The following is a 53,937-nucleotide window of genomic DNA, read 5'->3' as shown; positions in this document are numbered from 1 at the left end:
CCCGGCCCCGTCCGGCCCGCGCACCCCTCAGCACCCTTCCAAGGAGTCCTTTGCACCCCGACAAGACCCGGTGGACGCCACCGCCCAAAGATCCGGACAACCCCGCCGACGTACGCCGCATCGTGCGGCTCTTCCGTCCCTACCGCGGCAGGCTCGCCGTCGTGGGCGTGCTCGTCGCGCTCTCCTCCCTCGTCTCGGTCGCCTCGCCGTTCCTGCTGAAGGCGATCCTCGACACCGCGATCCCGCAGGGCCGCACCGGGCTGCTCAGCCTGCTCGCCCTCGGCATGATCGCCACCGCCGTCGTCACCAGCGTCTTCGGCGTGCTCCAGACCCTGATATCGACCACCGTCGGCCAGCGCGTCATGCACGACCTGCGCACGTCGGTCTACGAGCAGCTCCAGCGCATGTCGCTCGCCTTCTTCACCAGGACCCGCACCGGCGAGGTGCAGTCCCGCATCGCCAACGACATCGGCGGCATGCAGGCGACGGTGACCTCCACCGCGACCTCGCTGGTCTCCAACCTCACCGCCGTCATCGCCTCCGTGGTCGCGATGCTCGCCCTGGACTGGCGGCTGACGATCGTCTCGCTGCTGCTGCTCCCGGTCTTCGTGTGGATCAGCCGCCGCGTCGGCCGTGAGCGCAAGAAGATCACCACCCAGCGGCAGAAGCAGATGGCGTCCATGTCGGCGATCGTCACCGAATCGCTCTCCGTCAGCGGCATCCTGCTCGGCCGCACCATGGGCCGCTCCGACTCGCTGGCGCGCTCCTTCTCCGAGGAGTCCGAGCGGCTGGTCGACCTCGAGGTGCGCTCCAACATGGCCGGGCGGTGGCGGATGTCCACCATCGGCATCGTCATGGCGGCCATGCCCGCGCTGCTGTACTGGGCCGCCGGCCTGACCATGAGCAACGGCGGGCCCGCCCTGTCCATCGGCACCCTCGTCGCCTTCGTCTCGCTCCAGCAGGGCCTGTTCCGTCCGACCGTCAGCCTGCTGTCGACCGGCGTCCAGGTGCAGACCTCGCTCGCGCTCTTCCAGCGCATCTTCGAGTACCTCGACCTGCCCGTCGACATCACCGAGCGCGCCGACCCGGTCCGCATGGACCGCGCCCGCGGCGACGTCCGCTTCGAGCACGTCGACTTCTCGTACGACCCCTCCGGCGCGCCCCGCACGCTGCACGGCATCGACCTCGCCGTGCCGGCCGGCGGCAGCCTGGCCATCGTCGGGTCGACGGGCTCCGGCAAGAGCACGCTCAGCTATCTGGTGCCCCGGCTGTACGACGTGACGGGCGGCCGGGTGACGATCGACGGCACCGACGTCCGCGACCTCGCCTTCGACACGCTCGCCGCGACGGTCGGCGTCGTCGCCCAGGAGACCTACCTCTTCCACGCCTCGGTCGCCGAGAACCTGCGCTTCGCCAAGCCCGACGCCACCGACGAGGACATCGTCGCCGCGGCGAAGGCCGCGCAGATCCACGAGCACATCGCCGGCCTCCCCGACGGCTACGACACCCTCGTCGGCGAACGCGGCTACCGCTTCTCCGGCGGCGAGAAGCAACGGCTGGCCATCGCGCGCACCATCCTGCGCGACCCGCCGGTCCTCGTCCTCGACGAGGCCACCAGTGCGCTCGACACCCGCACGGAACAGGCCGTCCAGGAAGCCATCGACGCTTTGTCCGCCGGCCGCACCACCATCACCATCGCCCACCGGCTCTCCACCGTCCGCGACGCCGACGAGATCGTGGTCCTCGACGCGGGCCGGATCGTCGAACGCGGCAACCACGACGAACTGCTGGCGCACGACGGCCGCTACGCCGCCCTGGTCCGCCGCGACGAGCGGCTGTCCACCGCCGAACTCGCCAAGACGGCGTGACCGCGAGCGGCTCCCACCGGAACTGACTCACGGGTAAGGTAGCGACGCCCCGCCCCCGGCGGGGACCCGTCGCCCCACCTCCGGAGGTACCCGCGTTGGTTTCCCACGAGCGCTCCGCCCGACTCCTCGTCGGGCTCCTCGCCGGCGGCGCCGCGGCCCACGTCCTGCTGCCGAAGGTGTTCGACGCGACGATCCCGCGCGCCCTGCCGGGCACCCCGCGCACCTGGACCTACGGCAGCGCGGTGGTCGAACTCGCGGTGGCCGGTGCCGTCGCCGTGCCCGCCACCCGCCGCGTCGGCGGACTGCTCGCGGCGGGGCTGCTCACCGCCGTCTTCCCGGCCAACGTGAAGATGGCCTACGACTGGCGCCACCGCCCCGCGCCGCAGCGGACCGCGGCCCTGCTGCGGCTGCCGGTCCAGGTCCCACTGGTGCTGTGGGCGCTGCGGGTCAGCCGGCAGGAGGCGGCGCGCCGCCAGGGCTGACCCCCGCGAAGCCGCCCCGCTCTCCCGTCTCCGCCCACACGTCGACAGGGCCGGACCCGTCACGCGTCGACCAGCACCGGACCCGTTCACGCCTCAGCGGGGACCAGTCGCGTCACGCGTCGACCAGGATCACTTCCAGCGTCCGCGGGCCGTGCACGCCCTCGACCCGGTCGAGCTCGATGTCGCTGGTGGCGGAGGGGCCGGAGATCCAGGTCAGCGGGCGGGCGGGGTCGAGGCGTTCCATCGCCTCCGGGATCGAGTCGACGATCTGGCCGGGGGCCAGCACCACGCAGACGTGGTGGTCCGGCACGAGGGTGATGCGGCGCCGGCCCTGCCCCCCGGAGCCGTCCAGCACGATGGTGCCGGTCTCGGCGACGGCCACCGCGCAGCCGGTCACCACGCTGTCCACCGCGTCGAGTTCACGCGCCGTCAGGTCGGCGGTGTCCGCGACGAACTCCACCCCGGTCACCGCGGAGAGCCAGCCGTCGGGCAGCCCGTCGGGGACGACCGCGGAACGGGCGCCGCGCGCGGCGAGCAGGGCGGCGATCAGCGCCGGGAGCCCGTCGGCCGCACACCGGTGCACCAGCGCGCGGTAGTCCGCGAGATGCTCGGCCAGCAGCCCGGCGGTCTGCTCCGGGGTGCGCGATCCGTGCACCCGCAGGTAGCCGCGCTCCAGCGGGACGCTGCCGGGCAGCTCGTCGCGCGGCACGTCGGCCAGCGCGCGGCGGATCCGCCCGAGGACCCGCTCCCGGCTGCCCGCGTGGACCGGGTGGATCGAAGGGCCCTGTTCGGGACTCGGGTCGCTCATGTGCTCTTTCCCTCTCCCCGGGTGCGCTGCCACCAGTCGCGGAACGATTCGGCGGGCACGTCCGGCAGTTCGCGCGTCGCGGACCAGGCGCGTCCCGGCCCCGGCAGCCGCGCCGGGTGCAGCCGCCGGGTGCGGGCGGCCAGCCGCTGGCCGGCGCGGAGCGCGGCCGGGTGGTCGAGTGTCCAGCGGGCGGCCCGCATCGCGGCCCGCTCGGCGGCGTGCCCCTTGGCCGGCCTGATGACGGCCCGGGTGCCGCGCAGCGTCACCGCTCCGCCCTCGACCACCCGTTCGCGCAGGTGGACCAGGACCTCGGGGATGTCGATCGCGACCGGGCAGACCTCGTAGCAGGCGCCGCACAGCGTCGACGCGTACGGCAGCGACGCGTCCAGCGCGGAGGCGGTGCCGCGCAGTTGCGGGGTGAGGATCGCGCCGATGGGGCCGGGGTACGCGGAGCCGTACGCGTGGCCGCCGGCCCGCTCGTAGACCGGGCAGACGTTCAGGCAGGCGGAGCAGCGGATGCAGCGCAGCGCCTGGCGGCCGACGGTGTCGGCGAGGGTGTCGGTGCGGCCGTTGTCGAGCAGCACCAGGTGGAACGTCTGCGGCCCGTCGCCCGGCGTGATGCCGGTCCAGGTCGAGGTGTACGGGTTCATCCGCTCGGCGGTCGAGGAGCGCGGCAGCGTCTGGAGGTAGATCTCCAGGTCCTGCCAGGTCGGGATGGTCTTCTCGATGCCGACGACCGAGATCAGGGTCTCGGGCAGGGTCAGGCACATCCGGCCGTTCCCTTCCGACTCCAGGACGACGAGGGTGCCGGTCTCGGCGACCATGAAGTTCGCGCCGGAGACGGCGACCTTGGCGCGCAGGAACTTCTCCCGCAGGTGCAGCCGGGCCGCGTCCGCGAGGTCGGCGGGCTCGTCGGACAGCCCCTCGGGCGCCGCCCGGCCCCAGTCGCCCATCCGCTCGGTGAAGATGTCGCGGATCTCGGAGCGGTTCTTGTGGATCGCCGGGACCAGGATGTGCGACGGGAGGTCGTCGCCGAGCTGGACGATCAGCTCGGCGAGGTCCGTCTCGTAGGCGTGGATGCCGGCCGCGCCGAGGGCCTCGTTGAGGCCGATCTCCTGGGTGGCCATCGACTTGACCTTGACGACCTCGGTCTCGCCGGTGGCGCGGACGAGCTCCGTCACGATCCGGTTGGCCTCCTCGGCGTCGGCCGCCCAGTGCACCACGCCGCCCGCGGCCGTGACCGCCGCCTCCAACTGCTCCAGGTAGTGGTCGAGATGGCGCAGCGTCCGGTCCTTGACGGCGGCGCCGGCGGCCCGCAGCTCCGCCCAGTCGTCCAGTTCGGCGACCGCCGCGGCGCGTTTGGCGCGGATGGTGTGCGTGGCATGGCGGAGGTTGCCGCGCAGCTGGGTGTCCCGGGTGGACTTCTCGGCCGCCTGCGGGAAGGCCGGCATCCCCAGATACGTGCCGCTCATCGGACCTCTTCCATCGGATAGGGGTGATCCTGGGTCGCGGCGAGGATCTCGGCGATGTGCACCGGGCGGACCGGCGAGCCCTCGCGGGCCAGCGTGCCGCCGATGTGCATGAGACAGGAGTTGTCGACGGTGCAGACGGTGGCGGCACCGGTCGCGCCGACGTGCCGGGTCTTGTCCGCGCCCATCGCACCGGAGACCGCGGGGTTCTTGACGGCGAAGGTGCCGCCGAAGCCGCAGCACTCCTCCGCGCCCTCCAGCTCGCGCAGCTGCAGGCCCGCGACGTTCTCCAGCAGGGCGCGCGGACGCTGCCCGAGCCCCAGCACCCGCAGCCCGTGGCAGGTGGGGTGGTAGGCGACCGTGTGCGGGAAGTACGCCCCGACGTCGGTCACCTTCAACACGTCCACCAGGAACTCCGTGAGTTCGTACGTCCTGGGCACCACCGAGGCGGCCGCTTCCGCGAGGGCGTTGCCGCGCCCCTCGGCGGCGGCCTTCGCCCCGATCCGCGGATAGTTCTCGCGGACCATCGCCGCGCACGACCCGGACGGGGTCACGATGTGGTCGTACCCCTCGAACGCGGCCGCGTACCGGTGCACCAGCGGCTCGGTCTCGTGCCGGTAGCCGGTGTTGAACTGGGGCTGCCCGCAGCAGGTCTGCGCCGCCGGGAAGTCGACGTCGACGCCCAGCCGCTCGAGCAGCGCCACGGTGGCCCGCCCGGTGTCCGGGTAGAGCATGTCGTTCACGCAGGTGACGAAGAGGGCTACGCGCATGGGCTCATACTGCCGTAGCGCGCGATCAGGCGGAAGCAGACATCGGATGTTTTCTGCTGCGCAGCCGCAGATGCCGTCTTCCGGCGGCCGCGTGGCGCCCCGGGGGCGGGCGCGGTGAGGGCGCGGGGCTGGGCGGGGAGCTCCCGCCGTGAGCGCGAGTTGACCATGGGCGGAAGGTTACGCTCCCCGCGCCCGGGCGGTCAGTGCGTCAGCGCGGCGGACTGTACGGGCGTCAGTGCGCGAGCGCGGCAGCCCGTACGGGCGTGGTCCCCGCCGTTCCGCCCGTCTCCGTGCCGCCCGCCTCCGCCCCGCTCGTCCCCGTGCCGCCCGCCTTCGCTCTGCCCGTCTCCGCTCCGCCCGCGAGGAGTTCGCGGATCTCGCGCACCGCCGAGCGCCCGGCCCGGTTGGCGCCGATGGTGCTGGCCGAGGGCCCGTAGCCGATGAGGTGGACGCGGGGGTCCTTCGCGACCCGGGTGGTGCCCTCCAGCCGGATGCCGCCGCCGGGCTCGCGCAGCCGCAGCGGCGCGAGGTGGTCGAGGGCGGCGCGGAAGCCGGTGGCCCACAGGATGACGTCGGCCCGCAGCTCGCGGCCGTCGTCCCAGGCGACGCCGTCCTCGGTGACGCGGTCGAACGCGGGCAGCGGGTCCAGGATGCCGCGCGCCCGCGCGGCGCGCACCGCCTCGGTGGCCGCGAGTCCGGTGACGCTGACGACGCTCTGCGGCGGCAGCCCGGCCCTGACCCGCTCCTCGACGAGCGCGATCGCGGCCCGCCCCCAGTCCTCGTCGAACGGCTGGTCGCGGAAGACCGGCGGACGGCGGGTGACCCAGGTGGTGTCGGCGACCTCCGCGAGTTCCATCAGCAGCTGCACGGCCGAGGTCCCGCCGCCGACGACGATCACCCGGCGGCCCGCGAACTCCGCCGCGCCCCGGTAGCCCGCGGTGTGCAGCTGGCGGCCGCGGAAGGTCTCCTGGCCCGGGTAGTGCGGGACGAAGGGGCGGTCCCAGGTGCCGGAGGCGTTGATCAGCGCGCGGGCGGACCACGCTCCGGCGTCCGTCTCGACGAGCAGCCGTCCGCCGCCCGTTTCGCGGACCGCCGACACGTTCACCGGGCGGTGCACCCGCAGGTCGAAGGCGCGCTCGTAGCGCGCGAAGTACTCGGAGACGACCTCGGCCGAGGGCCGGGCCGGGTCGGCGCCCTCCAGCGGGAGGCCGGGCAGGTCGTGGACGCCGTGGGCCTTGGCGTAGGTGAGCGAGGGCCAGCGGAACTGCCACGCGCCGCCGGGGCCGGGGGAGTGGTCCAGCACGGCGAAGCCCTCGTCGGGCCGCAGTCCGGCCCGGGTGAGGAAGTACGCGCCCGACAGGCCCGCCTGCCCGGCACCGATGACGGCGACGTCGACCTCGTGCGCTCCGCTCAAGTCGTTCACGGTTCTACCAACCTTGGGACGTGCGGAAAGCTTCCCGCGGGGCGCGGATGTCAGGGTCCGGGCGCGGGTCGGGAGCCGTGGCGGTGGTGTCCGGCCGAGGCGTCAGCGGCCGGTGGCCGTGGCGCGTGCCGGGGCGGCGGCGCGCGCGGAGCCGGCGGCCGGGACCGGCGCCGCATCGGCTGCGGGGCCCCGCTCCGCGGGCACGGGCGTGAGGGCTGAGACGGGCGCGGGCGCCGGCATCCGGGGCTCCGAGGCCCAGCGCCGCAGCCGGGCCACCCGCTCCGCGGCCTCCTCCAGCCGGGCGGGGGAGAGGTCCCCGTCGGCCACCGCGCGGGCGGCGGCGGTGTGGATCGCTTCGTGCACCCCCGCGCCGCACGCCGGGCCGAGCTGGACGAGGTCGACGCCGGCGATCCAGGCCAGCACCGCCGCGCCCGGCACGCCCCAGCCGTCGACGATCGACGGCGCGTCGAGCGTGTCGCTGACCACCACCCCGCCGTAGCCGAGTTCCCCGCGCAGCACGCCCGTCACGGCCCGGGCGCTGAGGGTGGCCGGGACGCCGTCGCCGCCCGGCGCCGGCGTCCGTCCGGCGGTGATCGCCCGTACTCCGGCCGCTGCCCCCTCGGCGAACGGCCGCAGCGGGCCCTCGCCCGTGAAGGGGCCGAGGGCCGCGGCGACGCCGTGCGCCTGGAGGTCGGTGACGAAGACCCGGGTCTCGTCGGCCCGCAGCGCGGGCCGGACGCCGAGGTGCAGGTTCGTACCCAGGGAGACCAGTTCGGCCGCCGCGGAACTGCCGCTGCCGCCGTTTCCGGAATCGTTTCCGTACCGTCCACGCCGGCCCGGAGCCCCGCCGGGACGGCCGGTGAGGCCGTCCGGAAGCCGCTCGTGCAGCGCGGCCGTGATCCGGCGCGAGGCGTCGGGGGTGCGCGCGCAGACGACCACGCCCGGCATGCCCCGGTCGAGCCCGAGCCGTATCCACTCCGGCAGCCGCTCGGTGCGGCAGGAGGGGAGCAGGCAGGCGTCGACCAGTGCGGCGATTCGGTGCTGGGTGTTCACGTCGCTGTCCCCCTTTGGCGCGCGGCGGCAGTGGGAGGGTATCCCGAGAGCGTCCAAATGGTCCAGACCAATCAGAAGACGGCTGCCCGTCCGGCTGGAAACAGCCTCCGGACGGACGGGCAGCCGCCGATTCCGCCGCCGCTCAACGCCCCCCGGCGAGCAGCAGCGGCGCGCCGCCCGGCGCGGACGCCGGACGGCCGTTGGCGGCCGGAACCCCTGCCAACGGCGAGCCGGGGACGGTCTCGAGGAGGCCGCGTGCCGCCAACTCGGGCGTCACGCCCTCGCCGAACCAGTACGCCTCCTCCAGGTGCGGGTAGCCGGAGAGCACGAAGTGCTCGACGCCCAGGGCGTGGTACTCCTCGATCCGGTCCGCGACCTCGGCGTGGTTGCCGACCAGCGCCGTGCCCGCGCCGCCGCGCACCAGACCCACCCCCGCCCACAGGTTGGGGGAGATCTCCAGCTTGTCGCGGGAGCCGCCGTGCAGCGCCAGCATCCGCTGCTGGCCCACCGACTCGCTCTTGCCCAGCGCCTGCTGCGCGGCGGCGACGGTGTCCTCGTCGAGGTCGTCCAGCAGCCGGTTCGCCGTCGCCCAGGCCTCCTTCGAGGAGTCGCGCGAGATGACGTGCATCCGGATGCCGAACCGGACCGTGCGGCCCTCCTTCTCGGCGAGCCCGCGGATCCAGCCGATCTTCTGCTTGACCTGCTCCGGCGGCTCACCCCACGTCAGGTAGACGTCCGCGTTGCGGGCCGCGACCGGCCCCGCGGCGGCCGACGAGCCGCCGAAGAAGATCGGCGGGCGCGGCTCGGGCGGCAGCGCCACCAGCCCGCCCTCCACCTGGTAGTGCTCGCCCTGGAAGTCGTAGGGCCGGCCCTCCCAGGCACCGCGCACCACCGTCAGGAACTCGTCGGTCCTGGCGTAGCGGCTGTCGTGGTCCAGGTGGTCGCCGAAGCGCTTCTGCTCGGTGGAGTCACCGCCGGTCACGACGTTCAGCATCAGCCGGCCGCGGGTGATGCGCTGGTAGGTGGCCGCCATCTGGGCCGCCAGCACCGGCGAGATGACGCCGGGCCGGAACGCCACCAGGAACTTCAGCCGGTCGGTGTGCTGCGACAGCGCCACCGTCGTCAGCCAGGCGTCCTCGCACCAGGTGCCGGTCGGCGTCAGCACCCCCTCGAAGCCCAACTGGTCGGCCGCGCGGGCGATCTGCGCCAGGTAGTCGATGTCGGGCGCGCGGACGCCGCTGATCGGGGTGATCCGCGAGCGCTTGATGCCGCCGTCGGTGTAGGCGTGGCGGTCGACGAGCGTCCGGCCGTCCCCGCCCGTGGGCAGGAACCAGTGCAGGTGCACGGACATCAGGATGAGGCCTTTCCGTAGGAGTGCGCCGGAGCGTCGGAAGCCGGCAGGTCGCCGTTGAAGCGCTGGTCGACGAAGTCCTTGAACGTGAAGCGGTTGGGGATGAGCTTCAGGTCGGCGAAGGTGTCGGCGATCTTCTGCTCGGACGCGATCGCGGCGTCGTCCACGGCCACCGTCACCCGGGTGCCGCTGCTGCGCTTCACCGCGTCGAGCGCGACCTCGTACGGCAGGCCGGTCTCCTTCGACCACACCTTCGCCCACTCCTCGGGGTGGCCGTGCGCCCAGTCCTGGGCCCGGCGCAGCCGCGTGAGGTAGTCGCCGACCGCCTGGGCCTTGTTCTTGTCGGCCAGCGCCCCGGGCGCGGCGACCTGGAAGGCCAGCCCGTTGACGACGCCCTCACCGGTGGCCAGGATCCGGGCGTCCGCCTTGCGCAGGACCTGGGAGGTGTACGGGTCCCAGATGGCCCAGGCGTCGACCTTGCCCCGGCTGAACGCCGCCAGCGCGTCGGCCGGCTGCAGGTAGCTGACCTTGACGTCGTCGAGCTCCAGGCCCGCCTTCGCGAGCGAGGCGACCAGTTGGAAGTGGGCGGAGCTGCCCTGCGCCACCGCCACCGACCTGCCCTTGAGGTCAGCCACCGACTTCAGGTCCGAGTCCTTGGGCACCGCGATCACCTCACCGGCGGAGGAGCCGTGCGAGGCGCCCACCACCGTGATCTTCGAGTGCGCGCCGGCCGCGAAGACCGGCGGGGTGTTGCCGACCCCGCCGATGTCCACCGCCCGCGCGTTGACCGCTTCGAGCAGCGGTGGACCGGAGGTGAAGGTCGACCATTTGATCTTGTACGGGACGTTGTCGAGCTGCCCGGCGGCCCGCAGGATCGCCTCGGAGCCGCCTTTCTGGTCACCGACGTTGAGCGTGACGCCGCTCAGGCCGCCCTTCTGCGAGGAGCCCGCGGCGTCGGCGGCGGCGGACGACCCGCCGCAGGCGGTCAGCAGGAGGGCGAGCGGGAGCAGCAGGGCGGGGGCGAAGCGTCGTTTCATGAGGGGTCTCTTCCGTTCCGAAGGGGTCGTCAGGCCGCTTGCGCGGACAGGTGGTTGTCGACGCCGAGCTGGTCGAGCAGGCGGGAGCGCAGTTCGACGAAGCGGGGGTCGCCCGGATCGCGGGGGCGCGGCAGCGCGACGGGGTTGTCGTGGGCGATCACGCCGTCCTCCATCACCAGCGCGCGGTCGGCCAGCAGCAGCGCCTCGTCCACGTCATGGGTGACGAGCAGCACCGCGCACCCGCGCCGCTGCCACAACTCGCCGACCAGCCGCTGGGCGGTGATCCGGGTCAGCGCGTCCAGCGCGCCGAACGGCTCGTCGAGCAGCAGCAGATCCGGCTCGCGCACCAGCGCCCGGGCCAGCGACGCGCGCTGGGCCTCGCCGCCGGAGAGCGTCTTGGGCCAGGCGCCGGAGCGGTGGCCGAGCCCGACCTCCTCCAGGGCCCGCTCCGCGACCGACCGGTCGGGGTGGCCGGGCAGCCCGAGCAGGACGTTGCGCCACACCCGCTTCCACGGCATCAGCCGCGGCGACTGGAAGGCCACCGCACGCCGCCGGGGCACCAGCACCGAACCCTCGACCTCGCGGTCGAGACCGGCCAGCACCCGCAGCAGCGTGCTCTTGCCGCAGCCGCTGCGCCCGAGCAGGGCGGTGAACTCGCCCGGCCGGATGTCGAGGTCGAGCCGGTCGATCACGGCGCGCCCGTCGAAGGAGCGGGTCAGCCCCTCGACGTGGACGGCGGTGGCGGGACGCTCGGCCCTGAGATCCTTGACCTCGTTGTTCCGGGTCACTTTCCGGTGAAGGTCGGTCGCCATTGCAGCAGCAGCCTTTCGAGAGAGCGGACGACGATGTCGGCGGTCAGGCCGAGGAAGGCGTAGACGACGAGGCAGACCACGATCACGTCGGTCCTGAAGAACTCGCGGGCCTGGTTCATCACGAAGCCGATGCCGTCGTCGGCGTTGATCTGCTCGCTGAACACCAGCGCGAGCCAGGCTGTCGCCAGCGAGTAGCGCAGCCCCGTCATCGCCCCCGGCAGCGCGCCGGGCAGGACGACGTGCCGCACCAGGCCCCAGCGGGACAGCCCGAGCGAGGTCCCGGCTTCGATGAGCTGCTCGTCCACGCCGCGGATGCCCGCGTAGACGTTCAGGTAGAGGTGGAAGGCGACGCCCAGCGAGATCAGCGCGATCTTGGGCGCCTCGCCGATGCCGAGCCAGATGATGAACAGCGGGATCAGGCCGACCCACGGCACGGTGCGCAGCATCTGCACGCTCGCGTCGACGAGGTCCTCGCCGAGTCGGGAGAGCCCGGAGACCAGCGCGAGCGCGGTACCCGCCAGCACGCCGAACAGCAGCCCCAGCGCGACGCGTTGGAGCGACACCAGCATCGCGGACGGCAGCGTCCCGTCCGCGATCAGCTCCTTCCCGGCCCGCGCGATGGTGCCGGGGGAGGCGAGGATGTCGGGCTCCAGCACCCCGGTGGCGCTCAGCACCTGCCACAGGGCCAGCAGGAGCAGCGGCCCGGCGGTGCGGCGCAGCCAGCGCGGCACGGGGCGGCGGCGGGAGGAGGCCGAGACGAGGGGTTCCAGCTCAATGGCGGAATCCTGCTCGGAAATAACGGATATGTCCGGCGGAGAATCGACGGTGGGCATGGCGGCTCCATGGCGGAGGGCAGACGGCGGCACGCCTCGGTGCGCAGGCCCCAGGACAGGCGGGATCCCTACGGGATCAGCCCGGGAGCGCGCTCAAGGACGAGGCGGGAGAAGAAGGACGAGCCGGTGAGAAGGCGTCAGCAGCCGTGAGGACACGCGGCGGAGGCCACCCGCAGCAGGTCGATGTGACCGCGCGTGGTGAGCAGAACGGGACGCAACATGCGGGAGAACCTAGCGAGCCGCACCGAGCCCGGTCAACGTTGTCTCGCCACCCGGACGGCCATCTCAAACGCGCAACCGCCGCCGTTGCGCGACCATGGAGGCATGGCCGACGCGTTCACCACCCGCACCCTCGACATCCCGACCGGCTCCAGCGAGACGGTCCACGACCTCACCGCCGCCTGCGCCGCCTTCCTCGCCGAGACCGCACACGGCCGCGACGGGCTGCTCAACGTCTTCGTCCCGCACGCCACCGCGGGCATCGCCGTCATGGAGACCGGAGCGGGCAGCGACGACGACCTCCTGGCGGCCCTGCACGACCTCCTTCCGGCCGACAACCGCTGGCGCCACCGCCACGGCACCCCGGGCCACGGCCGAGACCACGTCCTCCCCGCCCTGATCCCGCCACACGCCACCCTCCCGGTCATCGCCGGCCACCTGGAACTGGGTACCTGGCAGTCGGTCGTCCTGGTGGACACGAACGTGGACAACCCGCGGCGGCAGGTGCGGCTGTCGTTCCTGGGCTAGAACACGGGCCAGGCCCGCCAGTCATGGGCACGGGTTCGGCCACGCCGGCCGGTTCCAGCAGGGCCGGGAGACTGCCCTCGCCCTCACCGCCCCAGATCGGCGTAGCGCACGGTCTGGGCGGCAAGGCCGGCCACCATGGCGGTCTCCGCGACCGAAACGGCGATCAGCGGCCAGCGGGCCGGGCCCAGCAGCCAGTAGCCGGATATCGCGGCCAGCGGGACCACGCAGAAGGTGAGCAGGTCGACGGCGAGCTGGATGCGCTTGCGGGAACCGCGGTGTTCGTCGCCTTAGTTTAGGCTTCCCGTCGAGTCCGCGTGTTACCGCTCGAAGGGAAACTGATCATGCTTCGCCCTGTGCGGGTAGCGATAGTCGGAGCCGGGCCTGCCGGGATCTACGCAGCCGACGCGCTGCTGAAGTCCCCGGCGGCCGTCACGCCCGGTGTGTCCATCGACCTGTTCGAGCGGATGCCGGCGCCGTTCGGGCTGATCCGTTACGGTGTCGCGCCCGACCACCCGCGGATCAAGGGCATCGTGACCGCCCTGCACCAGGTGCTCGACAAGCCGCAGGTGCGGCTCTTCGGGAACGTGGACTACCCGAACGACATCAGCCTCGACGACCTGCGCACGTTCTACGACGCGGTGATCTTCTCCACGGGCGCGACGGCCGACCGGGCGCTCGACCTTCCCGGCAGTGACCTGGCCGGATCGTACGGTGCGGCCGACTTCGTCTCCTGGTACGACGGGCACCCGGACGTGCCGCGGACCTGGCCGCTCGAAGCGGAGAAGGTCGCGGTCCTCGGGGTCGGCAATGTCGCGCTCGACGTGGCGCGCATCCTCGCCAAGACCGCGGAGGAGCTGCTGCCGACCGAGATCCCGCCGAACGTGCACGAGGGGCTGAAGGCCAACAAGGCGCTGGAGGTCCACGTCTTCGGGCGCCGCGGTCCCGCGCAGGCGAAGTTCAGCCCGATGGAGCTGCGGGAGCTGGACCACTCGCCGAACATCGAGGTCATCGTCGACCCCGAGGACATCGACTACGACGACGGCTCGATCGCGACCCGGCGCGGCAACAAGCAGTCCGACATGGTGGCCAAGACGCTGGAGAACTGGGCGATCCGCGACGTCGGCGACCGGCCGCACAAGCTGTTCCTGCACTTCTTCGAGTCGCCCGTCGAGATCCTCGGCGAGAACGGCGAGGTCGTGGGGCTGCGCACCGAGCGCACCGCGCTCGACGGCACGGGCAACGTCACGGGCACCGGCACCTTCAAGGACTGGGACGTCAGCGCGGTCTACCGGGCGGTGGGCTACCTCTCCGACGAGCTGCCCAAGCTGCCCTGGGACGTCGAGTCCGGCACGGTTCCCGACCAGGGCGGCCGGGTGATCGAGGAGACCGGCGAGCACCTGCGGTCGACGTACGTCACCGGGTGGATCCGGCGCGGCCCCGTCGGGCTGATCGGCCACACCAAGGGCGACGCCAACGAGACGGTCGCCAGCCTGCTGGACGACCACGCGAACGGCCGGCTGCTGACGCCCGCCTCGCCCGCCCCGGAGGACGTGGAGGCGTTCCTCGGCGAGCGCGGCGTCCGCTTCACCACCTGGGAGGGCTGGTACCGGCTGGACGCCGCGGAGAAGGCGCTGGGCGAGCCCCAGGGCCGCGAGCGGGTGAAGCTCGTCGAGCGCGAGGACATGCTGGACGCCAGCGGCGCGTAGCCACCGCGCACCCACGACGAACGGCCCGGGCAGGAGCCCGGGCCGTTCGTCCGTCCCCGCGATGGCGGGAATCGTCACAACCCTGTCCTTGCCGCCATCCGCCCGCGCCGATGACGATGAGGGGGTGACCGACCACCGCATCGTCTTCGTCGTCGTCCCGGACTTCCAGATCCTCGATCTGACCGGGCCGCACGAGGTGTTCTCGCAGGCCGGACGGCACGGCACGGTCGGACCCCGCTACCGGATCGACACGGTGGCGGCCGCTGCGGGCCCGGTCGCCTCCTGCGGCGGGCTCGCCGTCACCCCCACGCTGACGCTCGACGCGTGCGAGGGCCCGATCGCCACGCTGGTCGCCGTCGGCGGCCCCGGCATCCGGCGGGCCGTCCAGGACGCGGCGTTCGTCGGGTGGTTCGCCGCCGCCGCCCGGCGGGCGGAGCGCGTCGCCTCCGTCTGCAGCGGCGCCTTCCTGCTCGCCGCGGCCGGGCTGCTCGACGGACGGCGGGCCGTCACCCACTGGAACAGCTGCGCCGAGCTGGCCGAGCGGTATCCCCGGGTGACGGTCGACGCCGACCCGATCTTCCTGCGGGACGGCGACGTCTGGACCTCGGCCGGGGTCACCGCGGGCATCGACCTGGCGCTGGCGATGGTCGAGCAGGACCACGGCGCCGGCCTCGCCCGGGACATCGCCCGGCAGCTCGTGATGTTCGTGCAGCGGCCCGGCGGCCAGGCGCAGTTCAGCACCCAGCTCGCGGCGCAGCGCCCGGCGCGGGCACCGCTGCGCGAGGTGCAGGAGTGGATCGCCGACCACCTGGGCGCCGACCTGGCGGTGCCGGTGCTGGCCGCGCGCGCCGGGATGAGCGAGCGCAACTTCACCCGGGTCTTCCGGGCCGGTACCGGCCGCACGCCCGCCGCCTACGTCGAGGCCGTCCGCGTCGAGGCGGCCCGGCGGCTGCTGGAGACCACCGACACGACCGTGGGCGCCGTCGCCCAGCGCTGCGGCTTCGGCACCGCGGAGACCATGCACCGCACCTTCCAGCGCACCGTCCGGGTCACCCCGGGCGAGTACCGCCGCCACTTCGGCAGCAGCTGAGCGTCATCCGGGCATCAAACCAGCACCATCCGATCGTCAACGTGCACCAACTGACCAGGAGTCGCCATGCGCATCGTCATTCCGCTCTTCGACGGGTTCACCGCACTGGACGCCGTGGGCCCCTACGAGGTGCTCAAGATGCTGCCGGGAGCCGAGACGGTGTTCGCCGCCGAGTCGGTGGGGCCGGTCAGGGACAGCGACAGGACCCTCGCCCTGACGGCCGACGCGTCGTTCGACGACATCACCGCCTGCGACGTGCTGGTGGTGCCGGGCGGCCGGGGCGTCCGGGACTTCCTGGCCGACGAGGGCCTGATCGCCTGGGTCCGGCGGACGCACGCCACGACCACCTGGACCACGTCGGTCTGCACCGGCTCCCTGGCGCTCGCCGCCGCGGGCCTGCTGGACGGTCTCACCGCCGCCTGCCACTGGACCGCGGAGCAGGAGCTGAACGGGCTCGGCGCGATCTACACCAAGGAGCGGGTGGTCTTCCACGAGGAGCGGCGGATCGTCACCTCCGCCGGGGTCTCCTCCGGGATCGACATGGCGCTCGCGCTCGCCGGGCGGATCGCCGGCCGCAGCACCGCCGAGGCGATCCAGCTGATGATTGAGTACGACCCGCAGCCGCCCTTCGACGCCGGCTCGCTCGACAAGGCGCCGCAGGCCGCCAAGGACCTCCTGAAGGCGGGTCTCAGGCGGTAGGACCGGCCGCGCGGCCACCGCCACGACCCGCCGCTTCGGCGCTCCTGCCCACCGCCTCGACCAGCGGCAGCACCCGGTGCGGGACGCGCTCGCGCAGCGCCACCTCGGTGCGGGTGCGGACCACGCCGGGGGTGCTGATCAGCCGCTGGACGACGTCCTCCAGGTGCGCGTTGTCGCGCGCGACGACGCGCGTCAGCAGATCGCCGCCGCCGGTGACCGAGACCGCCTCGATGATCTCGGGCACGGCCGCCAGCGCGTCACCGACGTCGTCCAGGTGCCCCTGGGTCACCTCGATGTGCACGAAGGCCAGCACCGGGTGGCCCAGCGCGGCGGGCGACAGCCGCGGACCGAAGCCGGTGATCACGCCGTCGCGCTCCAGCCGGTCGATCCTGGCCTGGAGCGTGCCGCGGGCCACGCCCAGGACGCGGGCGTACTCGCGCACGCTGGTGCGGGGCTGTTCGAGCATCAGCCGCAGAATGCGGGCGTCCAGCGCGTCGACGGCCATGGGCCAGTGGTCTCCTCTTGGTACACGGATCGGGCTGCTTACTGTACCAATGGCTCACCTGTCACCAGCCCGTTTGAGCCATTGCCCCTGATGATGTTTTGCTTGGCGTGACGATGGCGTTGCGGTCCTCCGCAACGCCTTTGCCATGTCCGTAGACCGAACGACGTCGAGCACGTCGAGCAAGGGGCGGGGACCACCGACGTGAAGAGGATGTTCATCGCTCCGGACCCGGGGCACGTACGGCTGCGCTTCGCGGCCCGTGCGGTCCTGGGCATCGGGACGGGCGTCGCCTCCGCCCAGCTGGCGGGGCTGCCGATGCCGGCCGTGGCGGCCGGCGGGCTCGCCGCGCTGCTGGCGCTCTTCGTCGTCACGGACGCCCGGGTCGGTCAGCAGGCGCTCACCACCGCGCTGATGCCCGTCGTGGGCCTCCCGGTGCTCGCCGCCGCCGCGTGGCTGCACAGCGTCCCGTACGCCCGCGACACGGTCTTCGTGGCGGTCGTCTTCGCGGGCGTCTACGCCCGCCGCTGGGGGCCGCGCGGCCACGCGCTCGGCGTCTTCGCGTTCATGATGTTCTTCATCTCCCAGTTCCTGCACGCCGCCCCCGCCGCGCTCCCCGAGCTCTGCGCCGCCGTCGGCCTGGGACTCGGCTCCGCCGCACTCGTCCGCTTCGGCGTCTGGTGCTACGAGCGCCGGGCCGTCGCACCGGCCGTCGTCGCGCTGCCGCAGGCGCGCGGGCTGCGCCGGATCACCACCCGCCAGGCCTTCCAGGCCGCCGCCGCGTCCGGCTGCGCCCTCGCGCTCGGCCAGGCCCTCTCCGAGGACCGCTGGTACTGGGCGGTCGGCACCGCGTGGTGGATCTTCGTCAACACCGCCCACCGGGGAGAGACGCTGGTCCGCGGGTTCCGCCGGGTGCTGGGCACGGTCACCGGCATCGCGGCCGGGCTGGCGCTGGCCCTGCCGCTGCACGGCGCGGGGGCACCGACCGCGCTGCTGCTCGCGGTCTGCGTCTTCGGCATCTTCTACACCGCGCCGGTCTCGTACAGCTGGATGATGTTCTTCGTGACCGTCATGGCCGGCTCGCTCTACGGCCTGCTGGGCATCCTCCACCCCGGTCTGCTCTGGCTGCGGCTGGAGGAGACCGCCGTCGGCGCGCTCGGCGCGGCACTGGCCGTGGCCGTCGTCCTGCCGATCAGCACCCACTCCGCCACCGACGCCTGGATCCGGCACGCGCTGCACGGCGTGCGCGACTTCACCACCCAGGCCGCGCACCACCTGGCCGGCGGCCCCGGCGAGGACCTCGCGCAGCGCGCGCGGGACCTCGACCTCGTCCTGGGCCGGGTCAGGACCTCCGTGGCCCCGCTGGTCCACCCGTTCAGCCCGCTGCGGGCCCGCAGGGCGCGGGCCCGCCAGGTGCTCGCGCTGCTCGACGAGTGCGCGGACCGGGTACGCGGCCTCGCCGCCGTGGTGGCCGACCCGGACGCCGGCCACGACGAGCGGCTGCTCGCCGCCTGCCGCCGCGTCGAGGAGGCCGTCACCCGCCTCGTGGCGCCCGGCGCCCCGCACGTCCCCGCCGCGCTCACGGTGGCCGCCGAGGCCGCGGAGCACCCGCACGCGGACCACGCGCTGGCGCACCTGCACGCCCTGGAGGGGGCGCTCGTCGAACTGGTCGCACCCCTGCGCGCGACTCCGCGCGCCCCTTTGGCCGCCTGAGCTGCGACGTGGACACGCGGGCCCGGTCTGAGGCGGATGCATCGGCCACGGACAGGATGGATCAGCTCCTGCCCGGGTAGGACCCTGCGCATCGGAATTCCGCGGGCCGCAGCGGGATGCGGCCCGGGAGCCGGACATCCTTGGGGAGCGCGCGGCGTGCTGAACTTTCTGCGAAGGACCGACGTCAGGGCGCATCAGGATCGGACAGTGGAAGCGGCTCCACGCCCGGCGGTGCGCCCGTCGGGGCCGGAGCAGAGGGACGCGCGGGACGAGGTCTGGCCGCTGGCCAGGGATTTCCTGCGGCAGCTGCACCGCGAGGAGGGCGACGCCGACGGCCTCGCCGCCCGCCTGACGCGGGTACGGGCCGAGATCGACGCCACCGGCACCTACCGGCACACGAGACAGGAACTGGTCTTCGGCGCCCGCGTCGCCTGGCGCAACAACAACCGCTGCATAGGCCGGCTGTACTGGAACTCCCTGCGCATCCGCGACCGGCGCCGGATCTTCGACGCCGCCGGGGTCGCCGAGGAGTCGGCCGCCCACCTGCGCGCGGCGGCCAACGGCGGACGGATCCGCCCGGTCATCACCGTCTTCGCCCCCGACGCGCCCGGCCTGCCCGGGCCGCGGATCCACAACGAGCAGCTGATCCGGTACGCGGGATACCGGGACGCGGACGGCGCGGTGACGGGGGACCCGCGCAACGCCGGCCTCACCGAGACGGCCGAGCGGCTCGGCTGGCCGCGCGGGCCGGGCACCGCGTTCGACGTCCTGCCGCTGATCGTGCAGGGGCGCGGCGAGGCGCCGCGCTGGTTCGCCCTGCCGGCCGACGCGCTCCTCGAGGTCCCGATCTTCCACCCGGAGTTGGAGTGGCTGGCCGACTGGGGCCTGCGCTGGCACGCCGTCCCGGCCATCTCCGACATGAGCCTGGAGATCGGCGGGATCCGCTACCCGGCCGCGCCCTTCAACGGCTGGTACATGGGCACCGAGATCGGGGCCCGCAACCTCGCCGACACCGACCGCTACGACCTGCTGCCGCGCTTCGCCCGGCGGTTGGGCCTGGACACCAGCAGCGACCGTTCGCTGTGGAAGGACCGTGCGCTGGTCGAACTCAACCGGGCCGTCCTGCACTCCTTCGACCGGGCCGGCGCCACCGTCACCGACCACCACACCGAGTCCCGGCGGTTCCTCGCCCACGTCGACCGCGAGGAGAGCCATGGGCGGAGCGTGCCGGCCGACTGGTCGTGGATCGTGCCGCCGATCTCCGGCTCGGCGACCGAGGTCTTCCACCGCTACTACGCGACGGGTGACCGCACCCCGGCGTACGTGCACCGCTCCGCCGCGACGCACACGGACCCCGGCGCGTGTCCCGGGACCGCGCCCGTATAGCCCCGGGGCCGCCCCCGTGCGGCCCCGCCCGCGCGGCCGGGCGTGCCGCCCACTAATGTCACCGCAGCACAAGTAGCTGGAGTGACAGGAGCAGTGGTGGCCGCGCACGCATACATCGGATCGTTCACGTCGGCGGGCGGACGCGGTCTCACCACCGCCGCCGTGGACCCCGGGACCGGTGCGCTCACCGTGCTGGGGTCCACGGCGGAGGTGGACGACCCGTCCTTCCTGGCGCTCTCCGCCGACCGCGGGGTGCTGTACACGGTGAGCGAGACGCGGGAGGGCGGCGCCGCCGCCTTCTCGCTGGCGGACCCCGCCGCGCCGCGCCCGTCGGGCGGCACCGTGCCCGTCGGCGGGAGCGCGCCCACGCACCTGTGCCTGCACGGCGAACACCTGGTCACCGCCAACTACTCGTCGGGCAGCGTCAGCACGCTGGCCCTCGACGCGGCGGGCGGGATCGGGGCGGTGCGCAGCGTGCTGGAGCACGAGGGCGACGGTCCCGACCGCGACCGCCAGACCGGCCCGCACGCGCACATGGTGCTGCCCGACCCCTCGGGCCGCTGGCTGCTCAGCGTCGACCTCGGCACCGACTCGGTGCGGGTGTGCGAACTGGACGCGGCCACCGGTGAGCTGGAGATCGAGCGGGAGCTCGGGCTGCGCTCCGGGACCGGGCCGCGCCACCTGACCTTCCACCCGCGTGGCGACCGGGCGTACATCATGAACGAGCTGCGGTCCGTCGTCACCGTCTGCCGGTGGGACGCGGCGGCCGGATCGCTGCGCCCGGTGACCGAGGTGTCGGTCCTCCCCGAGGGCGCGGCGGGCCCGGAGACGCCCAACTACCCGTCGGAACTGGTCGTCTCGCAGGACGGACGGTTCGCCTGGGCGGCCAACCGCGGCCACAACAGCATCGCCGTGCTCTCCCTGGACGCGTCGGGGGAGCGGATGGAGCTGCTGGACACCGTCCCCTGCGGCGGGGACTGGCCGCGCCACCTGACCGCGGACCCGTCGGGGCGCCGGCTGTACGCGGCCAACGAGCGCTCCGGCGACGTGACCTGGTTCGACGTCGACCAGCAGACCGGCATCCCTCAGCAGGCCGGCTCGGTGGACGTGCCGGCCGCGTCGTGCGTGCTGCTGCGCTGAACACGCTGATGTGCTGAAGGCCCTGTGCTGAACGCCCTGCGCTCAGCGTCCTGCGTTGAGGTTCCTGCGCTCAGCGTCCGGGCGGACAGCAAGAAGGACGGTGCGGGCGGCGCACGCGGCGCCGCCCGCACCGTCCCGCGGGGTGTCAGTGCGTCGGGGCGCCCTGCGGGGCGATACCGAGCGCGGTCGTGTACTTGGCGACCACGAGCTTGCCCACCGCCGGGTAGGGGCCGAGGGCGTCCGCCCCGGAGCAGCCCGCCTCCTCGGCGGCCGACTGCAGCAGCGGCGCGGCGACCTCGGGGCCGATCAGGCACGGCGCGAGGGCCAGGTTGGTGGAGCCGGAGGACCGCAGCTGCTCGGCGGCGCGGGCGATCGACCCGTCGACGTCCAGCGCCGCGGCCAGCACCGGTACCGCGAGCCGGGCCGCGAGCAGCAGGCCGGTGACCCCGGCCGCCTGGACGGCCTCCTCGCCGCCCACGGTGGCCAGGATGATGCCGTCGGCCGCCGTCGCGACGGTGAACAGCCGGGCGCGGTCGGCGCGGGCCAGACCGGCCTCGGAGAGCCGCACGTGCAGCGCCTCGGCGAGCAGCGGGTGCGGGCCGAGCACGTCGGTCACCTCGGTGCCGCAGCGGCTGTCCGTCACCGCCTGCCGGATCCGGCGGACCACCGCGGTGTCGGGGCCGGCCAGCAGCGGGACCACGACGGCGGCGGTGGATTCGTCGGCGCGGTCGGCGGCGGCCTGCGTCAGCACCGTCTGGAGCGTCGGGAACTCGGCGTCGTCACCTTCGAGGTAGCCGATGCGCGGGTCGAGGCCCGACAGCTCGGAACGGGCGATGCTCAGGACCTCTTCCGCCAGGCTGCGCACGGCGGGGGTCGGGGTTCCGGGAACAGCGAGGACCAGCACCGGCGCGCCCTCGGGCGCGGCCAGGGGCTCCGGTCGGCGGTGGCGTCCCGGCTGTCGGGGACGCGGCATTCGAACGGGGAGGCCGGCTGCTGGGCCAGTGGCAGTGCTCATGGCGTCGCATGCTAATGCCTCGTGGTCCGCGGTTGTTCGGGTGGGTACGTCCTAGGGGGGACCTGTCCCGTTCCGTCCGAATTTCCTTCACGTTTGATCACATTTGGTTGTGCGGATGCACGTGCATCCGGATGTGCAGCAGTGCCGGGTCCTCCGGCAGCGACAGCGTGCCCGACGCGAGCGCGCCGGCGATCCGCAGGGCCCCGAGCAGCGGATCTCCGTCCGCGGGCACGAACTCTGCCTCGGGGAAGACCTCGGGCGCCAGCTCGCGCAGCGGACCGAGCAGCGGCTCGCCCATCTTGAACAGGCCGCCGGTCAGCGCCGTCCGGCACGAGCCGGGTCGTCCGGCCGGGCGGACGGCGGCGGCCGTCTGGAGGATGTGCCGCGCGGCCTGCCGCAGGATGTCCGCCGCCACCGGGTCGGCGGCCGCGCAGCGGCCCACCGCGGGCGCGAACGAGGCGAGGACGGCCGGACGGTCCGGCCGCGGGTACAGCTGCCCCGGCAGGCCGTCGACCGGCCCGAAGAGCGCTTCCGCGCGCTCCAGGAGCGCGGTGGAGCCGCCCGGCCGGCCGTCGTGGGCGCGCAGGGCGGCCTCCAGCCCGGCGCGGCCGATCCAGGCGCCGCCGCCGGCGTCGCCGAGGAGGTGGCCCCAGCCGTCGGCCCGGCGCCAGCCGGAGTCGTCGAGCCCGGTGCCGAGGGCGATCATGCCGGTGCCGGCCGCGACCACGACGCCCGGGCGCATGCCGAGGGCGCCCGTGTAGGCGGTCACCGCGTCCGCGGCGAGCGCCAGCGAGGGCACCCCGAAGGCCTCGTGCAGCGCCCCGGGCAGCACGGCGCGCAGGTCGTCGCCGAGGGTGGCCATGCCGGCGGCGCCGACCGCGGCGGCGGCGAGCGTCCGCGCGCCCGCCGCCCGCATCAGTTCGCGGACGGCGGGGCGTACCTCGTCGAGCAGGCTTGCGGCGTCGATGCCCCGGTCGGCGACCACGGCGGGGCGCTTCGAGGCGATCGGAGCGGACCTGGCGGTGCCGTCGGCGCGGGCGAGTGCCACCCGCACCCCGGAGCCGCCGGAGTCCACCCCGAGGACCCAGCCGCCGGGAGCGGCCATCCGGCTAGCCGAGCCCGCGGGAGTCCTGCTTGAGCGCGGTGTCCACCGTGAGGGCGGAGGCGACCACCATGCTCAGCAGCGGCTCGGAGAGCGGCCGGTGGATCTGCAGGACGTAGTTGTCCGCCGTGGTGAACATGGTCTTGGCCAGGCCCTCCCACGTCTTGGTGATGCGGGCGACCTCGGTCTCGGTGTGGTCGACGATCGCGAAGTTCCAGGCGCGCCAGTTCTCGGCCTTGATGGCGCCGATCTTCTGCCCGTTGACCTCGAACGAGAAGTTGATCTTGCCGATGGCGTTCTGCTGGACGATCTCGCCGAGGGTCTGTCCGTCCGGGCGCTGCACGATCACCTTGGACTTGATGAACTTCGCCGGGCGGGTGAGCAGCAGCTGCGGCTGCCCGTGGGCGTCGCGCACCTCCAGCTTGACCGACAGGAACTGGTCGACGCTGGAGACGAAGCGCAGCACCTTGCGCGCCGTGCTCTGGCCGACCTGGCTGACCGAGCCCAGCGAGCGGCCCTGCTGGTCGAACACGCTGTACTCGTTGTTCAGCTCGATGAGCTTGGCCTTCTGGTTCACCACCAGGATCGGCTCGCTGAACAGCGTGCCGCCGCCACCGCCGGCCGGGGCGACCCCCGCCTGGTGCTGCACCTGGCGCTGCACCTTCGACGGGTCGTGGCCGCCGTCGACGTTCAGCTCCCAGGCGTTGTTCGCCGGCTGCTGGGGCACCGGGCCGGCCTGGCCGGTGTTCGTGTGCTCGGTCCACTGGGATCCGTCCCAGTAGCGGAGCAGGTTCGGGGTGCCTTGCGGGTCCGCGTACCAGCCCGCAGGAGTATTCGAATGCGTGGTCACCCGGGCAGCGTACAGTCCGCCCCCGTCAGGGCAGACGCCAGTCCACAGGTTCGGCGCCGAGTCCTGTCAAGAGGGCGTTGGCCCGGCTGAACGGCCGGGAGCCGAAGAAGCCGCGGTCCGCCGACATGGGTGACGGGTGGGCCGCCTCGAGCGCCGGCAGGTCGCCGAGCAGGGGCCGCAGATTGCGCGCGTCGCGGCCCCACAGGATCGACACCAGCGGGGTGCGGCGCTCCACCAGTGCCCGGATGGCCTGCTCGGTGATGGCCTCCCAGCCCTTGCCGCGGTGCGCGGCGGGCTTGCGGGGCGCGGTCGTGAGCGCCCTGTTGAGCAGCAGTACGCCCTGCCGCGTCCACGGCGTCAGGTCCCCGTTGGACGGCCGGGGCACGCCGAGGTCGGTGCACAGCTCGCGGTAGATGTTCTCCAGGCTGCCGGGCAGCGGGCGCACGTCCGGAGCCACGGAGAAGCTGAGCCCCACCGCGTGGCCGGGTGTGGGATAGGGGTCCTGACCCACGATCAGCACCCGCACCTCGTCGAAGGGCTGCTGGAACGCGCGCAGCACGTTCGCCCCGGACGGGAGGTAGGTGCGGCCCTGGGCGATCTCGGCGCGCAGGAAGTCCCCCATCGCGCCGATCTGCCCGGCGACCGGCTCCAGGGCTTTCGCCCAGCCGGCCTCGACGATTTCGTTCAACGGTCGCGCTGTCACGATCCGTCACTCTAGTGGCTCAACCGACGGCCGCCGCACGCACGCAGAGGACGTCGGGCAGATGGGAGACGGCGAGCTGCCAGCTGTCGCCCTCGTCCGCGCTGGCGTACACCTCGCCGTTGCGGTTGCCGAAGTAGACGCCGGCCGGATCCGCGTCGTCCAGGCAGAGCGCGTCCCGCAGGACGGCGCCGTAGTGCGGCTCCCGGGGCAGGCCCTCGGAGAGCGGGGCCCACGTGCCGCCCGCGTCCTCGGTCCTGAAGACCCGGCAGCGCAGGTCCGGCGGGAGCCGGTGGGCGTCCGCGGTGAGCGGGAAGACGTAGGCGACGCCGCCGCGGCGCGGATGGGTGGCGACGGTGAAGCCGAAGTCGGCGGGCAGGCCGGCGTCGATCGCCGACCACTTCGCCCCCGCGTCGTCACTGCGGTAGACCCCGCCGTGGTTCTGCAGGTACAGCCGGTCCGGGTCCTCGGCGTCCTGCGCGATCTTGTGCACGCACTGCCCGAACTCCGGGAAGCGGTCGGGCTGGAAGGTGCACTGCACGCCGGTGTTGGACGGGGTCCAGCTCGCCCCGCCGTCCAGCGAGCGGTAGACGCCGCCGGTGGACACCGCGACGGTCACCGCCTCGGCGTTGCGGGGGTCGGTCACCACCGTGTGCACCGCCTGGCCGCCGAACCCCGCGTTCCACCGCGCCCGTTGCGGGTGCTCCCACAGGCTGCGGACGAACGCGAAGCTCTCGCCGCCGTCCTCGGACCGGAACAGCGCGCCCGGCTGGGTGCCCGCGTACACCACGTCCGGCGCGGCGGGCCCGGCCGGGTGCAGCTGCCACACGCGCTCCAGGGAGGTGCCGGTGTCCTCGGGGAACTTCACGGCGGGCCGGGCCGGCTCGTGCCAGGTCGCGCCCAGATCGTCCGAGCGGAACACCGACGGGCCCCAGTGCGAGCTGTCCGCCCCGACCAGCAGTCGGGGGGTGGCGCGGCGGGTGTCGATGCCGATGGAGTACACCGCCTGCATCGGGAAGTGCGGGCCGCCGAAGTCCCACCCCCCGCCCCCGTTCCGCCGTCCGAGGAACAGGCCCTTCTGGGTGCCCACCGCGAGCAGTACGTCGTTCATGACACGTCGCCTCCAGGATGGAATGTGTCCCGCATCACAGAGTCAACACCCACCCACTGACAACGGCCCCCCGTACCCGCTTTCCCGCAGCGCGCGCCGCGTCCTGCGGGCCGCCGGCGGGCTTCGGTGATCTACTGGACGGCCCACCGCAGCGATCTACCGAACGGGCCCGCACCGTGCATATTGATCTCACCGGAAAGACCGCCCTGGTAACGGGGTCGACGCAGGGCATCGGAGCGGCCATCGCGACCGGGCTGGCGCGCGCCGGGGCCCGGGTGGCCGTCAACGGCAGGAGCGGCGACTCGGTCGGGGCGGCGCTGGAGCGGCTGCGCGGCGAGTCGCCCGGCGCCGAGTTCCTGGCGGCGCCCGGCGACATCTCCACCGACGAGGGCGTGCGGCAGGTCCTCGACGCGCTGCCGCGCGCCGACGTCCTCGTCAACAACCTGGGGGTCTTCGGCGCGCAGCCCGCCCTGGAGATCACCGACGCCGAGTGGCGGCGGTACTTCGAGGTCAACGTCCTGACCGCGGTCCGGATGACCCGTGCCTACCTGCCGGGCATGGTGGAGCGCTCCTGGGGGCGGATCCAGAACATCGCCAGCGACTCCGCGCTCGCCACCCCGGCGGAGATGATCCACTACGGCATGTCCAAGACGGCGCTGCTCGCGGTCGCCCGCGGCTTCGCCAAGGAGGCCGCCGGCACCGGCGTCACCGTCAACTCCGTGATCGCCGGGCCCACCCACACCGGGGGCGTCGAGGACTTCGTGTACGAGCTGGTCGACCGCGACCTGCCCTGGGACGAGGCGCAGCGCGAGTTCATGCGCGTGCACCGGCCGCAGTCGCTCATCCAGCGGCTGATCGAGCCCGAGGAGATCGCCCACATGGTCGTCTACCTCAGCTCGCCCCAGGCGTCGGCCACCACCGGTGGCGCGCTCCGGGTCGACGGCGGCTACGTGGACTCGATCGTCCCGTAGCCCCGCCCCTCGCCGGGGAGCCGCGCCGCTCGGCAGCCGCCCCGCCCCCGAGGGGCGCGGCTGTCAGATCGCCCACCCGTACTGGTCCGGCACGCGCGGGTCCGCGCCCAGTTCGCGGGCCGCGCGCAGTGCCCAGTGCGGGTCGCGCAGCAGCTCGCGGCCGAGCAGCACGGCGTCCGCGCGGCCGGAGGAGACGATCTCCTCGGCCTGGGCGGCATCGGTGATCAGGCCGACCGCCGCCACCGGCAGATCGGTCTCGGTCCTGATGCGCTCGGCGAAGGAGACCTGGTAGCCGGGGCCGGTCGGGATGCGGACCTTGGGGACGTTGCCGCCGGTCGAGACGTCGAGCAGGTCGACGCCGTGGGCACGCAGCTCCTTCGCCAGCCGGACGGTCTCCTCGACGGTCCACCCCTCGCCCTCGCCGTTCTCCGCCAGCCAGTCGGTCGCGGAGACCCGGAAGAAGACCGGCAGGTCGTCCGGCCACACCGCGCGCACCGCGTCGACGACCTCCAGCGGGAAGCGGATCCGGTTCTCGAAGCTGCCGCCGTACTCGTCGGTGCGGTGGTTGCTGTGCGGGGAGAGGAACTCGTGGATCAGGTAGCCGTGGGCGCCGTGCACCTCGACGACCTGGAAGCCGGCCGCGAGCGCCCGCCGTGCCGAGTCGGCGAACGCGGCGGTGATCTCCGCGATCTGCCCGGTCGTCAGCTCGCGCGGCTCGGGGTAGCCGTCGGCGAACGGCACCGGACTCGGGCCGGCCGGCTGCCAGCCGTGGTCCGCCGCGCCGACCGGGCCGCCGCCGCGCCAGGGCCGGTCCGTGGACGCCTTCCGCCCGGCGTGGGCGAGCTGGATCCCGGGGACGGCCCCCCGCTCCTTGAGGAAGCGGGTGATCCGGCCGAACGCCTCCTGCTGCCGGTCGTTCCACAGCCCGAGGTCGGCCGGGCTGATCCGGCCCTCCGGGGTGACCGCCGTCGCCTCGGTGAGGATCAGGCCGGTGCCGCCGGTCGCCCGGGCGCCGAGGTGCGCCAGGTGCCAGTCCTGCGGCACGCCCTGCTCCGGGCCGTCGACGGGCGCGCAGTACTGGCACATCGGTGCCATCCAGACGCGGTTCGGGATGGTCAGGGACCGCAGGGTCCAGGGCTCGAACAGTGCGCTCACGGCGCTCTCCTCGTCGTAGTCACTCGTCGTCATGGGGATCGGTGGGGCTCACCGGCTCGCTCACCGGACGCCTTCTACGATAGGCATCGTAGTACGCTGGATGTCAAACTACGAGACATCTCGTACTATGGATCCATGACACCGCAGACCGCCCCCGCCGCCCGCGCGCTGGAGCACCCGGAGCGCGCGGCCATCCGCCTCGAGGGCGTGCTCCACGCGCTGTCCGACCCCATGCGGCTGCACGTGGTGCACACGCTGGCGGTCGCCGGGGCGGAACTGGCCTGCTCCGAGGTCGAGCTGCCGGTCAGCAAGTCCACCACCACGCACCACTTCCGGGTGCTGCGCGAGGCCGGCGTGATCCGGCAGTGCTACCGGGGCACGTCCAAGATGAGCGGCCTGCGCCGCGAGGATCTGGACGCCCTCTTCCCCGGCCTCCTGGACACCGTGCTGACGGCCCTCGACGGGCAGTGCCGGCGCCTCGGCGGGGGACCCGCCCACCACTGACGGGGGCGGGGCCGGCCGTGCGTCAGGCGGCCAGCCGCGCCGCGGCCAGCAGCCGCTCCCAGGCCTGGATCTTGACGGTGCCGCGGTCCAGCGACCGGCCCAGCGCCATCTCGGCCGCCTCGATCGACAGCCAGCCCGGCCACGCCACCGGATCGCCGCCGCCCGACCGCAGCGCCTCCAGCGGATCGCCGGGCAGTGATCTGGCCAGCAGCAGCGGCGCGTCCTCGATCAGCGCCGCCACGGTCTGCTTCGCGCAGGGCCGGTTGGTGCCGATCACCCCGGTCGGGCCACGCTTGATCCAGCCGGCGACGTACTCGCCGGGCGACGGCACGCCGTCGCGCAGCACCCGGCCGCCGGCGTTCGGCACCACCGCCTGCCGCTCGTCGAACGGCAGCCCCGGCAGCGGCACGCCCTGGTACCCCACCGAGCGCAGCACCAGCTCCGCGCCGATCTCCTCCAGCAGCCCCGTATCGCGCACCCCGCCGCGCCCGTCGGGTACCGTCCGCTCGAAGCGGACGGCCGACACCCGCCCGTCGCCGACGAGTTCGGCCGGGCGCAGGAAGAACCGCAGGTGGATCCGGCGCGGCCGGCCCTGCGGGACGCGCGTCGTCCACTCCCGCAGCACCTCGACGTTGCGCCGGGCCGCGGCCGGCAGCGCGGAAGGGTCGGCGTAGCCGGGATCGAGCGCCAACTCGTCCTCGTGCACGACGACATCGGCACCGGACAGCCCGCCCAGCTCGCGCAGCTCCTTGGTGGTGAACTTCGCCTGCGAGGGGCCGCGCCGCCCCACCATGTGCACGTCGGTGACCTGGCTGGCGTCCAGCGCCGTGAGCGCCGACTGCGGGATGTCGGTGTGCCGCAACTCGTCGGCGCCGCGCGCCAGGACGCGGGCCACGTCGACCGCCACGTTGCCCACCCCGATCACCACCGCCGACCGGGCGAGCAGCGCGAACCCCTCCGGGGGCTCGTCCGGATGGGCGCTGTACCAGGAGACGAAGCGGGTGGCGGAGTAGCTGCCGGGCAGATCCTCGCCCGGTACGCCCAGCCGCCGGTCGGCGGCGGCGCCGAAGCAGTAGACGACCGCGTGGTAGAGCTCGGCGAGCCGCTCGGGGCCGAGCGCGGGCCCCACCTCGACGTTGCCGAGGAAGCGCACCCGCGGATTCTCCAGCACCTGCCGCAGATTGCCCTGCAGGGACTTGATCTTCTCGTGGTCGGGCGCCACCCCGTAGCGCACCAGGCCGTACGGGCACGGCAGCCGGTCGAGGACGTCCACCGCCACGTCCGGCACGGTGGTCTGCCGGGTGAGCGCCTCGGCCGCATAGACACCACTGGGACCTGAACCGACTACTGCGACACGAAGCACGAGCTGGCTCCTTCCGCCGTAAGGCCAGCATGCGCCATCTGCTGCCGTTGCGGGAGGGCGCGGGCGTCCGCCGGAGGCCTACGGCAGCGCCGAGCGTGGTGGGGGGCGGGTGGTCGCCGCCGCTCCGGGGGCGCCGGCGGGCGGCGGGACGCCCAGGTCCCAGTCCAGCCCGTACCGCGTGAACAGCTCCGCCCGCAGCCGGGGCAGCGGCATCGGCACGCCGGGCACCAGCAGCGCGACCACCGAGCCCATGAGCAGCGCGCGCAGCATCGGGTACTCGGCGGCCGGATCCTCGGCGCCCCAGCGGATGACCGTGTTCTCCAGCAGCGCCGCCAGCTGCTGCTGCTCGGCGCACTGGATGAAACCCTCGGCCTGCAGGATCGACGCCATGTGTGTGCGCATCAGTTTCGGGTGCTTCTGGGTGAGGCCCAGAATCGCGTCGATGGCCCGCGCCATCCGCTCCCGGCCGTCCTCGGTGTGCGGCTCGCGCTCCAGTGCGGCGGCCAGCTCCAGGTGCATCAGGCGGTGCACCGCGGACTGCACGAGCTGGCGTTTTCCCGGAAAGTAGTACGACACCAGGCCCCGGGCGGAGCCCGCCCGGTCGGCGATGTCGGCGAGGGTGGTGGCCTCGTAGCCGTGCTCCTCGACGAGCTCCACCGTCGCCTGCAGGAGCCGTTCCCGGGAACGCCGCCGCATCTCTTCATTGACCGATGCGCTTCGGGGAGACATGCTTTACTCCTGCGTTGACTGGCTCCCAGCCAATATACTCAACGCACCCCCGCGGGGCCTACACGCCCATGCGGGGAACGGGGGCCTGGATCGGCGCCCGGCGGCGCGGGGGACCGCCGGGCGTCGACCCGGTCACAGCGCGGGCGGCGGGAGCCGCTCAGGCGCGGTGACGGGGCGGCCTGGGGAAGAAGCCGCTGGTCCGAGCGGCGTACTCGGCGAATCCCGGGCGGTCGGCCATATGCCGCTCCAGCATCGGCTTGCCGCTGCCGCGCATCAGCAGGAAGCTCATGACCAGCGGTGACACGAGGGTGACGGCCGCGAGCGGCGTCGAGCAGGCGAGCAGGAACAGCCCCCACCAGACGCAGAAGTCGCCGAAGTAGTTGGGGTGCCGGGTCCAGCTCCACAGCCCGCGGTCCATGACGGCGCCGCGGTGGGCCGGGTCGCGCTTGAAGCGGGCGAGCTGGAAGTCGCCGACGGATTCGAAGAAGAATCCCACCAGCCACAGCGCCACCCCCGCCGTCGCGAACCCGTTGAGCGCCCCGGGCACGTACATGGCGAACTGGACGGGGAGCGACACCAGCCACACCAGCGCCGCCTGCAGCAGGTAGACCATGCGCAGCGCGTAGAGGTTCCGGCTGCCGGGCGCGCGCGACAGCATCCGGTCGTAGCGCGGATCCTCGCCGTGGCCCCAGCCCCGCACCCCGATGTGCACGGACAGCCGCAGCCCCCAAGCCGCCGTCGCGATCAGCACCAGCAGCCGCCGGGCGTCGTCCCCGTGGCCCGCCGACATCGCGTACGAGACGGCGGCCACCGCGGCGAACGCCGCGCCCCAGGCCACGTCCACGACGCGGTGCAGGCCCTTGGCGGCGCCGACGGCGAAGGTGGTGAGGAGCACCGCCAGGGCCGCGCCGGCCGAGGCCGCGAGGTTGACGGCGAAGTCGTCCCACGGGAACGCGTTCATCGGGTGCCTTCCGCGGTGCGCGTCAGCAGCAACTGCCGCACATCCAGGTAGCCGGACCGGAAACCGGCCTCCGAGTAGGCCAGGTAGAACGTCCACATGCGGCGGAACGTCTCGTCGAACCCCAGCTCCGCCACCTCCGCGGCCCGCTCGGTGAAGCGCTCGCGCCACAGCTGCAGCGTCCGGGCGTAGTGCTGCCCGAAGCCGGCGTCCTGCGCGATCCGCAGCCCCGTGTGGCGGGCCAGCACCTGCCGGACGGCGGTGGTCGAGGGGAGCTGCCCGCCGGGGAAGATGTACTTGTGGATCCAGGTGAAGGTGCGCCGGGAGGCCAGCAGCCGGTCGTGCGGCATGGTGATGGCCTGCAGCGCGATCCGTCCGCCGGGTGCCAGCAGCCGCTCCAGCGTGCGGAAGTACGCCGGCCAGAACTCCTCGCCGACCGCCTCGATCATCTCCACGCTGACCACGGCGTCGTACTCGCCGCGGATCTGCCGGTAGTCCAGCAGCAGGACCGTCACCCGGTCCTCGTACCCCGCCTCGCGGATCCGCAGCCGGGCCAGCTCGCGCTGCTCCCGCGACAGGGTCACCGTCACGACCTCCGCGCCGCGCCGCGCGGCCCGCAGCGCCAGCTCGCCCCAGCCGGTGCCGATCTCCAGCAGCCGGGTGCCGGGTCCGACGCCGGCGAGGTCCAGCAGCCGGTCGATCTTGCGGTGCTGGGCGACGGTCAGCGGCTCGTCCCCGTCGGGGGAGCGGACGTCTGCGGGCTCGCCGTCCGGCGGGAACAGGGCCGACGAGTACGTCATGGTCCGGTCCAGGAAGAGCGAGAACAGCTCGTTCGACAGGTCGTAGTGGCGGCTGATGTTGCCCCGCGCCCCCGCGACCGTGTTGCGCTGGGCCGACGGCTTGCGCGGCGCCCACGCGCCCCGCAGCCGCTGCAGCGGCGCCGGGATGAGGGAGGCGACGTGCGAGGCCAGCACGGTGAGCACCCCCACCAGGTCGTCGGAGTCCCACTCGCCCGCCATGTAGGACTCGCCGAAGCCGACGAGGCCGGATGCACCGATCCGGGCGAAGAACGGGCCCGGCCGGCGCACCCGCAGCAGCGGGGCGTCCGCGTCGCCCGACCCCTCGGGGGCGCGGCCCGGCAGGCCCAGGCGCAGCGGCAGGCGGGCCAGCGCCCGCCGCACCAGGCGCTCGGCCACGGCCGCGCGGACCGGAGCGCCGGGCACCCGGACGACGTCGGGCCACCGCTCCGGGTCCACCGGCGGACGCCCCGCGGGCACGTGGTCCAGGGGCGAACGGGCCGCCGGCGGGCGGGGAGCGGTCGGACGGAAGACAGGGGCAGTCACTGCACACCCTCCTGGGGTCGGTGCGGGGTACGGGGCCGTACGGGCAGGCCGCGCAGGTACAGCAGGACGCCGTGCACCCGGATGAGCACGGAGACGGCCGCCGTCGGCCACGGGTGCCGCACGGCGGCCCGCAGCAGGCCCGCGGTGGTCGCGGGACGCCGGTCGCCCCGCAGCGTCGCGGTGAACGGCCGGCGGCCGGACAGCTCCAGATGGACCGTCAGGTCGAGCCGCTCGCCGGGCTCCGGCAGCCGCATGCGGTACGCGCCGTCCACCGGGAAGAACGGCGATACGTAGAACTCCTTCGCGGTGCCGGCCCGGCCGTCGGCGTCCGGCCGCAGCAGGTAGCAGTGCCGCTCGCCGTAGGTGTTGTGCACCTCGGCGACGACGCACTCGGTCGAACCGTCGGAGCGCCGGCACCAGTAGACGGTCAGCGGGTTGAAGACATGGCCGAACACCCGGGCGGCGGTGAGCATCAGCACCCGCCCGCCGGGCCGCCGCACGCCGTTCGCCGCCAGGAAGCGGTCGAGCCCCGCGCGGATGCTGGGAGCCCCGCCGCCGAAGTGGTCGCGCGCCTCGAAGCGGGCCAGCGGACGCAGCAGCCGCGGCAGCCGGGGCAGCGCGTCCACGTCGACCAGCCACAGGTAGGTGCGGTGCCGGAAGGCGTGCCGCAGCGGTGCGGTGCGCACGTGCGCCACGACGCACTCGTAGAGCGCCGGCATCACCACCGCACCCCCAGGGACGCCGCCGCCTCGACGCCCGAGCGGCAGCCGTCCTCGTGGAACCCCCAGCCCTGCCAGGCCCCGGCGAACGCGGTGACCGGGTTGTTGAGCTGGTGGAGCCGTTGCTGCGCGGCGACCGAGCGGGTGGTGAAGACGGGGTGCTCGTAGTCCATGCGGTCCAGGACCAGGGCCGGGTCGACGAGCCGCTCGCCGCCGAGCGTCACGACGTACTCCCGCTCGCTCCCCAGCCGCTGCAGGCGCGTCATGTCGTAGCTCACCAGGACCCGTTCGGGGGTGGCGTCGCACGAGGGCAGCAGGTAGTTCCAGGAGCCGCGGGCGCCGCGCGCCCGGGGCAGCAGGGAGGTGTCGGTGTGCAGCAGCGCGGGGTTGTGGGAGGAGGAGAACGCGCCCAGTACCTCGGCCTCGGTGGGCGTCGCGTCGGCGAGCAGCCGCAGCGCCTGGCCGGGGTGGACGGCGACGACCACGGCGTCGGCGGTGTGCTCCACGCCGTCGCCGGTCCGCAGCCGCACACCCCCGGCGTGCCGGGAGAGCGCGTGCACGGGGGCCGAGGTGTGGACGGCGCTCAGCTGCTTGGCGATCCGGCGGACGTACTCCCGCGAGCCGCCGGTCACGGTCCGCCAGGCGGGGGCGCCGGTCACCGAGAGCATCCCGTGGTTGTCCAGGAAGCGGAACAGGTACCGGGCGGGGTAGCCGGCGGCCTGCTCCGCCCCGCAGGACCACACCGCGGAGACCAGCGGCGTCATGAAGTGCGAGACGAAGTAGGCCGGGAAGCGCCGTTCGGCGAGGAACTCGCCGAGCGTCGGCTCGGGGCCGTCCGCCGGCCGCGCCAGCAGCTCGCGGGCGGCCCGGTGGAAGCGCGGCACCTGGGCGAGCAGCCGCAGGTAGCGGACGTTGGCCGCGTTGCCCGGGCGCGGGAAGAGCCCCGCCGCGCCGCGGGCCCCCGCGTACTCCAGACCGCAGCCGTCGCACCGCACCGACATGCTCATCTCGGTCTCCTGGGTGGCCACGCCCAGTTCGTCGAAGAGCCGTGTCAGCAGCGGGTAGGTGCGGCGGTTGTGCACGATGAAGCCGGTGTCGACGGCGAACGCCCGGCCGCCGTCTTCGGCCACCTCGTGGGTGTCGGCGTGGCCGCCGAGCCGGGCGTCCGCCTCGAAGAGCGAGACCTCGTGGGTCCCGCTGAGGACATGCGCGGCGGTGAGGCCGGCGATCCCGCTCCCGATGATCGCGACCCGACGTTGTTGCGCCATCACAGTCCGCCCTCCTCACACCCGCATGTCCTGCCGGGTATTCGGAGCGGCGGCGGGTGCGGATTGGTGGGACGTCGGCGAAGCGCGATTCCGGGCCGGGCGGCCCGGGCGGGAGGGCTACGTGAGCGCGCTGAGGCCCGGGACGAACGCGATCAGCAGGGGGACCGCCGGGACCAGGAGGGCGGTGGCGGTCAGGCCCGCGCGGCGGACCGGGTCCAGCCGCGGGGCCGGGTCCAGGAGCCGGTGCACCCGGCGGGGGAGTTCGGCGAGCGGGGTCGGGCAGGGGCCGAAGACGCCGCGGTCCTCGTTGAGCTCGACCAGGGCCAGTGCCGTGGTGAGCCGGCCGAAGCGCCGGGAGGCGGTGTCGTCGGCGGACAGTTCGATCAGCCGGTGCACCTGGTCGCGGAACCCGGCGAAGACCGGGACCTGCGGGAAGCCCGAGGCCAGCGCGCCCGCGCAGTGCAGCAGCACGTCGTGCCGGGCGCGGACGTGGCCCTGCTCGTGGGCGAGCACGGCGTCGAGCTGGCGGCCCTTGAGCCGGCGCAGCGCGGCCGTGGTGACGACCAGCTGCGGCTGCGCGCCCGACAGCCACCAGGCGTCGGGCCGGTCGCCCTCCAGCACCACCAGCCGGTCGCCGGCCGGTGGCTCCTCGCCCGGCAGCCGGGGGGAGCGGACGAGCAGGTCGGCGCGCCGCTGACGGCGGCGGGCCCGGGCACCGCGCACCTCGCGGGTGAGCATCGCGGCGGTCCACACGCCGCCGAGGGCCAGCAGGACCGCCAGCGATCCGGCCCAGCGCCCGTAGCCGGGCAGGCCGTACGCCTCCACGACGCCGCGCGGGGCGAAACCGAACAGGTGCCAGCGCACCGCGGCCGAGGCCGCCGCGGCGCTGAGCGCCATCGACAGGACGCAGCACAGCAGGACGGCGCCGACGACGCACTGCCAGACCCACAGGGCCAGCACGGGTTCGCGCTCCGGCCAGGCGGCACGGGACAGCAGGCGCGGCGTCATCGCCGCCGCCAGCGCGCCGACCAGCAGCAGCACGAACGGGACCGTCATGCGGCTCAGCCTAGGAGGCGGCGGGATCAGCCGGTACGGTCCGCCGCCGTAAGTGATGCACGCCTCACCCGCCGCACGCCCCGGCGCCGGGCGGACGCGGCCCCGGGCACCGGGCGGACGCGGCCCCGGGCACCGGGCGGCCGCACCCCGGGCGTCGGGCAGACGTACCCCCCTTCGTCGCTACGGGTGATGTCGGGCGGCGGCCGGTCGCGTCGCCAGACGGATCGGAACCGTGCCGTTACGCTGCGTCACGCGAGCCGATCATCGGAACGGCTCGCCCGCGACCTCGTCCGCGAGGACCTCACCGAACTGGAGGCGTGGTGTGCCGCATCGGTGCCCTGCTCGCCGTCCTTGTCCTCTCCTGCCTCACGCTCCTCGGGGGCGCGCCCGCGTCCCGGGCCGACTCGGCGCCCGGGGGGCGCTCGGCGTTCTCCATCCCCGCGTCGCTCGACCTGCATGACGGCACCGTCCTGGAGTACGGCGGCACCTACTACGCGTACGGGACGGCGTACGCGTGCGGGTTCCACTGGCAGCAGACCAACACGCCGTGGTGCGGGTTCAAGGTCTCCACGGCCTCCTCGCTGCTGGGCCCGTGGTCCACGCCCACCCTGCTGTTCGGCCCGGACGACATCGATCCGTTCACCGGGAAGTCCTGGCAGGTGGAGTGCGGCGGCAACGGCGCGGGCTGCTTCAACCCGCGGATGATCCAGCGCAGCGGCTGGGGCAGCGACGACGGGGTGTGGATCCTGTGGTTCAACTCCCCGGCCGACTACGGCCGCGACAAGACGCACGCCTACAACGCGATGGGGTGCAACGGCCCCGCCGGCCCGTGCGGCCCCTCCGCAGGACCGCCGTACGGCTCGTACACCAAGCCCGCCCTGAAGTTCTGCACCGGCAACGGCGACATGGGCTTCATCGACTCCGCCACCCCGGGCGCCGCGCCCGCGCTGGTGTGCACGATGCCCGGCGCGCTCTCGCTGTCCGTCGAGGAGCTCAACGGGTACGGCGTCGGCGGGTCCGGCGTGGGTGCTCTGAGCGTCGCCGGCCTGAAGAACATCGAGAGTCCGGGCGGCTGGTACGACCGCTCCAGCGGGCAGTACTTCCTCACCTACTCCGATCCCGGCTGCGGCTACTGCACGGGCACCGGCACCGGCTACGCCACCGCCACGGACCTCTACGGGACGTGGACGGCGCCGCCCAACCTCGGCATCGGCCAGCCGGCGAACGGCCGCCGGCTGATCTCCGCCAACAGCTGCGGCGGGCAGCCGCGCACCGTGGCGCTCGTCAACGGGCAGGCCTGGCAGGGCATCGACCTGTGGACCGGGGACCGGAACGAGGTCGGGGCGCAGATGCGCTTCGTGCCGCTCAACTCCACCACGCCGTCCGGCACCCCCGGCGACGGCCAGGTCTGGCGGCCGCCGCTCGCGCTGGCCTGCTGAACCCCGGACCCGGCGCAGGGGTCACAGCGCCAGCAGCATCGCGAACATGCCCAGCGCCATGGAGACCCGGCACGCCGCCAGCTCCGGCGCGATCGTCGCCCCGGCCGGCGGACCGCCCGCCGGGGCGACGGCCGTCACCGTCACCAGCCGGGCCCCGGCCGCCAGGACGTACCCGGCGAAGTACACGAGCAGCAGCCCCGTCAGCAGCGGAGCGCCCGCCGGGGCGTGCCCGGCATGGCCGCCGGCGGGGGCGGCCGTGCCCATCGCCGCCGCCATGTAGACCATCGCGGCGGCGCCCAGGGCGTGGTGCAGATGGTGGCCGGGGCGCCGGGCGAGCAGCAGGGCCCGGACGGCGGCCGCCGCGAAGACCGCCGCGAGCAGCAGCGTCAGCCAGGGCCGGGGGTCGAGTACGGACATGGGTACGGCCATCACCGCCATGCCGGCCCCCATCAGGGCCTCGTCCCGCGCGGCGTGCCGCAGCAGGCACGACAGGCCCGTCGCGGTGCTGAGCACGACCAGCAGCCACCCCACCAGCGGTGGTCCGTGCATGACCGGCCTCCCGTTCGCGGCGTTCCCGCCCACCGGCCGCCCCGCGTTCCGTCGGCGACGGCGGTCCGCAGGAGAGCTGCCCCGTCCCGAGGGCGCACACCCGAGCGCACGGACGTACCCGGGGGGCGCCCGCGCCGGTCAGGTCCTGGCGCGCTGGGTGACCGCCACACAGACCAGGACGGCGAGCGCCGCGAGCGGGGTGGCGGCGCCCAGGTGCTCACCGAGCAGCGCCGCGGACCACACCAGCGTCAGCAGCGGCTGCGCGAGCTGCAGCTGGCTGGCGCGCGCGACCCCGATGGCGGCCATGCCCCGGTACCAGACCATGAGGCCCAGGACCTGGGAGACGGCCGCCAGGTAGGCCAGCCCCAGCAGCGGCTGGGCGCCGAGGTGCACCGGTTCGAGGGTCAGGGCGACGAGCGAGCCGGCGAGGGTGAACGGGAGCATCGCGAGCAGGGCCCACGAGATGACGCGCAGTCCGGGCATCACCCGGGCCAGTCGCCCGCCCTCGGCGTAGCCGGCCGCGCACACCGCCAGCGCGCCGAAGAGGTAGAGGTCGCCGGCGGTGGGCGCCCCGCCGCTCTGCGCGAGGGTGAACACGGTGACGACGCCGGCGCCCGCGACCGCGGCGGCCCAGAAGGTCCGGGACGGGCGGTTGCCCTCCCGGACCGCGGCGACGATGGCGGTGGCCAGCGGCAGGGCGCCGATGACGACGGCGGCGTGCGAGGTGTCGGTGGTCGTCAGCGCCAGCGTGGTCAGCAGCGGGAATCCGACGACGACGCCGAGGCCGACGACCAGCAGCCCCGGCCAGTGCTCGCGGGCGGGGACCGGTGCCCGCGCGGCGGCCAGGCAGGCGCCCGCGATGACGGCCGCGAGGACGCCGCGCACCGCGACCGTGGTCCACGGGCCGAACCCGCCGAGCGCCCAGTGGGTCGCGGGGAACGTGAAGGAGAAGATCGCGACGCCGAGCGCGGCGAGGGCGGTGCCGTTCACCGCTACCGGCCGCAGGGCGATAGCGCTATTATCAGCTGTCATGAATGACAGTAGCAGTTCGACTTCCCTGGCAGATTCTCTGCGGGGGGAGCTGAAGCGCTTCTCTCCGGGAGCCAAACTGCCGTCGAGTCGTTCACTCGTCGACCGGTTCGGCGTCAGCCCGGTGACGGTCTCCCGGGCGCTGGCCGTGCTCGCCGCCGAGGGCCTGGTGGAGACCCGACCCGGCTCCGGCACCTACCGGTCGCAGGCGGCGCCGCCCGCCGCCGGCCCCGTCGACACCTCCTGGCAGCAGGTCGCCCTGACCGCCGGGGACCAGCACGGCGAGCCCGCCCCCCGCGTCGTGGACGCGTCCGGCGTGCTCGCCACCCTCGCCGCCCCGCCGCCCGGCGTGATCCCGCTCAACGGCGGCTACCTGCACCCGGACCTCCAGCCGCAGCAGGCGCTCGGCGCCGCGCTCGCCCGCGCGGCCCGCCGGCCCGGCGCGTGGGACCGGCCCCCGGTGGAGGGGCTGACGGCGCTGCGCGCCTGGTTCGCGCGCGAGGCCGGTGTCGGACCCGCCCAGGTGCTGATCACCGCGGGCGGGCAGGCGGCCCTGACCACCGCGCTGCGCGCGCTCGCCCCGCCCGGCTCCGCGCTGCTCGTGGAGTCCCCGACGTACCCCGGCGTGCTCGCGGTGGCCCGCGCGGCCGGGCTGCGGCCGGTGCCGGTGCCGACCGACGCCGACGGCGTACGCCCGGACCTGCTCGCGGACGCCTTCGGCGCCACGGGCGCGCGGGTGTTCTTCTGCCAGCCGCTCTTCCAGAACCCGACCGGCACCGTCCTCGCCCCGGCGCGGCGGGAGCAGGTCGTCCGGATCGCCCGCGCGGCCGGCGCGTTCGTCATCGAGGACGACTTCGCGCGGCGGCTGGGCCACGGCGGTCCGCTGCCCGCGCCGCTGGTCGCCGACGACCCGCACGGCACCGTCGTCCACGTCACGTCGCTGACCAAGCCCACCTCGCCCAGCCTGCGGGTGGGCGCACTCATCGCCCGCGGCCCGGTCGTGGAACGGCTGCGCGCCATCCAGGTCGTCGACAGCTTCTTCGTCCCCCGCCCGCTGCAGGAGGCGACGCTCGAACTCGTCGGCGCGCCCGCCTGGCCGCGCCACCTGCGGGCCGTCGCGACCGGCCTGCGGGAGCGCCGCGACGCGATGCTGGCCGCGCTGCGCCGCGACCTGCCCGCGCTCGTCCCCGCCGAGGTGCCGACCGGCGGCTACCAGCTGTGGCTGCGGCTGCCCGACGGCACCGACGAGACGGAGCTGTGCACGGCGGCGCTGCGCGCCTCGGTCGCGGTCGCCGCCGGACGCGCCTACTTCGCCGCGGAGGCCCCGGCGCCGTACATCCGCGTCAGCTTCGCCGACACCAGCGGCGGCGCGGAGATCGACGAGGGGATCCGGCGGCTCGCCACCGCCTTCGGCGAGGTCAGGGCCGGTACCTGATCGGGTGGTCGGCCGGCACCTCCACCACGACGATCTCCAGCCCGTCGGGATCCGCGATCCACATCTCGAACAGCCCCCAGGGCTCCTTCAGCGGCGGCCGCAGCACGGGGACCCCGCGGTCGGCCAGCTCGGTGTGGGCCGCCGCGATGTCCGGGACCTGCAGCCAGATGCGCAGCGCCGGACTCATCGGCTCCCCGGAGCTCCCGGAGAGTTCGAGGTAGCCGCCGCCCAGGAAGAACACCGTGCCGCGCCCCGGTCCGCTGCCGAACTCCCGGTAGATCGCCAGCCCGAGGTCGTCCCGGTAGAAGGCCCGGGATCGTTCCAGGTCGGCCGGTTGCAACAGGATCCGACTGCTCACCACATTCACCATGCGGGGTTGCTACCCGCCCCCCGCACCCCGGATGCGCCTCCCGGTAGCCTCGGCCCCATGGACATCAGCGAGCGCACAGCGCAGCCGACCTTCCGCACGGCCACGCCGGCCGATGTTCCCGCCGTCGTCGCCCTCGTCGAGTCGGCGTACCGGGGGGACGCGAGCCGGGTCGGGTGGACGACCGAGGCGGACATCCTCCAGGGGCAGCGGACGGACCCGGAGGGCGTCGTCGAGGTGATCGAGCGGGCCGGCAGCCGGCTCGTCCTGGTGGAGCGCGCGGACGAACTGGTCGCGTGCTGCCACATCGAACGGCGGGGTGAGAACGCGTACTTCGGGATGTTCGCGGTCCGGCCCACCGCGCAGGCCGGCGGCCTCGGCCGAATCGTCCTCGCCGAGGCCGAGCGGTACGCCGCGACCCAGTGGCGGGCCGCGCAGATGCACATGACGGTGATCACCGCGCGCACGGACCTCATCGCCTGGTACGAGCGCCGCGGCTACGCCCGCACCGGGCAGACGCACCCCTTCCCCTACGGGGACGAGCGCTTCGGCGTGCCGCAGCGGGCCGACCTGGAGTTCGAGCTGCTGGTGAAGGACCTCACCTGACGGCCCTCACACCGGCCGGCTGACCCTCACAGCCGGCCGGCCTCCGCGAAGCGCCGCAGGAAGCGCCGCGTGCGCTCCTGCTCCGGCGCCCCGAACACCTCCTGGGGCGTGCCCCGCTCCAGGACCGCGCCGGCGTCGAGGAAGCAGACCTGGTCGGCGACCTCCCGGGCGAACCCCATCTCGTGGGTGGCGATCACCATCGTCATGCCCTGCTCCTTGAGGTCGCGGACGACCCCCAGCACCTCGCCGACCAGCTCCGGGTCGAGCGCCGCGGTGATCTCGTCCAGGAGCAGCAGCCGCGGCCTGCCCGCGAGCGCCCGGACGATCGCGACGCGCTGCTGCTGGCCGCCGCTGAGCCGGTCCGGGTACTCGCCGGCCTTGTCGCCGAGGCCGAGCCGGTCGAGCAGTTCGCGGGCCCGACCTTCCGCCTCGGCGCGGGCGACCTTGTGCACCCGGCGCGGCGCGAGGGTGATGTTGTCGAGGACCGTCATGTGCGGGAAGAGGTTGTACGCCTGGAAGACGACCCCGATCCGGCGGCGCACCGTGTCCGGGTCGACCCGCGGATCGGTGATGTCCTCGCCGTCCAGGAAGATCGCCCCGTCGTCGATGTCCTCCAGCAGGTTGGCGCAGCGCAGCAGCGTCGACTTGCCGGAGCCCGAGGCGCCGATCAGGGCGGTGACGGTGTGCGGCGGCACGGCCAGGTCGACGTCGCGCAGCACCATGGTCGGGCCGAACGTCTTGCGCACGGACTCCAGCCGCAGCACGGGTGCGGTGCCCGCGTCGTCCTCCGGGTGTTTCTGCAGGTCCGTCATACGGTCCCTCCCTGCGACTGGCGCCGGTTCATCCGGGCGGTGATCCAGTCGGTGAAGCGCGTCATCGGGATGGTGAGCGCGACGAAGATCAGGCCGGCCACGACGTACGAGGTGTAGTTGAAGGTCTTGCCCGCGTAGATCTGCGCCGCGTACACCGCGTCGACCGCGCCGGCGATCGACACCAGGCCGGTGTCCTTCTGCAGCGAGACCAGGTCGTTCAGCAGCGGCGGCACGACCCGCCGGACGGCCTGCGGCAGCACCACGTGGCGCATGGTCCGCGCGCTGCTCAGCCCCAGCGAGCGGGCGGCGGCGCGCTGGCTGGGGTGGACGGTGTCGATGCCGGCCCGGAAGACCTCGGCGACGTACGCCGAGTAGGTCAGGACCAGCGCCGTGCCGCCGAGCACCACCGGATCGGTGGTGACGCCCTGCAGCCGCAGCGCGGGGACGCCGAAGACCACCCCGAGCAGGCAGATGATCAGCGGCAGCCCGCGGAAGAAGTCGACATAGGCGGTGGCGAGCGCGCGCAGCGGGAAGAACACCGGCCCGCGCAGGGTGCGCGTGACGGCGAGCAGCAGCCCGACGACCAGCACCACCGCCCCGCACACCACCATCAGCTGCAGGTTGAGCCAGAGCCCGTCGAGGATCTTGGGCAGCGACGCGCGGGCGTCGTGCCCGTTGAAGAACGTCTCGCGGGTGCGCTGCCAGCCGGGGGAGCTGACGACGAGTCCGACGAGCAGACCGGCGGTGGCCAGCGAGCTGACGGCGCCGATCGTCACCGCGCGGCGGGTGCGGGCGCGCCGGTAGCGCTCGCGCTCGATCCGCCGCGCGGACGGCCGGTAGGCGTCCGGCCGGACGTCCTCGACCGTCACTTCAGCACCGGCGCGTCGACGGCCTCGGAGAGCCAGCGCTTCTCCAGGCCGGCCAGCGTGCCGTCCTTGCGCAGCGCGTCGACGGCCTTGGTGACGCAGGAGGTGAGCTTGCTGCCCTTGTCCAGGACGAGACCGAACTGCTCCTTCTGGGCGCCGCCGATCTCGAACTGGCCGACGACCTTGGCCTCGGGCACCTCGGCGCCGGTGATGTAGAAGGCGGTGGGCAGGTCGACGACGATGCCGTCGACCTGGCCGTTCTTCAGAGCGCTCTTGGCGAGGTCGTTCTTCTGGTAGACGGCGGCCGGCTGCGTCGGCTTGATGACGTCGTTCAGGACGTCGAGGCTGGTGGTGCCGACCTGGGCGCCGAGCTTGGCGCCCTTCAGCTCCGCGATGCTCTTCGCGTTGGCGATCTTCGAGGTCTTGAGCGTGATGACGGCCTGGCGCACGTCGTAGTAGCCGGACGAGAAGTCGACGGCCTTCCGGCGGTCGTCGCTGATCGAGATCTGGTTGATGTCGAAGTCGAAGGTCTTCGCGCCGGGCGCGAAGGCGTTGTTGAAGGCGACGGTCTGCCAGACCACGTCGGCCGGGGCGTAGCCGAGCTGCTTGGCGACGGCGTAGGCGACCGCCGACTCGAAGCCCTTGCCGTTGGCGGGCTTGTCCTCGGTGAACCAGGGGTCGTAGGCGGGGGTGTCGGTGCCGACGGTCAACTTGCCCGCGGTGCGGGTGGACAGCCCCGCGGGGGCGCAGCTCGCGGCGGACGTCCCCGGGGGCGGGGTGGCGCCGTCCGCGGAGGAGTCCTCCTGGGGCGCGCAGCCGGCGGCGGCGAGGGTGAGCAGGGCGGCCGCGGCGATGGCGGCGCGGCGCGGGGACATCGGGTTCGCGGAACGCATGGCCGGACATTGGCACCGGCCGGGGGAATCTGTCCAGGCGGGGGGTACGTACGTCCGAATGCCGGACGTTTGTGTCCGCGGTGTTGCCGCGCGGCAGCCCCGTCCGGCGCGCTCGCTGCGGCGCGTCAGCCCCGTCCGGCGATCCGGCGCGTCAGCACCGCCCGTCGATCGACGGCAGGTCCGTCACGATCCCGTCCAGGCGCAGCGCCCGCGCGAGCTCCAGCTCCTGCGGGGTGTTGACCGTCCACGCGATCACGGCGAGCTCCGCTTCGTGGCACCGGCGCACCAGGTCCAGGCTGAGGTGCGGCAGTTCCAGGCTGACCATCCGGGCGCCGACGGCCAGCGCGCGCGGGACCAGGTCCGGGCCGAGCTCGCTGGCGACCAGCACGCGGTGCGACTGCGGCAGCAGTTCGCCGACCGCGCGCAGCGCCTCGTCGTGGAAGGAGATCACGCTCACCCGGCCGACCTCGTCGCGCTCGCGCAGCACCGTGGCGAGCACCTGGGCGGCGGCGACGTCCTTGATCTCGGCCTGGATCGGCGCGGAGACCGCGTCCAGCACCTCCTCGAACACCGGCACCCGCTCACCCCGCCCCGCGTCCAGCTCCCGCAGCGCGTCCAGGGTGAGATCGCCGATCCGGCCGGTGCCGTCCGTGGTGCGGTCGACCTCGGCGTCGTGCATGACGACGAGCGCGCCGTCCTTGCTCAGGTGCAGGTCGAGCTCGATCTGGTCCAGCCCCTCGCCCTCGGCGCGGCGGAAGGAACGCAGGGTGTTCTCGGGTTCCACGCCCATGACGCCCCGGTGACCGACAGTGAGGAAGTTCATGCCGGACACCCTAGCGACGGGCGGTGACGGCGGGCGGAACGTGGTGTGACGGCGCGGAGTGCTGGGAGCGGACACCCGCCGTGCCGAGGACGAATCCGGTGATCAGGGCGGCGACGAGGACAGCGCGGGTACTCATGACCCCCTCTCCTACCGCTGCCGGACCCCGGTGGCGGTGTTCGTCACCCGTGCGTGGGCGTGCCGTCCGCGGGGCTGCCACCGGAATCCGTGCGGGGTATGATTTGTCCATAAATATACCTTCTCCGCCATGGCGGAGAGCACAGAAGTCATCGCGATAATGGCGCATGACAGGAAAATGACCGGTCTGGCAGGGGGTCGCACAGGATAATCTGTTCCGACCCCCCTTGAACGGAGGAAGCTCGTATCGATACGCTTCCTTGGCGGATCAAGCGCGTTTCTTCTGTGAAGGAGGGGTCATGAGTGAAAATCTTTCGGCTGTAGTGGCTGACGGGACCGGGATATCCGGCGAGGGCATCACCTCGCATCCGGCGTGGGCCGAGCTGAAGCAAGCCGTCGTCGCCATCAGGCCCTGGCAGCAGAAGGACGGCTCGATCGACTTCTCCGCCGAGGTCGTCCCGTCGCTGTCCGACGTGGAGCGCACGTTGGAGCGCGTCATCGACGGGATCGAGCGGCTCTCCCCGCTGGTGCCGCACGACGCGGCGTACCACCAGGCACTCGTCGCGGACCTGCGCCGCTGGGCGGGCGGCGGCTTCGGCGTCCCGGACTTCCTGGACTCGCTGCTGGCCTTCCAGCCCGCCGCCGACCGGCGCGACGGCCTGGAGCACCTGGTCGTCTTCCCGATGTACACGCAGAACGGCAACCCGGACCGCAACCTGGAGGCCGTCGCCCTGCGTGTGGTGTGGCCCGAGTGGCTCGCGGAGCTGGAGCGCACGCGCTACGACAACCCGCTGTTCGTGCCGATCACGTTCCAGGACTTCACGCCCGGCTACGACACCAACTCCGCGGTGCTCTTCCCGGAGACCGTGGCCGTCCGGGAGGCGCCCGAGCGCTGGACCTGGGGCGGCATCTTCTGCGACCGCGAGGCCGCGCGCTTCCGGGCCGTGACCGCCGCCGCCGTGGACACCCTCGGCCTGGAACTGCCCGGTGAGGCCGTCCGGCTCATCGAGGACCAGGAGCTCTCCCAGCAGACCTTCGTCCTGTGGGACATGATCCACGACCGCACCCACAGCCACGGCGACCTGCCGTTCGACCCCTTCATGATCAAGCAGCGCGCGCCGTTCTGGATGTACGGCCTGGAAGAGCTGCGCTGCGACCTGACGACCTTCAAGGAGGCCGTGAAGCTGCAGGCCGAGGGCCACCCGATGGGCCTGGGCGTGCAGTACGCGATCCTCTTCGACCGCCTCTTCCGCTTCCCGGTCACCGGCGAGCGGGTCAGGAACTACGACGGTCTGGGCGGGCAGCTGCTCTTCTCGTACCTGCACAAGCACGACGCCGTACGCTGGACGGACAACACCCTGCACATCGACTGGGAGCTGGCCCCCCAGGTCACCAACCAGCTCTGTGCCGACATCGAGAAGCTGTACCGCGACGGCATCGACCGCCCGAAGCTCGTGCACTGGTTCGCCGCGTACGACCTGGTCGCGACGTACCTCTCGCCCCACCCCGGATCGGTGTGGGCCAAGGGCCCGGACGCCCTCGACCTGTCGCTGCCGCCGCGCAAGCTCGTGGACGAGGTGCTCGTCGACGAGTTCCCGCTGAGCATGTTCTACGAGGCGCTCGCGAAGAAACTGCGCGACGTGATCGCCTCCACCAAGGGCATCACCGGCGTTGAACGGACCGCGGCGTGAGCGGCGCTGCCGAGGAGGCGGACATGACGAACGCGACAGATGGCCAGGGGCCGCTCGACGGAGCGGTCATCGCGGTGGCGGGGGCCGGCGGTCCCGCCGGCCGCGCGATGCTCCAGCGGCTGGCCAAGGCCGGCGCCCATGTCGTCGCCGCCGACGCGAATCCCGAACGGCTGGCGCAGGCTGTCGACCAGGCCCGGTACGACGCCGGCGGCGCTGACATCACCGGCGAGATCGTGGACCTGCTCGACGCCGACGCGACCCGGGAGTGGGCCGCGCGGATCGAGAAGGACCACGGCCCGGTCGACGGCCTGGTCCACCTCGTCGGCGGATGGCGCGGTTCCGCGTCGTTCACCGAGACCGACCTGGGCGACTGGGACTTCCTGCACCAGCTGCTGATCCGCACCGTCCAGCACACCTCGCTGGCGTTCCACGACCCGCTGCGGCGCAGCACGCGCGGCCGCTACGTCCTGATCAGTGCCGCCGGGGCCAGCAGCCCGACGGCCGGCAACGCCGCCTACGCCGCGTCGAAGGCCGCCGCCGAGGCCTGGACGCTGGCGATGGGCGACTCCTTCCGCAAGCTGGCGGGCGCCGACCCGCTCACCGCGGCGGCCAGCGTCGTCGTCATCAAGGCGCTGGTGCACGATGAGATGCGGGCGCAGCGCCCGAACGCCAAATTCGCCGGCTTCACGGATGTGACGGACCTCGCCGAGGCCGTCACGGACATCTGGAACCGGCCCGCCGAGGAAGTGAACGGAACCCGACTGTGGCTGACGCCCCAACCGTGACCGAGCAGCTCGCCAGCGACGCCGTCCGGCGCCACGACCCGGAGATACGGGGGTTCGCCAGCGACAACTACGCCGGCGTGCACCCCGAGGTGCTCACCGCCCTCGCCCTCGCCAACGGCGGCCACCAGGTCGCGTACGGCGAGGACGACTACACCGCCCACCTCCAGGACATCTTCCGCGGCCACTTCGGCCCGCGCGCGGAGGTCTTCCCGGTCTTCAACGGCACCGGCGCCAACGTGACGGCGCTGCAGTCCGTCACCGAGCGCTGGGGCGCGGTCATCTGCGCCGAGTCCGCGCACATCAACGTGGACGAGTGCGGTGCCCCGGAGCGGGTCGGCGGCCTCAAGCTGCTGACCGTCCCGACGCCGGACGGCAAGCTCACCCCCGAGCTGATCGACCTCCAGGCGTTCGGCTTCGAGGACGAGCACCGGGCCCAGCCGCAGGTCGTCTCGATCACCCAGACCACCGAACTGGGCACCTGCTACACCCCCGACGAGATCCGGGCGATCTGCGACCACGCCCACCAGCACGGCATGGCCGTCCACCTGGACGGTGCGCGGATCTCCAACGCCGCCGCCACGCTCGGTGTGCCGCTCGCGGCGTTCACCACCGACGCCGGGGTCGACATCCTCTCCTTCGGCGGCACCAAGAACGGCCTGCTGATGGGGGAGTGCATCGTCGTGCTCAGCCCCGAGCGGGTGCGCGCCATGAAGCACCTGCGCAAGCTGTCGATGCAGCTCGCCTCCAAGATGCGCTTCGTGTCGGTGCAGTTCGAGGCGCTGCTCGCCGGCGACCTGTGGCTGCGCGGCGCGCGGCACGCCAACGCGATGGCGCAGCGGCTGGAAGCCGCCGTGCGCGGGGTCGACGGGGTGACGATCGTCCGCCCGGTGCAGGCCAACGCGGTCTTCGCGGTCCTGCCGCGCGAGGTCAGCGAGCGGCTGCAGAAGCGTTACCGCTTCTACTTCTGGAACGAGAGCACCGGCGAGGTCCGCTGGATGTGCTCGTTCGACACCACGGAGGACGATGTCGACTCCTTCGCGGCGGCCGTCGCCGCGGAGATGTCCGGCCACTGACCGGGCCGTGGCCGGGACGCGACCGTCGCGCCCCGGCCACAGCACGGAACCGGCCAACTTCGTCCACTGTCCCAACCGTTGACTTCAATGCCGGCCCGCGGGTATGACACGTACACATGCGCAGCGGCGCACGCCTCATCACCGGGAGTGGGGGGCTCGTATGCACGATGATCAACACGCCTTCGGTGCCGGCCGGCGCTCGGTGGCCGGGACCACCGTGGTCGAGCTCTGGGGTGAACTGGACCTCCTCGCCTCGACGGGGCTGATCCCCTACTTCGACGCCCTGGCGCGGATGGCGGACTCCGACTTCGTCCTGGACCTGCGGGCCGTGACGTTCATCGACTGCAGCGGTCTGTCGCTGCTCTGCCGCTTCCGGCTGCGGGCCGTCGAGCGGGGGAGCCGCGTCCGGATCGTCAGCGCCGACCCGGCGTTCGCGAGGCTGCTGCGGCTCACCCGGCTGGGGCGGGTCTTCGAGGTCCACGCCGACCTGGCGTCCGCGCTGGCCCGGCACGCGGGTGGCGCGGGACCGGGCGCCACCAACGGCGCGATCGCCTGACTCTGAATAACTATGCGCTGAACCGTATTTCGATTGATCCGCGGCGCGATCCTGCCTAGGGTGCCGGGCATGGAACTCCTCCAGGACACGCCCGGGACGGCCGCGTACCTCGCCGCCGACGACGTCATCGACCACGGCCACCCGCTGGTCCGCGAGACCGCGCGGCGGCTGCGCGAGGGCACCGGCACCGGCGGCGGCCCGCACGACTACGCCCGCGCGGCCTTCGACTTCGTGCGCGACACCATCCCGCACTCCGGCGACGCCGACGACCCCCGGGTGACCTGGCGCGCCTCGGACGTCCTGCGGCTGCGGACCGGGATCTGCCACGCCAAGTCCCACGCCCTGGCCGCCCTGCTGCGCGCCGAGGGCGTTCCCACGGGGCTCTGCTACCAGCGGCTGGCCGACGAGGACGGCTCCGCCCCGCTGCTGCACGGCCTCGTCGCCGTCCTGCTGCCCGGGAGGCAGGACGCCCAGGGCGGGGGTGAGCCGTCGCGCTGGGCGCGCCAGGACGCGCGGGGCAACAAGCCGGGGGTGGACGCGCACTTCTCGCTGGAGCGCGAACGGCTCGCCTGGCGGGTCCGCCCCGAGTTCGGCGAGGTCGACTACCCCGCGGTGTACGCGGCCCCGGCGCCGTCCGTGCTGGAATCACTGCAGCGCGCCACCGACCGGCGGCACCTGTGGGAGTTGCTGCCCGCCGCGCTGTGAACGCCGCACCCCCGGCGCTGAGCCGCCCGCCCCCGAACCAAGGTCTGCGATGCCCGCGATGAACCCCGCCCAGCCCCTGAACATCACCGTCGCCCCCGAGGTGCACGACCTCGCGCCCGGCTTCGTCCCCCTCGTGGTCGAGGCCCGCGGCCTCACCAACGGGCCGAGCGACGAGCGCGGCTCCGCGCTGCTCGACGACGGGGCGCGGGTGACGGTCCGCGCGGCGGACTGACCGCCGGGCGGACCGATCCGGCGCGGCCGCGGGTCAGCGCCGGGCGGCCCGCTCGTCGCGGTCCGCGCGGTCCAGCTCGGCGGCCTCCTCCGGCGTGGGCGCCGTGCCGCCGAGGTGGCTCGGCAGCCACCACCGGTCGTCGGGGCCGCTGGGCTTGCCCGGGTAGGCGCGCTGCGCGTCGTCCAGCAGCTCCTGGACGCGCATCCGCAGCCGCCGGGTGAGCGCGCCCGGCTTCTCGCCCTCGTTCGCCCGCATCGGCTCGCCCACCCGCATCGTGATCGGGAACTTGTTGCGGCCGAGGTTGCGGGGGTGGCCCTTGGTCCACAGCCGCTGGGTGCCCCACAGCGCCATCGGCAGCAGCGGGACGCCGGCCTCCTCGGCGAGGCGCGCCGCGCCGGACTTGAAGGACTTCAGGGTGAACGACTGCGAGATGGTGGCCTCGGGGAAGACGCCGATGATCTCCCCGGCGCGCAGCGCGTCCAGCGCGTGCGCGTAGGCGTGCATGCCCTCCGAGCGGTCCACCGGGATGTGCTTCATCGCCCGCATCAGCGGACCGGAGACCTTGTGCCGGAAGACCGAGTCCTTCGCCATGAAGCGGACCAGGCGCTTGTTCGGCAGCGCGGTCAGGCCCGCGAAGACGAAGTCCAGGTAGCCGATGTGGTTGGAGACCAGGAGGGCTCCGCCCTTGCGCGGTACGTTCTCCGTGCCGGCGATGTCGAAGCGCAGCCCCTGCATGCGGAACATGGCGCGGGCCACGCCGATGACCGGGGGATAGACGAGTTCAGCCATGTCCGGGTACCTGCTCTCTCCGGGGCCGGCTCTCCCGGCGGAAAAGTTACGCGTCCGTAGGTTCCGGTCGCTGATGGATCGTGCCCCGACAACGTGCCCCGTGTCACCTCGCGTGCCCACGATCCCGCGAGATTCTCGTCACGTCACCGTGTCGTACGCCGGAACAAGAGGTACATCTCGCATCCCAAGCAGTACCCGAAGGCCGCGTTGAGAAACGCCGCGGCCAGCGCGCAGCCGGCCGCCGCCATGCCCAGCCACAGCGGGCCCGCGAAGTAGCCGACGAGGCCGACGAGCGCGAAGCCGAGCCCGACGGCCTGCGCGAAGCGCGGCGGCGCGGGGTCCTCGGTCTCCCGCGCCGGACCCAGCCGGGGCCGGACGAGGGTGGCGAAGAGCCAGCCGTAGGGGGAGCGCCGCACCCCGGCGGTGGCGCCGACCGCGAAGACCGCCGCCTGCGCGGCCAGCAGCCAGCCGCTCCCCGTGATCAGGACGGCGGCCAGCACGACCGTGGTGAGGACGGCGCCGAAGCGGGGCCCGCGGACATCAAGACCGGCGGCCGGGCCGGCGGGAGCGGCGTTCGTGGAGCTCGTGGCGTTCATGGAGCAGATGATTCCGGATCGCCCGGCCTCCGGCGCCCCGGGAATCATTGCGGTCCCGTGAACGCTGCACCGCAGCAGGAGGAAAGATGACCGGATTGTTGGTGTGCCTCGCCGTCCTCGCGGCGGCGAGCGTGTTCGGCCTGGTGCACCGGCGCCGGAACGGGAGGATCCGCGTGCGGACGAAAGACGGCCAGGAGCGGCTGACGGCCGCCGAGATCGGCGGGCCGCTCGGCACGCGCGCCACGCTGGTGCAGTTCTCCAGCGCCTTCTGCGCCCCGTGCCGGGCCACCCGGCGGACCCTCGGCGAGATCGCCGAGCTGGTCGACGGGGTGACCCACGTCGAGATCGACGCGGAGGCCCGGCTGGAACTCGTCCGCAGGCTGGCGATCCTCAAGACGCCGACCGTCCTGGTGCTCGACGCGGAGGGCACGGTGGTGCGCCGTGCGGCCGGCCAGCCACGCAAGGTCGACGTGATCGCGGCGCTGGGTGCTGCGGTGTGAGAGCCGGCGACCCGGCCCGGCACCGCGTCGGAGAGCCCCGACGGTGATCTTGTGACGGGGATCCCATATCGCGAGCGGCCCTTGACGGGGCCCGCCCGCCATCGTCACTCTGACGTTATGTCGCGAGACCCCCTTCTTCACACGCGCGCGGATGTCGACTTCGGTCGCCATTCGAGTGCGCGCTGTCCGAGTTGTTGAGCGCCCCAGACGACCATTCGCCTCCGGCCCGACCGCTCGAGAAGGACAACTCCATGACAGCCCTGACCGACCTCGGCACGTACTCCGGCACCTCCGCCGGCTTCGACCCGGCCGTCTTCCGCTCGGTGTTCCGCCGCCACGCGGCCGGTGTCGCGGTGATCACCGCGGCCGGCGACCGGCCGGTGGGTTTCACGGCCACCTCGCTGACCTCCGTGTCGGCCGAACCCCCGCTGCTCTCGTTCGGCATCAGCACCGGCTCGTCCAGCTGGCCCACGCTCGCCGAGGCGCCGTTCGTCGGCGTCCACGTGCTCGGCGAGCACCAGGAGGCGCTGGCCGCGACCTTCGCGCGCAGCGGTGCCGACCGCTTCGGCCCGGCCACCGGCTGGCGCGAGGGGCCGCACGGCGTGCCGCTGCTCGACGGGGTCTCCGCCTGGCTGGTCTGCCGCGTGCTGGCCCGCATCCCCGCCGGCGACCACCGGATCGTGGTGGCGCAGGCGCTCGCGGGCGACCCGACGGGCCCCGGCGGCCCGCTCCTGTACCACCAGGGCGGCTTCAACGGGCTGCGGCACTGAGCCGTTCCTGGCCGCCGCGTCGTCAACGTCACAGTTCATGACCCTTGCCTACGGGGCACGAGCTGGGTGTACTGGCGAGTAACCTTCTGGTGGAACGCAGGTGCGTGCCGGTGGGGGGCCGCCCAGCCGAGACGCCTATGCTGCCTCCAAGGGCAGTTGACGAGACTAAGCAGTAGGAGAGCAGGCGTGAGCTTGAGGATCGTTGTCTGTGTGAAGTACGTGCCCGACGCCACGGGCGACCGTCACTTCGCCGAGGACCTGACCACTGACCGCGACGCCGTCGACGGTCTGCTGTCCGAGCTCGACGAGTACGCCGTCGAGCAAGCGCTGCAGATCGCCGACGCCGCCGACGATGCCGAGATCACGGTGCTCACCGTCGGTCCCGAGGACGCCAAGGACGCGCTGCGCAAGGCGCTGTCGATGGGCGCCCACAAGGCCATCCACGTCGAGGACGACGCGCTGCACGGCACCGACGTGTTCGGTACCTCGCTGGTGCTCGCCAAGGCCGTGGAGCACGCCGGGTTCGACCTGGTCGTGTGCGGCATGGCCTCCACCGACGGCACCATGGGCGTGCTGCCGGCGATCCTCGCGGAGCGCCTCGGCGTCCCGCAGGTGACCCTGCTGTCCGAGGTGTCGGTCGCCGACGGCAAGGTGACCGGCCGCCGCGACGGCGACGCGGCGAGCGAGCAGCTCGAGGCGTCCCTCCCGGCCCTGATCTCCGTGACCGACCAGTCGGGCGAGGCCCGCTACCCGTCGTTCAAGGGCATCATGGCCGCCAAGAAGAAGCCGGTGGAGTCCCTGGACCTGTCGGACCTGGAGATCGACGAGGCCCAGGTCGGCCTCGGCGGCGCCTGGTCCGCGGTGGACGAGGCCACGCAGCGTCCGGCGCGCACCGCCGGCACGATCGTCAAGGACGAGGGCGAGGGCGGCAAGCAGCTCGCCGAGTTCCTCGCGAGCCAGAAGTTCATCTGAGCCGCGACCCGGCCGCCCCCGCCTCTCTAGATTTCGCAGGAGACCAATCCAATGGGTGAAGTCCTCGTCCTCGTCGACCACGTGGACGGTGCCGTCCGCAAGCCGACCCTCGAACTGCTGACGCTGGCCCGCCGGATCGGCGACCCCGTCGCCGTCTTCCTCGGCACCGGCGTCGACACCGCCGCCCCCGTGCTCGCCGAGTACGGCGCGGTCAAGGTGCTCGCCGCCGACGCGGCCGAGTTCGCCGACTACCTCGTCGTACCGAAGGTGGACGCGCTGCAGGCCGCCGCCAAGGCCGTGGAGCCGGTGGCCGTCCTGGTGCCGTCCTCCGCGGAGGGCAAGGAGGTCGCGGCCCGCCTCGCGCTGCGCCTCGGCTCCGGCATCATCACCGACGCCACCGACGTCGAGCCCGGCGACGGCGGCCCGGTCGCCACGCAGGCGGTGTTCGCGGCGTCCTTCACGACCAAGTCGCGCATCACCACCGGCGTGCCGGTCATCACCGTCAAGCCGAACTCCGCCGCTCCGGAGGCCGCCCCGGCCGCCGGCACGGTCGAGCAGCTCGCCGTCTCCTTCGGTGAGCT

The 53,937-nt window shown here is 73.6% G+C and carries 58 protein-coding genes and 1 pseudogene (1 of these 59 running past the window's edge); 24 read left to right on the top strand and 35 right to left on the bottom strand.

The features are described from left to right. Nucleotides 1-50 precede the first annotated feature (50 nt). Both ABZ721_RS03270 and ABZ721_RS03265 read left to right on the top strand, forming a co-directional pair. Nucleotides 51-1,868, top strand: a complete 1,818-nt coding sequence (locus tag ABZ721_RS03270; RefSeq protein ID WP_358786837.1) for an ABC transporter ATP-binding protein — start codon at nt 51-53, stop codon at nt 1,866-1,868. A 95-nt stretch (nt 1,869-1,963) separates the two neighbouring features. Further along, nucleotides 1,964-2,350 carry a hypothetical protein gene (locus ABZ721_RS03265; RefSeq protein WP_358786836.1) on the top strand — a complete coding sequence of 129 codons (387 nt, stop codon included), beginning with the start codon at nt 1,964-1,966 and terminating at the stop codon, nt 2,348-2,350. A gap of 112 nt (nt 2,351-2,462) precedes the next feature. On the opposite strand, the gene ABZ721_RS03260 is transcribed toward ABZ721_RS03265, so the two are convergent. The 10 genes from ABZ721_RS03260 to ABZ721_RS03215 all read right to left on the bottom strand — a co-directional run bounded on the left by ABZ721_RS03260 (nt 2,463) and on the right by ABZ721_RS03215 (nt 12,127). Then, complete coding sequence (locus ABZ721_RS03260; protein WP_358786835.1) at nt 2,463-3,158, bottom strand: LUD domain-containing protein; 696 nt, start codon at nt 3,156-3,158, stop codon at nt 2,463-2,465. Then, entirely contained in the window at nt 3,155-4,630 is a 1,476-nt protein-coding gene (locus tag ABZ721_RS03255) for a lactate utilization protein B (protein WP_358786834.1), read from the bottom strand. Before ABZ721_RS03255 ends, ABZ721_RS03260 begins: the two co-directional genes overlap by 4 nt. Next, the gene (locus ABZ721_RS03250; protein ID WP_358786833.1) at nt 4,627-5,397 is read right to left on the bottom strand and encodes a (Fe-S)-binding protein; all 771 of its coding nucleotides are present in this window, start codon (nt 5,395-5,397) and stop codon (nt 4,627-4,629) included. Before ABZ721_RS03250 ends, ABZ721_RS03255 begins: the two co-directional genes overlap by 4 nt. A 232-nt stretch (nt 5,398-5,629) precedes the next feature. Next, nucleotides 5,630-6,811, bottom strand: a complete 1,182-nt coding sequence (locus ABZ721_RS03245) for an NAD(P)-binding domain-containing protein (protein ID WP_358786988.1) — start codon at nt 6,809-6,811, stop codon at nt 5,630-5,632. Nucleotides 6,812-6,922: 111 nt separating this feature from the next. Then, nucleotides 6,923-7,873 (bottom strand): glycoside hydrolase family 3 N-terminal domain-containing protein, encoded by a 951-nt coding sequence (locus ABZ721_RS03240; RefSeq protein WP_358786832.1) that lies wholly within the window; start codon nt 7,871-7,873, stop codon nt 6,923-6,925. A 142-nt stretch (nt 7,874-8,015) separates the two neighbouring features. After that, nucleotides 8,016-9,224, bottom strand: coding sequence for an LLM class flavin-dependent oxidoreductase (locus tag ABZ721_RS03235; RefSeq protein ID WP_358786831.1), 1,209 nt, complete (start codon nt 9,222-9,224; stop codon nt 8,016-8,018). Then, a complete protein-coding gene (locus ABZ721_RS03230) occupies nt 9,224-10,261 on the bottom strand; it encodes an ABC transporter substrate-binding protein (protein WP_358786830.1) in 1,038 nt (345 codons plus the stop codon). The genes ABZ721_RS03235 and ABZ721_RS03230 overlap by 1 nt, the downstream gene beginning before the upstream one ends. A 29-nt stretch (nt 10,262-10,290) precedes the next feature. Beyond that, complete coding sequence (locus tag ABZ721_RS03225; RefSeq protein ID WP_358786829.1) at nt 10,291-11,073, bottom strand: ABC transporter ATP-binding protein; 783 nt, start codon at nt 11,071-11,073, stop codon at nt 10,291-10,293. After that, entirely contained in the window at nt 11,046-11,906 is an 861-nt protein-coding gene (locus ABZ721_RS03220) for an ABC transporter permease (protein ID WP_358786828.1), read from the bottom strand. Before ABZ721_RS03220 ends, ABZ721_RS03225 begins: the two co-directional genes overlap by 28 nt. 137 nt (nt 11,907-12,043) lie before the next feature. After that, nucleotides 12,044-12,127 (bottom strand): putative leader peptide, encoded by an 84-nt coding sequence (locus ABZ721_RS03215; RefSeq protein ID WP_358786987.1) that lies wholly within the window; start codon nt 12,125-12,127, stop codon nt 12,044-12,046. A 103-nt stretch (nt 12,128-12,230) separates the two neighbouring features. Between ABZ721_RS03215 and ABZ721_RS03210 the strand changes: the two genes are divergently transcribed. Then, nucleotides 12,231-12,653 (top strand): secondary thiamine-phosphate synthase enzyme YjbQ, encoded by a 423-nt coding sequence (locus ABZ721_RS03210; RefSeq protein ID WP_358786827.1) that lies wholly within the window; start codon nt 12,231-12,233, stop codon nt 12,651-12,653. Nucleotides 12,654-12,736: 83 nt separating this feature from the next. On the opposite strand, the gene ABZ721_RS03205 is transcribed toward ABZ721_RS03210, so the two are convergent. Beyond that, the gene (locus tag ABZ721_RS03205; protein WP_358786826.1) at nt 12,737-12,877 is read right to left on the bottom strand and encodes a hypothetical protein; all 141 of its coding nucleotides are present in this window, start codon (nt 12,875-12,877) and stop codon (nt 12,737-12,739) included. Between the two features lie 117 nt (nt 12,878-12,994). On the opposite strand from ABZ721_RS03205, the gene ABZ721_RS03200 reads away from it, so the two are divergent. The 3 genes from ABZ721_RS03200 to ABZ721_RS03190 all read left to right on the top strand — a co-directional run bounded on the left by ABZ721_RS03200 (nt 12,995) and on the right by ABZ721_RS03190 (nt 16,148). After that, nucleotides 12,995-14,359 carry an FAD-dependent oxidoreductase gene (locus ABZ721_RS03200; RefSeq protein ID WP_358786825.1) on the top strand — a complete coding sequence of 455 codons (1,365 nt, stop codon included), beginning with the start codon at nt 12,995-12,997 and terminating at the stop codon, nt 14,357-14,359. Nucleotides 14,360-14,483: 124 nt separating this feature from the next. Continuing rightward, complete coding sequence (locus ABZ721_RS03195; protein WP_358786824.1) at nt 14,484-15,449, top strand: helix-turn-helix domain-containing protein; 966 nt, start codon at nt 14,484-14,486, stop codon at nt 15,447-15,449. Nucleotides 15,450-15,515: 66 nt separating this feature from the next. After that, the gene (locus tag ABZ721_RS03190; RefSeq protein ID WP_358786823.1) at nt 15,516-16,148 is read left to right on the top strand and encodes a DJ-1/PfpI family protein; all 633 of its coding nucleotides are present in this window, start codon (nt 15,516-15,518) and stop codon (nt 16,146-16,148) included. Here ABZ721_RS03190 and ABZ721_RS03185 read toward each other — a convergent pair. Further along, entirely contained in the window at nt 16,138-16,653 is a 516-nt protein-coding gene (locus tag ABZ721_RS03185; RefSeq protein ID WP_358786822.1) for an Lrp/AsnC family transcriptional regulator, read from the bottom strand. The two genes, ABZ721_RS03190 and ABZ721_RS03185, sit on opposite strands and share 11 nt — an antisense overlap. Before the next feature lie 210 nt (nt 16,654-16,863). On the opposite strand from ABZ721_RS03185, the gene ABZ721_RS03180 reads away from it, so the two are divergent. The 3 genes from ABZ721_RS03180 to ABZ721_RS03170 all read left to right on the top strand — a co-directional run bounded on the left by ABZ721_RS03180 (nt 16,864) and on the right by ABZ721_RS03170 (nt 20,889). Then, nucleotides 16,864-18,363, top strand: coding sequence for an FUSC family protein (locus ABZ721_RS03180; RefSeq protein WP_358786986.1), 1,500 nt, complete (start codon nt 16,864-16,866; stop codon nt 18,361-18,363). 282 nt (nt 18,364-18,645) lie between these two features. Beyond that, a complete protein-coding gene (locus ABZ721_RS03175) occupies nt 18,646-19,749 on the top strand; it encodes a nitric oxide synthase oxygenase (protein ID WP_358786985.1) in 1,104 nt (367 codons plus the stop codon). 96 nt (nt 19,750-19,845) lie between these two features. Next, nucleotides 19,846-20,889 carry a lactonase family protein gene (locus ABZ721_RS03170; protein ID WP_358786821.1) on the top strand — a complete coding sequence of 348 codons (1,044 nt, stop codon included), beginning with the start codon at nt 19,846-19,848 and terminating at the stop codon, nt 20,887-20,889. 145 nt (nt 20,890-21,034) lie between these two features. Here ABZ721_RS03170 and ABZ721_RS03165 read toward each other — a convergent pair whose 3' ends face one another. From ABZ721_RS03165 to ABZ721_RS03145, 5 genes are all read right to left on the bottom strand, one after another. Then, complete coding sequence (locus ABZ721_RS03165) at nt 21,035-21,904, bottom strand: hypothetical protein (RefSeq protein ID WP_358786820.1); 870 nt, start codon at nt 21,902-21,904, stop codon at nt 21,035-21,037. Between the two features lie 97 nt (nt 21,905-22,001). Further along, nucleotides 22,002-23,009, bottom strand: coding sequence for a BadF/BadG/BcrA/BcrD ATPase family protein (locus ABZ721_RS03160; RefSeq protein ID WP_358786819.1), 1,008 nt, complete (start codon nt 23,007-23,009; stop codon nt 22,002-22,004). 4 nt (nt 23,010-23,013) lie between these two features. Beyond that, entirely contained in the window at nt 23,014-23,856 is an 843-nt protein-coding gene (locus ABZ721_RS03155; RefSeq protein ID WP_358786818.1) for a phospholipid scramblase-related protein, read from the bottom strand. 25 nt (nt 23,857-23,881) lie between these two features. Next, on the bottom strand, nt 23,882-24,559 hold the full coding sequence (locus ABZ721_RS03150) for a uracil-DNA glycosylase (protein WP_358786817.1): 678 nt from the start codon (nt 24,557-24,559) through the stop codon (nt 23,882-23,884). 19 nt (nt 24,560-24,578) lie between these two features. Beyond that, complete coding sequence (locus ABZ721_RS03145) at nt 24,579-25,667, bottom strand: exo-alpha-sialidase (protein WP_358786816.1); 1,089 nt, start codon at nt 25,665-25,667, stop codon at nt 24,579-24,581. Between the two features lie 176 nt (nt 25,668-25,843). Here ABZ721_RS03145 and ABZ721_RS03140 point away from each other — a divergent pair, with 176 nt between their 5' ends. After that, nucleotides 25,844-26,638 carry an SDR family oxidoreductase gene (locus ABZ721_RS03140; RefSeq protein ID WP_358786815.1) on the top strand — a complete coding sequence of 265 codons (795 nt, stop codon included), beginning with the start codon at nt 25,844-25,846 and terminating at the stop codon, nt 26,636-26,638. 63 nt (nt 26,639-26,701) lie between these two features. On the opposite strand, the gene ABZ721_RS03135 is transcribed toward ABZ721_RS03140, so the two are convergent. Continuing rightward, entirely contained in the window at nt 26,702-27,793 is a 1,092-nt protein-coding gene (locus ABZ721_RS03135) for an NADH:flavin oxidoreductase/NADH oxidase (protein WP_358786814.1), read from the bottom strand. Between the two features lie 135 nt (nt 27,794-27,928). Here ABZ721_RS03135 and ABZ721_RS03130 point away from each other — a divergent pair, with 135 nt between their 5' ends. Then, entirely contained in the window at nt 27,929-28,297 is a 369-nt protein-coding gene (locus ABZ721_RS03130; RefSeq protein WP_358786813.1) for a helix-turn-helix domain-containing protein, read from the top strand. A 22-nt stretch (nt 28,298-28,319) separates the two neighbouring features. Here ABZ721_RS03130 and ABZ721_RS03125 read toward each other — a convergent pair whose 3' ends face one another. The 7 genes from ABZ721_RS03125 to ABZ721_RS03095 all read right to left on the bottom strand — a co-directional run bounded on the left by ABZ721_RS03125 (nt 28,320) and on the right by ABZ721_RS03095 (nt 35,733). Then, a complete protein-coding gene (locus tag ABZ721_RS03125; RefSeq protein WP_358786812.1) occupies nt 28,320-29,660 on the bottom strand; it encodes an FAD-dependent oxidoreductase in 1,341 nt (446 codons plus the stop codon). A gap of 78 nt (nt 29,661-29,738) precedes the next feature. Next, nucleotides 29,739-30,389: a TetR/AcrR family transcriptional regulator gene (locus ABZ721_RS03120; protein ID WP_358786811.1), complete on the bottom strand. Its 651-nt coding sequence runs from the start codon at nt 30,387-30,389 to the stop codon at nt 29,739-29,741. Between the two features lie 157 nt (nt 30,390-30,546). After that, on the bottom strand, nt 30,547-31,350 hold the full coding sequence (locus ABZ721_RS03115) for a DUF1295 domain-containing protein (RefSeq protein ID WP_358786810.1): 804 nt from the start codon (nt 31,348-31,350) through the stop codon (nt 30,547-30,549). After that, nucleotides 31,347-32,633, bottom strand: a complete 1,287-nt coding sequence (locus ABZ721_RS03110; RefSeq protein ID WP_358786984.1) for a cyclopropane-fatty-acyl-phospholipid synthase family protein — start codon at nt 32,631-32,633, stop codon at nt 31,347-31,349. The genes ABZ721_RS03115 and ABZ721_RS03110 overlap by 4 nt, the downstream gene beginning before the upstream one ends. A gap of 53 nt (nt 32,634-32,686) precedes the next feature. After that, nucleotides 32,687-33,409: a DUF1365 domain-containing protein gene (locus ABZ721_RS03105; protein ID WP_358786809.1), complete on the bottom strand. Its 723-nt coding sequence runs from the start codon at nt 33,407-33,409 to the stop codon at nt 32,687-32,689. Continuing rightward, complete coding sequence (locus ABZ721_RS03100) at nt 33,409-34,680, bottom strand: FAD-dependent oxidoreductase (RefSeq protein ID WP_358786808.1); 1,272 nt, start codon at nt 34,678-34,680, stop codon at nt 33,409-33,411. Before ABZ721_RS03100 ends, ABZ721_RS03105 begins: the two co-directional genes overlap by 1 nt. Nucleotides 34,681-34,794: 114 nt before the next feature. Then, complete coding sequence (locus tag ABZ721_RS03095) at nt 34,795-35,733, bottom strand: M56 family metallopeptidase (RefSeq protein ID WP_358786807.1); 939 nt, start codon at nt 35,731-35,733, stop codon at nt 34,795-34,797. Nucleotides 35,734-36,053: 320 nt separating this feature from the next. Here ABZ721_RS03095 and ABZ721_RS03090 point away from each other — a divergent pair, with 320 nt between their 5' ends. Next, nucleotides 36,054-37,172, top strand: coding sequence for a hypothetical protein (locus tag ABZ721_RS03090; protein ID WP_358786806.1), 1,119 nt, complete (start codon nt 36,054-36,056; stop codon nt 37,170-37,172). Between the two features lie 21 nt (nt 37,173-37,193). On the opposite strand, the gene ABZ721_RS03085 is transcribed toward ABZ721_RS03090, so the two are convergent. Both ABZ721_RS03085 and ABZ721_RS03080 read right to left on the bottom strand, forming a co-directional pair. Beyond that, nucleotides 37,194-37,721, bottom strand: a complete 528-nt coding sequence (locus ABZ721_RS03085) for a DUF5134 domain-containing protein (protein ID WP_358786805.1) — start codon at nt 37,719-37,721, stop codon at nt 37,194-37,196. 138 nt (nt 37,722-37,859) lie between these two features. Beyond that, the gene (locus tag ABZ721_RS03080; protein WP_358786804.1) at nt 37,860-38,753 is read right to left on the bottom strand and encodes a DMT family transporter; all 894 of its coding nucleotides are present in this window, start codon (nt 38,751-38,753) and stop codon (nt 37,860-37,862) included. Between ABZ721_RS03080 and ABZ721_RS03075 the strand changes: the two genes are divergently transcribed. Further along, nucleotides 38,752-40,185 (top strand): PLP-dependent aminotransferase family protein, encoded by a 1,434-nt coding sequence (locus ABZ721_RS03075; protein ID WP_358786803.1) that lies wholly within the window; start codon nt 38,752-38,754, stop codon nt 40,183-40,185. The two genes, ABZ721_RS03080 and ABZ721_RS03075, sit on opposite strands and share 2 nt — an antisense overlap. Here ABZ721_RS03075 and ABZ721_RS03070 read toward each other — a convergent pair. Beyond that, on the bottom strand, nt 40,169-40,555 hold the full coding sequence (locus tag ABZ721_RS03070) for a VOC family protein (protein ID WP_358786802.1): 387 nt from the start codon (nt 40,553-40,555) through the stop codon (nt 40,169-40,171). The two genes, ABZ721_RS03075 and ABZ721_RS03070, sit on opposite strands and share 17 nt — an antisense overlap. Before the next feature lie 57 nt (nt 40,556-40,612). Between ABZ721_RS03070 and ABZ721_RS03065 the strand changes: the two genes are divergently transcribed. After that, nucleotides 40,613-41,158, top strand: a complete 546-nt coding sequence (locus ABZ721_RS03065) for a GNAT family N-acetyltransferase (protein WP_358786801.1) — start codon at nt 40,613-40,615, stop codon at nt 41,156-41,158. A gap of 26 nt (nt 41,159-41,184) precedes the next feature. Here the strand turns inward: ABZ721_RS03065 and ABZ721_RS03060 are convergent, their stop codons facing one another. From ABZ721_RS03060 to ABZ721_RS03040, 5 genes are all read right to left on the bottom strand, one after another. After that, on the bottom strand, nt 41,185-41,970 hold the full coding sequence (locus ABZ721_RS03060; RefSeq protein WP_358786800.1) for an amino acid ABC transporter ATP-binding protein: 786 nt from the start codon (nt 41,968-41,970) through the stop codon (nt 41,185-41,187). Next, nucleotides 41,967-42,839: an amino acid ABC transporter permease gene (locus ABZ721_RS03055; RefSeq protein ID WP_358786799.1), complete on the bottom strand. Its 873-nt coding sequence runs from the start codon at nt 42,837-42,839 to the stop codon at nt 41,967-41,969. The genes ABZ721_RS03060 and ABZ721_RS03055 overlap by 4 nt, the downstream gene beginning before the upstream one ends. Further along, the gene (locus ABZ721_RS03050) at nt 42,836-43,729 is read right to left on the bottom strand and encodes an ABC transporter substrate-binding protein (protein WP_358786798.1); all 894 of its coding nucleotides are present in this window, start codon (nt 43,727-43,729) and stop codon (nt 42,836-42,838) included. Before ABZ721_RS03050 ends, ABZ721_RS03055 begins: the two co-directional genes overlap by 4 nt. A gap of 151 nt (nt 43,730-43,880) precedes the next feature. Next, on the bottom strand, nt 43,881-44,552 hold the full coding sequence (locus tag ABZ721_RS03045; RefSeq protein ID WP_358786797.1) for a glycerophosphodiester phosphodiesterase family protein: 672 nt from the start codon (nt 44,550-44,552) through the stop codon (nt 43,881-43,883). 10 nt (nt 44,553-44,562) lie between these two features. Next, nucleotides 44,563-44,688: a hypothetical protein gene (locus ABZ721_RS03040; RefSeq protein WP_358786796.1), complete on the bottom strand. Its 126-nt coding sequence runs from the start codon at nt 44,686-44,688 to the stop codon at nt 44,563-44,565. Between the two features lie 298 nt (nt 44,689-44,986). On the opposite strand from ABZ721_RS03040, the gene ABZ721_RS03035 reads away from it, so the two are divergent. From ABZ721_RS03035 to ABZ721_RS03010, 6 genes and pseudogenes are all read left to right on the top strand, one after another. After that, entirely contained in the window at nt 44,987-46,378 is a 1,392-nt protein-coding gene (locus ABZ721_RS03035) for a DUF6421 family protein (protein WP_358786795.1), read from the top strand. A gap of 23 nt (nt 46,379-46,401) precedes the next feature. Further along, the gene (locus ABZ721_RS03030; RefSeq protein WP_358786794.1) at nt 46,402-47,163 is read left to right on the top strand and encodes an SDR family NAD(P)-dependent oxidoreductase; all 762 of its coding nucleotides are present in this window, start codon (nt 46,402-46,404) and stop codon (nt 47,161-47,163) included. Beyond that, a complete protein-coding gene (locus ABZ721_RS03025) occupies nt 47,142-48,236 on the top strand; it encodes a low specificity L-threonine aldolase (protein WP_358786793.1) in 1,095 nt (364 codons plus the stop codon). Before ABZ721_RS03030 ends, ABZ721_RS03025 begins: the two co-directional genes overlap by 22 nt. A gap of 160 nt (nt 48,237-48,396) precedes the next feature. Next, on the top strand, nt 48,397-48,792 hold the full coding sequence (locus ABZ721_RS03020; RefSeq protein ID WP_358786792.1) for an STAS domain-containing protein: 396 nt from the start codon (nt 48,397-48,399) through the stop codon (nt 48,790-48,792). 69 nt (nt 48,793-48,861) lie between these two features. Continuing rightward, nucleotides 48,862-49,497 carry a transglutaminase family protein gene (locus ABZ721_RS03015; RefSeq protein WP_358786791.1) on the top strand — a complete coding sequence of 212 codons (636 nt, stop codon included), beginning with the start codon at nt 48,862-48,864 and terminating at the stop codon, nt 49,495-49,497. A 58-nt stretch (nt 49,498-49,555) separates the two neighbouring features. After that, nucleotides 49,556-49,705 (top strand): annotated as a pseudogene (locus ABZ721_RS03010) (cytoplasmic protein); the annotation flags it as partial. Nucleotides 49,706-49,762: 57 nt separating this feature from the next. Here ABZ721_RS03010 and ABZ721_RS03005 read toward each other — a convergent pair. Continuing rightward, the gene (locus ABZ721_RS03005; protein WP_358786790.1) at nt 49,763-50,518 is read right to left on the bottom strand and encodes a lysophospholipid acyltransferase family protein; all 756 of its coding nucleotides are present in this window, start codon (nt 50,516-50,518) and stop codon (nt 49,763-49,765) included. Nucleotides 50,519-50,661: 143 nt separating this feature from the next. Further along, nucleotides 50,662-51,114 (bottom strand): DUF4395 domain-containing protein, encoded by a 453-nt coding sequence (locus tag ABZ721_RS03000; protein WP_358786789.1) that lies wholly within the window; start codon nt 51,112-51,114, stop codon nt 50,662-50,664. Between the two features lie 86 nt (nt 51,115-51,200). Between ABZ721_RS03000 and ABZ721_RS02995 the strand changes: the two genes are divergently transcribed. The 4 genes from ABZ721_RS02995 to ABZ721_RS02980 form a co-directional block, all read left to right on the top strand. Beyond that, nucleotides 51,201-51,614, top strand: a complete 414-nt coding sequence (locus ABZ721_RS02995) for a thioredoxin family protein (protein WP_358786788.1) — start codon at nt 51,201-51,203, stop codon at nt 51,612-51,614. 251 nt (nt 51,615-51,865) lie between these two features. Next, nucleotides 51,866-52,384 (top strand): flavin reductase family protein, encoded by a 519-nt coding sequence (locus ABZ721_RS02990; RefSeq protein ID WP_358786787.1) that lies wholly within the window; start codon nt 51,866-51,868, stop codon nt 52,382-52,384. A gap of 186 nt (nt 52,385-52,570) precedes the next feature. Next, the gene (locus ABZ721_RS02985; protein WP_358786786.1) at nt 52,571-53,356 is read left to right on the top strand and encodes an electron transfer flavoprotein subunit beta/FixA family protein; all 786 of its coding nucleotides are present in this window, start codon (nt 52,571-52,573) and stop codon (nt 53,354-53,356) included. A 51-nt stretch (nt 53,357-53,407) separates the two neighbouring features. Further along, a protein-coding gene (locus tag ABZ721_RS02980; RefSeq protein WP_358786785.1) for an electron transfer flavoprotein subunit alpha/FixB family protein crosses the window boundary here: on the top strand, nt 53,408-53,937 show its 5' portion. Its footprint extends 433 nt past the window's final position; the window shows 530 of its 963 coding nt (coding positions 1-530); the start codon lies at nt 53,408-53,410; its stop codon lies beyond the right edge, outside the window.

Origin of the sequence: Streptomyces sp. NPDC006733 (assembly GCF_040636125.1) — a bacterium.
Lineage (GTDB): Bacteria > Actinomycetota > Actinomycetes > Streptomycetales > Streptomycetaceae > Actinacidiphila.
The sequence above is the reverse complement of the archived record's forward strand: the minus strand, read 5'-3'. Positions and strand labels throughout refer to the sequence as shown.

What these genes read in the sequence shown, in the direction of transcription:
- ABZ721_RS03260 (WP_358786835.1), bottom strand. Translation starts at nt 3,158, where the DNA reads ATGAGCGACCCGAGTCCCGAACAGGGCCCTTCGATCCACCCGGTCCAC.
- ABZ721_RS03255 (WP_358786834.1), bottom strand. Translation starts at nt 4,630, where the DNA reads ATGAGCGGCACGTATCTGGGGATGCCGGCCTTCCCGCAGGCGGCCGAG.
- ABZ721_RS03250 (WP_358786833.1), bottom strand. Translation starts at nt 5,397, where the DNA reads ATGCGCGTAGCCCTCTTCGTCACCTGCGTGAACGACATGCTCTACCCG.
- ABZ721_RS03235 (WP_358786831.1), bottom strand. Translation starts at nt 9,224, where the DNA reads ATGTCCGTGCACCTGCACTGGTTCCTGCCCACGGGCGGGGACGGCCGG.
- ABZ721_RS03230 (WP_358786830.1), bottom strand. Translation starts at nt 10,261, where the DNA reads ATGAAACGACGCTTCGCCCCCGCCCTGCTGCTCCCGCTCGCCCTCCTG.
- ABZ721_RS03225 (WP_358786829.1), bottom strand. Translation starts at nt 11,073, where the DNA reads ATGGCGACCGACCTTCACCGGAAAGTGACCCGGAACAACGAGGTCAAG.
- ABZ721_RS03220 (WP_358786828.1), bottom strand. Translation starts at nt 11,906, where the DNA reads ATGCCCACCGTCGATTCTCCGCCGGACATATCCGTTATTTCCGAGCAG.
- ABZ721_RS03215 (WP_358786987.1), bottom strand. Translation starts at nt 12,127, where the DNA reads ATGTTGCGTCCCGTTCTGCTCACCACGCGCGGTCACATCGACCTGCTG.
- ABZ721_RS03210 (WP_358786827.1), top strand. Translation starts at nt 12,231, where the DNA reads ATGGCCGACGCGTTCACCACCCGCACCCTCGACATCCCGACCGGCTCC.
- ABZ721_RS03200 (WP_358786825.1), top strand. Translation starts at nt 12,995, where the DNA reads ATGCTTCGCCCTGTGCGGGTAGCGATAGTCGGAGCCGGGCCTGCCGGG.
- ABZ721_RS03190 (WP_358786823.1), top strand. Translation starts at nt 15,516, where the DNA reads ATGCGCATCGTCATTCCGCTCTTCGACGGGTTCACCGCACTGGACGCC.
- ABZ721_RS03185 (WP_358786822.1), bottom strand. Translation starts at nt 16,653, where the DNA reads ATGGCCGTCGACGCGCTGGACGCCCGCATTCTGCGGCTGATGCTCGAA.
- ABZ721_RS03180 (WP_358786986.1), top strand. Translation starts at nt 16,864, where the DNA reads ATGTTCATCGCTCCGGACCCGGGGCACGTACGGCTGCGCTTCGCGGCC.
- ABZ721_RS03165 (WP_358786820.1), bottom strand. Translation starts at nt 21,904, where the DNA reads ATGAGCACTGCCACTGGCCCAGCAGCCGGCCTCCCCGTTCGAATGCCG.
- ABZ721_RS03160 (WP_358786819.1), bottom strand. Translation starts at nt 23,009, where the DNA reads ATGGCCGCTCCCGGCGGCTGGGTCCTCGGGGTGGACTCCGGCGGCTCC.
- ABZ721_RS03145 (WP_358786816.1), bottom strand. Translation starts at nt 25,667, where the DNA reads ATGAACGACGTACTGCTCGCGGTGGGCACCCAGAAGGGCCTGTTCCTC.
- ABZ721_RS03130 (WP_358786813.1), top strand. Translation starts at nt 27,929, where the DNA reads ATGACACCGCAGACCGCCCCCGCCGCCCGCGCGCTGGAGCACCCGGAG.
- ABZ721_RS03120 (WP_358786811.1), bottom strand. Translation starts at nt 30,389, where the DNA reads ATGTCTCCCCGAAGCGCATCGGTCAATGAAGAGATGCGGCGGCGTTCC.
- ABZ721_RS03115 (WP_358786810.1), bottom strand. Translation starts at nt 31,350, where the DNA reads ATGAACGCGTTCCCGTGGGACGACTTCGCCGTCAACCTCGCGGCCTCG.
- ABZ721_RS03105 (WP_358786809.1), bottom strand. Translation starts at nt 33,409, where the DNA reads ATGCCGGCGCTCTACGAGTGCGTCGTGGCGCACGTGCGCACCGCACCG.
- ABZ721_RS03095 (WP_358786807.1), bottom strand. Translation starts at nt 35,733, where the DNA reads ATGACGGTCCCGTTCGTGCTGCTGCTGGTCGGCGCGCTGGCGGCGGCG.
- ABZ721_RS03085 (WP_358786805.1), bottom strand. Translation starts at nt 37,721, where the DNA reads ATGCACGGACCACCGCTGGTGGGGTGGCTGCTGGTCGTGCTCAGCACC.
- ABZ721_RS03075 (WP_358786803.1), top strand. Translation starts at nt 38,752, where the DNA reads ATGAATGACAGTAGCAGTTCGACTTCCCTGGCAGATTCTCTGCGGGGG.
- ABZ721_RS03080 (WP_358786804.1), bottom strand. Translation starts at nt 38,753, where the DNA reads ATGACAGCTGATAATAGCGCTATCGCCCTGCGGCCGGTAGCGGTGAAC.
- ABZ721_RS03070 (WP_358786802.1), bottom strand. Translation starts at nt 40,555, where the DNA reads ATGGTGAATGTGGTGAGCAGTCGGATCCTGTTGCAACCGGCCGACCTG.
- ABZ721_RS03065 (WP_358786801.1), top strand. Translation starts at nt 40,613, where the DNA reads ATGGACATCAGCGAGCGCACAGCGCAGCCGACCTTCCGCACGGCCACG.
- ABZ721_RS03060 (WP_358786800.1), bottom strand. Translation starts at nt 41,970, where the DNA reads ATGACGGACCTGCAGAAACACCCGGAGGACGACGCGGGCACCGCACCC.
- ABZ721_RS03050 (WP_358786798.1), bottom strand. Translation starts at nt 43,729, where the DNA reads ATGCGTTCCGCGAACCCGATGTCCCCGCGCCGCGCCGCCATCGCCGCG.
- ABZ721_RS03045 (WP_358786797.1), bottom strand. Translation starts at nt 44,552, where the DNA reads ATGAACTTCCTCACTGTCGGTCACCGGGGCGTCATGGGCGTGGAACCC.
- ABZ721_RS03040 (WP_358786796.1), bottom strand. Translation starts at nt 44,688, where the DNA reads ATGAGTACCCGCGCTGTCCTCGTCGCCGCCCTGATCACCGGATTCGTC.
- ABZ721_RS03035 (WP_358786795.1), top strand. Translation starts at nt 44,987, where the DNA reads ATGAGTGAAAATCTTTCGGCTGTAGTGGCTGACGGGACCGGGATATCC.
- ABZ721_RS03030 (WP_358786794.1), top strand. Translation starts at nt 46,402, where the DNA reads ATGACGAACGCGACAGATGGCCAGGGGCCGCTCGACGGAGCGGTCATC.
- ABZ721_RS03020 (WP_358786792.1), top strand. Translation starts at nt 48,397, where the DNA reads ATGCACGATGATCAACACGCCTTCGGTGCCGGCCGGCGCTCGGTGGCC.
- ABZ721_RS03015 (WP_358786791.1), top strand. Translation starts at nt 48,862, where the DNA reads ATGGAACTCCTCCAGGACACGCCCGGGACGGCCGCGTACCTCGCCGCC.
- ABZ721_RS03005 (WP_358786790.1), bottom strand. Translation starts at nt 50,518, where the DNA reads ATGGCTGAACTCGTCTATCCCCCGGTCATCGGCGTGGCCCGCGCCATG.
- ABZ721_RS03000 (WP_358786789.1), bottom strand. Translation starts at nt 51,114, where the DNA reads ATGAACGCCACGAGCTCCACGAACGCCGCTCCCGCCGGCCCGGCCGCC.
- ABZ721_RS02995 (WP_358786788.1), top strand. Translation starts at nt 51,201, where the DNA reads ATGACCGGATTGTTGGTGTGCCTCGCCGTCCTCGCGGCGGCGAGCGTG.
- ABZ721_RS02990 (WP_358786787.1), top strand. Translation starts at nt 51,866, where the DNA reads ATGACAGCCCTGACCGACCTCGGCACGTACTCCGGCACCTCCGCCGGC.